Genomic DNA, 56,563 nt, shown 5'->3' on the forward strand with positions numbered 1-56,563 from the left:
CGGGGCGGGCCATACGTTTCCGCCCGCCGCCGAAACGTGGGCGCGAACCGTGGTGCTGTCTATGCTGTAGTGGCCGCTGTCCGCCATGACCTCGGCCAGGCTGACCGATAGCGCCTCCCAGACCCCGGCCTCGCTCCAGCGCCGGAAGCGCCGGTAGATCGTGTTCCAGTTGCCGTATTTGGGCGGCACATCGAGCCACGGCGTCCCGCAACGCACCCGCCAGAGTATGCCGTTGATGATGGAGCGGTTCTCTTCAGGCGGTCGCGCCCGGCCGCGGTTTGCCACGTCAATTGACAGCAACCCTCTCAAAATACACCATTCCGCTTCGCTCAGATCGCCCCGGCTCAACCCCGACTAGTCGATTCCAGCGGATTGTCGGCAGCTAATTTGGCAAGTTTGTCCGGAATGTTCGCGCGAGCATACTGTTCTGCCCGAAAGCCATCCCACCGTCGTGTCCGGTAGATCGCCCCATCGGTCGAACAGATAGGGTGCGGTGGCCTGTGGGATCACATTCTTTCAGCAGGCCAGCAAGGATTGCAGCGCTGCCCCCGCGGTGCACGCCGATTTCCACACAATCACCAGCAATCCCATTGAGCATGGTTTGCTCGGCCAAACGATACAGGCTTACGCGATTCGAGCCGAAACCAGCGTGTACGGATTGCTGATTTCGATCAGCCTCGCCAGCGTGGGTTGCATTTGGCTGAGCAGTTTTAGAAAACCCATCCTCCGAGGAAGAATTGGATGAAGTGCGTAGCGCAAATTTGGTGTCAGCATGATCGTCTTGTAAACTGAATTTGCGGGCTTCCTTATCGGTAAATAATGATGAGTCCATTCAATCCAGCCCGATATCGGGCGCGTCTTCCTGTTTCATGCCGACTGTGTGATAACCGCCATCGACGTGATGCACCTCGCCCGTTACCCCGCTGGCGAGGTCGGATAGCAGGTACAGCCCGGCCCCGCCGACATCGTCGATGGTCACGTTGCGGCGCAGCGGGGCGTTCAGCTCGTTCCAGCGCAGGATGTAGCGGAAATCGCCGATGCCGCTGGCCGCCAGCGTCTTGATCGGGCCGGCGCTGATCGCGTTGACGCGGATGTTGCGCGGGCCGAGGTCGTTGGCGAGATAGCGTACGCTGGCTTCCAGCGCGGCCTTGGCGACGCCCATCACGTTATAATGCGGGATGACCTTTTCCGCCCCGTAATAGGTCAGCGTGAGGATGCTGCCGCCGCTTTCGGGCATCAGCGCGGCGGCGCGCTTGGTCACCGCGACCAGGCTGTAGGCCGAAATGTTCATGGTCATCAGGAAATTGTCGAGGCTGGTATCGATATAGCCGCCGCGCAGCTCGGTCTTGTCGGAAAAGCCGATCGCGTGGACCACGAAGTCGAGCGTACCCCAGCGTTCCTCGATCAACGCGAAAGCGCGGTCGAGCGCGTCCATATCGGCAACGTCGGCCTCGAACACGAAGTCCGAGCCAAGCTCGGCAGCGAGCGGTTCGACCCGCTTCTTTAGGGGTTCGCCGAGGTAGGAGAACGCCAGCTCCGCGCCATGTTCGCGCAGTTGGCGGGCAATCCCCCAGGCCAGCGACTTGTCGTTCGCCAGCCCCATGATGAGGCCGCGCTTGCCTGCCATCAGACCGTTCATTGCCCTGTCTCCAACTCTGTGTCCGTCTGTTGTTGCCGGTGCGCGGCGGCTCGCGCAAGATCATCGGCCTGGCCGACCACATTCTGTTCCTCGGGGGTTTCGGCCAGAGCCGCGTTCAGTTCGGCCCCGACGACGACGCCAAGGCCAACGAGGTAAAAGAAGAACAGCACCACCATGATCCCCGACAGCGCTCCGTAGGTGAGGTCATAGGAAAAGAAGCTGCGCAGCGCCGGCGGCAGCGCCAGCGTCACGGCGATCCACCAGACGGTGACCGTCAGCGCGCCCGGCCATTTGGGATAGCGCCGCTTGCGATAGGCTTTGGGCGTCAGCGTCAGGAACAGGAGGTAGATCGAGCCGAACAGGCCGAATGCGGGCACGATCCGGGTCAGCCGCAAGGTGCCCAGCGCATCGCCCAGTTCGGGCATATAGGCATCAATCACTTCCTGCGCGGCGCCGATCAGCACCTGCGCAAACAGCGAGGCGAACAGCAGGATGACCGCTGCTAGGATGATCCCGAAGGACAGCAGCCGATAGCGCCAGAAGGCCAGCGTTGCGGGCGTGCCATAGGCCCGGCGCAGGATGTCACGGATCGTTTCGACCAGGCTCGACACGGTCCACAGCCCGACCGCGCCGCCGATCCACAGCAGCCAGCCCGACCGCGCGGTGACGACATCGCGCGCGACGGGTTCGATCACGTCGGCCACAACCGGCGGGAGTGCCAGGAGGATGGCATTGATGGTCGCCGCCCGGTCCGCCTCCTCGCCGAAAAGCGAGAAGATCGCCGCGCCGGTGATGAAGAACGGAAAGATCGCCAGGATCGCCATATAGGCAAGGTTTCCGGCGTGGATGAAACCGTCATTATAGGCGCCCAGCAGCACCCGCTTGGCGATCTCGAAGATGCGCGTCCCCGGGCCGACGCGGCTGGCGACGCGGGTCCTGAGCTGCTGCCGGCGGGCCGCGCGGCGGCGCGCCTCGGGGGACAGCGAGGGGACCGGCTCCGCGTCGGGGACTGGCGCGTCAGCGGCAGCATCGGCGGCGGCGCTGTCCGGCAGCGGGGCGGCCGCCCCGGTCATACGCCCAGCGCGCTGCGCGGATTCGAGCTGTCGCGCCACCCTTCCAGCCGCGCGGCAAGCTCGGTGGTGTCAGCCGGCAGCACCAGCGCGACCCGAACCAACTGGTCGCCGCGCCCGCCGCCGGCTTTGGAAAAGCCCTTGCCCTTCAGCCGCAGCACGGTGCCACTGCCGGTGCCCGGCTTGATATTCATCATCACCAGCCCATCGACCGTCGGCACGCGGACCTTGGCGCCGGCCACCGCCTCGTCGAGCGTAACCGGCAGGTCGAGCCGGACATCATCGCCCTCGCGGGTGAAGAAAGCGTGCGGCTGGACCTCGATCGTGACCAGCCCGTCGCCGGTGCCGCCCGGGCCCTGCTGCCCTTTGCCCTTGAGGCGCATCTGCGTGCCGTCAGCCGTGCCGGCGGGAAGTTTCAGATCGATCGTCTTGCCATCGGCCAGCGTGATTCGCTGGTCGGCGCGAGTCGCCGCATCGATGAACGGCACGCGCAGGCGATACTGGATATCGGCGCCGCGCGGTGGTGGGGCGGCGCGCCGGCTGCCCGCACCGCCAAAGCCGGCACCTCCGGCGCGCCCGCCGAACAATCCTTCAAAGATATCGCCGAGATCGACTTCCTCGCCGCCGCCTCCGCCGGCATAGCCGCGGAAATCCTCGGGCCGGAAACCGCCGCCCGGCCCGCCGCGAAAGCCGCCGCCGCCGCCCATACCGGCAAAGGGATTGGCCGGATTGCCCTCGCCGTCGATCTCGCCCCGGTCGTAGCGGGCGCGCTTGTCGGCATCGGACAGCAGATCGTAGGCCTGGGTCGCGGCGGAGAATTTCTCGGCCGCCTTGGGATTGTCGGTATTGCGGTCGGGGTGCAGCTCCTTGGCGAGCTTGCGATAGGCGCTCTTGATCTCCTTGTCGGAGGCGGTGCGCGGCACGCCGAGAATTGCGTAGGGATCAGGCATCGCGTGGTAGCTAGGTAATGCACCGCCGGGGCGCAAGCGGTGATCGCCCGCGCGGGCGAGGGGACTTTCCCCGCCCCGCCGCCGCAGCTAGGGCAATGGCCGAGCCAAGGAAGATAACCGCCATGAGCGACAGCCCCGACAATCGCGACAGCGCCTTGCCCGACAGCGACCCGCTGGGCCTGTTCGCGCGCTGGTTGGCCGAGGCGGAAGGTGCCGAGCCCAATGATCCCAATGCGATGGCACTGGCCACTGCCACGCCAACAGGCGCGCCATCCGTGCGGATGGTGCTGCTGAAGGGGTTCGGGCCGGAAGGCTTCACCTTCTATACCAACGCCGGCAGCCGCAAGGGCGGCGAGATTGCCGCCAATCCGCAGGCGGCGCTGCTGTTTCACTGGAAGAGCCTCAGGCGACAAGTGCGCGTCGAGGGGCCGCTCGCCGAGGTCAGCGCAGCCGAGGCTGACGCCTATTTCCATTCGCGCCCGCGCGTCTCGCAGATCGGCTCGGCGGCGTCCGACCAGTCGCGCCCGCTGGCCGAGCGGGGGGACTATCTCGACCGGATCGCGGCGCTGGCGGCCGAGCATCCGACCGGCGACATCCCGCGCCCGCCGCACTGGACCGGCTTTAACCTCGCCCCGCGCGCGATCGAATTCTGGCTCGACCGGCCGGCGCGGATCCATGACCGCCGGCGGTTCGAGCGCGATGGAGGGGGGTGGACCAGCACCCTGCTCTATCCATGAGCCCGGCGCGCACCCCGGCGGCCGCGGAAGAACGCGCCCGGCTGACCCGCAGCGCGGCCTATGCCTCTGTTGCGATGGCGCTGGTGCTGGTCGGGTTCAAGGCCTGGGCGGTCTGGCGCACCGGCTCGACCGCCATGCTCGGCAGCCTGGCCGATACCGCGCTCGACCTGGTGGCGAGCTTCGCCACGCTGGCGGGGGTATGGATCGCGGCCATGCCGGCGGACGAAGACCACCGCTTCGGCCACGGCAAGGCCGAGGCGCTGGCGGCGTTCGTGCAGGTCATGCTGATCGTGATCTCGGCCGTCGGGATTGCCTTTCGCGCGGTCCAGCAATGGCTCGCCGGCAGCCGGGTGGCCAGCGCGGAGGAAGGCATCGGCGTGTCGCTGCTGGCGATCCTTGCCACACTGGCGCTGCTTGCCTGGCAGCGCCATGTCATCCGCCGCACCGGTTCTGTCGCGATCAGGACCGATAACGTTCATTACCAATCAGACCTGCTGCTCAACCTGGCGGTGATCGCGGCGCTGGTGCTCGACCGCTATCTGGGTGTGACCGGGGCTGACCCGCTGTTCGGCCTCGCGATCGCGCTGTGGCTGCTTTGGGGCGCATGGTCGGCTTCCTCGGAGGCGCTCGACCATCTGATGGACCGCGAATGGCCGGAAGAACGCCGCCAGCAATTCCTCGCCGTGCTGGCCCGCCATCCGGAGCTGCGCGGGGTGCACGATCTGCGCACGCGGACCAGCGGGGCGCATGATTTCGTCCAGTTCCACGCCGCGGTCGATCCGCATCTGACCGTGCTCGAAGCGCACCGGCTGATGGACGAGATCGAAGCCCGGCTGGAGCAGGAATTTCCCGGGGTCGAGGTGTTTATCCATCCCGATCCCGAGGGCCATCTCGACGAGGTCGGCGTCGCCGCGACCGAGCTGCTGCCGGGCCGCGAAGGACTGCCGGGGTGAAGGACTATCCCTACTGGCATATTGATGCTTTCACGTTGGGTGATGCCCCGCTGACCGGCAATCAGGCGGCGGTGATGGTGCTCGACCACTGGCTCAGCGATGATTGGCTGGCGCGGATCGCGGCGGAAAACAACTTTGCCGAAACCGCCTTCCTGGTGCCCGACACCAGCGACGCGGCGGATTGGGAGCTGCGCTGGTTCACGCCGGCCACCGAGGTCCGCCTGTGCGGCCACGCCACGCTGGCGAGCGGCCATGCGATGCTGGCGGCAGGCGATGCGGCCGAAGTCCGCTTCCGCACGCGGCAGGCCGGCGTGCTGAGCGTCAGGCGTTGCGCGGACGGTTACGATCTGGCGCTGCCGGCGATTCCCACGGTGCCGGGCGATTTTGATGACGCGGTGGCGCTGCTCGGCGGCGATATGCTTAGAGTGTATCTCAGCGAGCATCGCTATGCGCTGTTCGTGTTCGCTGACGAGGCCGCTGTGCGCGCGCTTCGCCCCGATCTGCGCGCGCTTGCCGCTTTGGGCGACTGGCAGTTCATCTGCACCGCACCAGGCGGCGCGACGGACGTGGTGAGCCGCGTGTTCGTGCCGGGCGCGGGGGTGGACGAGGACAGTTTCACTGGGTCGGCCCATGCGGTGCTGACGCCTTATTGGGCTGAGCGGCTGGGCCGTGCCCGGTTCAGCGCGCTGCAGGCCAGCCAGCGCGGCGGCGAGGCGCTGTGCCGGCTTGACGGCGACAGGGCCATCCTCACCGGGCGCTGCGCCACTGTGGTCGCAGGAACGTTCCGGCTGCCCGGCTGACGCTCAGCGCGCTGGATAGAGTTCGACGATCTCGGCCAGCGCCGGCATCAGCGCGGCCCGCTGGGCATCGTCAGAATGGCCAAGGCGCACCACGGTCAGCTGTTGGTCGGGCGAGACGATAACATATTGCCCCATATGGCCGACCAGCGAAAACAGGCTGGCGGGGCCCCGTCCGGGGAACAGCACCTGATCATCCCCGCGCGCCTCGCTGCGCCGGTTGAGCCAGGTCTGCGCGCCGTAATCGGCCGCGCGCGGGCTGGGCCGGGTCATGAACTCGACCCATTGGCGGGGCACCAGTTGCGAGCCGCGATACGAGCCCTTGTTGCGGAGGAAATCGCCGAACCGGGCCCAATCGCGCGCAGTGCCGTGGATCAGGCTGCCGCCGATCTGGGTGCCGGCAGCGTCATATTCGGGGACCATCGAATCCATCGCCAGCGGGGCGAAAATCCGCGCCTTGAGGAATTCGTCGACCGCCTGCCGGCGCGCCTCGGCGCCGGCCGCATGGGCCAGCACGCGCGCCGCGATGTCTGACAGAATCACCGTCGTAGCGCTCGAATATTCGAATTTCGCGCCCGGTTCCGCTTCCAGCGGTTGTTCTTCGGCAAAGCGCGCCATGTCGTCGCGCCCGGCGAGGAACAGCATCACCGCCTCGCTCGATTCGTAGGGCGGGTCGCCGCCTTCGGTGTGGCGCAGGCCCGAGCGCATCTGGAGCAATTGGCGCAGCGTGATTTCGCCGCGCGGGTCGCCCGGCCGCTGCCACAGCGGGATTGGCGGGCTCTCGTCCAACCTCAGCCGCCCGTCCGCGACGAGCATCCCGATCATCACTGCGGTAATTGTCTTGGCCATCGACCAGCTGACAAAGCGCGTGTCGGGGCCATAACCGGGTGCATAGCGTTCGGCGACCACCCGCCCGCCATGCATCACCAGCAGCGCGCGCGTTTCGCCCATCGCCGCCGGATCGGCGAACAGATCGTCGATCTTGCGGGCAAGCTGGTCGCGCGGGGCGCCGGCATCCTCCTTGACGGCAGCCAATGCCGCTTGGGTCAACGGTGGCTTCTCAGCCGGCGCCGGGGCGCCGCATCCGGCCAGCGCGACAAGCACTGGCACCAGCAGCGGGGCGGCGATAGAGGGGCGGCGGAAACGCGGCATTGCGGCGCATTCGCACAGGGGAATCGGGCTTGGCAATTGCAAACAGCAGCAGGCGCGCAAGGCAGCGGGCAAGGGCCGGCGGGCGCATGATGCGCTGGGTGATGCTGGCGGTGATCGCCGCGATCGCCGCCGCCGCCTTCGTCTGGCGCACGCCCATGCTCGGCTATAGCGGGGTCGGTGCGGCCTATATGGCGCGCGTCGGCTGCTCGTGCCGCTTCGTCGCCGGGCGCAGCCTCGAGGATTGCGCCAAGGACAAGATGGCGGGGATGGAACTGGTCATGCTGAGCGAGGATGCCGAGGCGAAAAGCGTTACCGCGCGCTTCCCGCTGCTGGCGAGCGAGACGGCGCGGTTGCGCGACGGCTATGGCTGCGTGCTGGAGCCGTGGGACGGCTGAAGCGCCGCCTCGGTATCCTCGATCCAGCCGCCGCCGACCACCCGGTCACCGGCATAAAGCACCGCCGCCTGCCCCGGCGCGACGCCATATTCGGGCGCGGCGAAGCGGATCACCGTCTCGGCCCCGTCGCCCAGCGGCCCTTCCAGCGTAATTGGCACGGGCCGGGCCAGGCTGCGGACCTTGGCAGTGAGCTGCTCGGACATAAGCCGCGGGCCGATGCGGTTCGTGCCGCCAAGGCGCGCGCTGGCGACAGCCAGCATCCGCCGCGGGCCGACCAGCACCGCGCGGCTCGCCGCCTCGATGCCGACAACATAGAGCGGCTCGCTCTGCCCGCCAATTTCCAGGCCGCGTCGCTGGCCGACGGTGAAATGGACGATCCCGTGATGTCGGCCCAGTTCGGCGCGCGTTTCGGCGTGGATGATCGGGCCGTCCTCCCCGCCCGCCGGGCGGAGCTGTTTGACGATCCGTGCATAATCGCCGTCGGGCACGAAGCAGATATCCTGGCTGTCCGGCTTGGCGGCGTTGCGCAGGCCCGCGGCCTCGGCCAGCTCACGCACCGCGCTCTTTGGCAAGCTGCCCAGCGGGAACCGCAGGAAATCGAGCTGCGGTTCGGTCGTCGCAAACAGGAAATAGGACTGGTCGCGCGCGTGGTCGGCCGCCCGGTGCAGCTCCGGCCCGTCCGCGCCCATGACGCGGCGGACATAATGGCCGGTGGCGAGGCAATCGGCACCCAGTTCGCGGGCCATGCGCAGGAGATCGGTGAATTTGGGCCCCATATTGCAGCGGATGCACGGCACCGGGGTCCGCCCGGCGAGATAATCGTCGGCAAAGCGTTCGACCACCTCCTCGCGAAAGGCGCTTTCATGGTCGAACACGTAATGGCCGATGCCCAGCCGGTCCGCCACGGCGCGCGCGTCGCGGATATCGTCGCCTGCGCAGCACGCGCCCTTGCGGCCCGTCGCAGCGCCGTAATCGTACAGCTGGAGCGTGATGCCCAGCACCTCGGCACCGGTGGCGGCAGCCAGCGCGGCGACCACCGAGGAATCGACCCCGCCCGACATCGCCACCACGATCCGGCACTGGTCAGCCGGACGGGGCAGGTCGAACAGCCGGGCGGCGGCGGCCGGATCGCGCAGGGGGCCGGGCGCGGTTATGGGCATAAGGGCGCTCATCAGCCGCGCCCATACCGCACTGGCACTCCCGGCAACAGGGTTTCCGATATGAAGGGCATTTACCTGATCTTGACCAACCGGTGCCATCAGGGTGTCGATGACTTTGCCGAATGTCTTTCCCGTTGCCCACGCCGGTCTCGAGTCCGATGCCGTATTCGCGCTCGACTGGGCGGGATCGGTTGCGCGTATCGCGGCCCGGCGCAACCAACCTGGCTATCGCGCCAAACGCCGCATTAACCATGGCACTTCAGGACATCGCAAGGGAGCGTCGGCGATACCGACCGTTCTAGCGGACGTTTACCAGGGATCGCAGTGATGGAACATCAGGATATCAGGCAAGCGCAGGTCATCGGGCCGCTCGGCGAACCGCTGACGATCGCTGATTTGCCCCCGCCTAACACCCGCCGCTGGGTCGTGCGCCGCAAGGCCGAGGTTGTCGCCGCGGTTAATGGCGGTTTGCTGACGCTCGACGAGGTGCTCGAGAGATATAACCTCACCCTTGAGGAATTCGCATCGTGGCAGCGGGCCGTCGATCGCTCGGGTATGCAGGGTCTGCGCGTCACCCGAATTCAGCATTACCGCGACCTTTACGAACGCCAGCTGAAATATTGAGACTTATCCACCGGGGCCCACGAGGCGTTTGGCGGTTCCACCTCTTTGCCTTACCATCTGTTCGCCTTGCCGCGCTTTTGCGGGAACCACAGGGCCCAGACCGCCGTTAAGGTGGCAATACCGTATGGTATTTCAAACAGGAGGAATGCAAATGCTGGGCTGGATTATCGCAATTATCGTGGGTGGTGTCGCCGGCTGGCTGGCGAGCCTGGTCATGAACCGTGACGCCTCGATGGGCATCATGTGGAACATCATCATCGGTATCGTCGGCGCGCTGATCGGTAACGCGCTGCTGGCGCCGCTGCTCGGCTTCGGTGGTAGCATCCAGGAATTCGACCTCGGCTCGTTCCTGATCGCCGTGCTGGGTGCCATCATCCTGCTCGCTATCGCCAATCTGGTGCAGCGCGGCCGCGTCCGGTAATATCGGCGCCCGCTGTAACAGCAGCAAAGTGAAGGGGCGGAGGCGCAGGCTTCCGCCCCTTTTGCTTGTCCGCGTTCGGTCGTCCCGACAAGGTCGCCGGTCGAGTGACTGATTGCCGGCAGCCCGCGCACCCGCTATCGCCCGGCGTCCAAGGTTGCGAGCAGTGACCTAGACGAATATAACACCCGCCGGGGCGCGGGACTGAGGCGGTCAATGGATTACGACAGGACGGCGGGGATCGCGCCGCAACAGGGTGAGATGCACGGCTTTTCGACCGTCGAGCCTTCCTTGGAAGGGGTCGGCGCGCCGCCCGCGGACAAGCGCCGCCGCTATCTCATTCTGGCGGTACTGTTCGCGCTCGGCGCGGCGCTGGCGGCCTGGTATTTCATGCGCGACGGCTCCCCGGCCGAGGACGACAAGTCCGCCGAGCAGGTGCCGGTGGTCACGGTCATCGCCCCCGGCCGCGCCACCATCGAAGGCACGATCAGCGCCACCGGCACGCTCGCCGCGCGGCGCGAGCTGCCTGTCGGGGCCGTCGGCGAAGGCGGCCGGGTCGTCTCGGTGACTGTCGATCAGGGCGACTGGGTGCGCCAGGGCCAGGTGCTGGTGGCGATCGACCGCGAGGTCCAGAACCAGCAGGCTGCGAGCGCCAGCGCGCAAATTCAGGTGGCGCAGGCCGACGCCAATCTCGCCCAGTCCAATCTCAACCGTGCGCTGCAACTGGTCGATCGTGGGTTTATCTCCAAGGCCGATGTCGACCGGCTGACCGCCACCCGCGATGCCGCCGCCGCGCGCGTGCGCGTGGCGCAGGCGCAGGCGCGCGAATTGCGCGAACGGACCGCGCGGCTCAACGTCTATGCCCCGGCATCGGGGCTGGTGCTGGCGCGCAATGTCGAGCCGGGCCAGGTGGTCAGCGGGGGCTCCGGCCCGCTGTTCACCATCGCGCAGGGCGGCGAAATGGAATTGCTGGCCCGGGTCGGCGAGGATTCGTTGCGCAATCTCGCGCCCGGCACGTCCGCCACGGTCACGCCGGTCGGCACCGATCAGGAATTCACCGGCCAGGTCTGGCAGATCGCGCCAACCATCGACGAGGCCACGCGGCAGGGCACCGCGCGCATTGCGCTCGCCTATGCAGCCGGCTTGCGGCCAGGCGGGTTTGCTACCGCGACCATCAACAGCGGCACAGTCGTCGCCCCGATGCTGCCCGAAAGCGCGATCCAGACCGACGATAATGGCAGCTTCGTCTGGATCGTGGGGCAGGACAACCGGGTCAAGCGGCAGGCGGTCAAGACCGGGCTTGTCACCAATGACGGGATCGCCATCATCGAAGGTCTCGCCGGCACCGAACGGGTCGTGCTGCGCGCGGGCGGCTTTCTCAGCGAAGGCGACAGGGTCTCGCCGCGCCTGCAGCGGCGCAACTGAGCGCGGACGGCGAGCGACATGAACCTGCGTAACATTTCGGCCTGGTCGATCCGCAACCCGATCATTCCGATCATCTTCTTCATCGGGTTGATGATGGCCGGCATCCTGGCCTTCAACCGGATGGATGTGAACAACAATCCGGATATCGATTTTCCCGCAGTCAACGTGACCATCGCCCAGCCGGGCGCCGCGCCGACCGAAATCGTCACCCAGATCACCGAACAGGTCGAAGGCGCGATTCGTTCGGTGCGCGGGGTCGATGAAATCCAGTCCACCGCCAGCGAAGGCGCGAGCAACACCTTCGTCCAGTTCGAAATCGGCACCGATCCCGACGAGGCGGTGAACGAGGTCAAGAACGCGGTCGATCAGATCCGCTCCGACCTGCCCGACGGTATCATCGAACCGCGCGTGACCAAGGTCGATATCGGGGGCGCCGGCCCGATCGCCTATTACGCGGTGCGCGCTGACGACATGACGATCGAGCAGCTCAGCTGGTTCGTTGATGACACCGTGTCCAAGCGGCTGCTCGGCATTACCGGCATGGCCGCAGTCAGCCGGGCAGGCGGGGTGGACCGCGAAATCCGCGTGGTGCTCGATCCCGCGCGGATGCAATCGCTCGGCGTCACCGCGATGCAGGTCAATGCTGCGCTGCGCCAGGTGAATGTCGATGCCGCCGGCGGCAAGGCGGAGATTGCCGGGTCGCGCCAGTCGGTGCGCGTTCTGGGCAATGCCGATACGGCGACCGAGCTCGCCGATGCCCGCGTCAATCTGGGCGGCGGGCGGACTATCCGGCTGGGCGATGTCGCCCGGGTCAGCGATGGCAGTTCGGAACAGACCTCGATCGCCAAGCTGCGCGGGCGGCAGGTCGTCACCTTCAGCATCGAACGGGCCAAGGGCGCGTCGGACGTGACCGTCTATGATGCGGCGGTCGAGGAACTGGCCAAGATCAAGGCGGAAAACCCCGGCGTCGAGTTCATCCAGCTGTTCACTTCTGTCGATTATACCAAGAGCCAGTACGAGAGCTCGATGGCGGCGATGATCGAGGGGGCGATCCTCGCCATCGTGGTGGTGTTCTTCTTCCTGCGCGACTGGCGGGCGACATTCATCTCGGCAATCGCGATCCCGCTTTCTGCCATTCCGACCTTCTATTTCATGGACCTGATGGGGTTCACGCTGAACTTCATCTCGCTGCTCGCGCTCAGCCTGGTGGCGGGCGTGCTGGTCGATGACGCGATCGTCGAGATCGAGAACATCGTGCGCCATATGCGCATGGGCAAGAGCGCCTATCAGGCATCGATCGACGCGGCGGACGAGATCGGCCTCGCAGTGGTGGCAACCTCAATGTCGATTGTCGCGGTGTTCCTGCCGGTCGGGTTAATGCCGGGCATCTCCGGGCAGTTCTTCAAGAATTTCGGCCTCACCATCGTTGTCGCGGTGCTGATCAGTCTGGCGGTCGCGCGAATGATCACGCCGATGCTGTCGGCCTATTTCCTGAAAGCGCACGGGCAGGCCTCGCATGGCGAGGGGCGGATGATGGACCTCTACATGGCGGTCCTGCGCTGGACGCTCGATGACAGCAAGGCGGCGCAAATGAAAGCCGCGCTGACCCCGGCGCGGTTCCACTGGACCTTCGGGATCGCCTATTTCCTCGTGATCGTGGCAACTTTGGGTGCCGGAATTTTCGCCTTTGTCACGGTGTTCGGCAAGCTGTCGGCAATGGAAAGCCCAATCATCGCCACCGTTATCGGGGCGATCCTGGCGGCGGTTGCAGCCGGCGCGGTGGTGGCTTTCGGGCTCGGCTTCGTCATGCGCGCGATTCCCGGGCGATTCGGCCAATGGTATCGCTGGATGGCGGGGCGCACCTGGGCACGGATGTTCGATCACCGGATGTGGATGTTCGCGACCGGGGTGTTCGCGCTGATCTACAGCTTCGCGCTCCTCACCGGCCTGCCGCAGCAATTCCAGCCCCAGATCAACGACACGTCGAGCCGGATCAGCATCGAAATGGTGCCCGGCACCACCATTCAGCAGACCGCGGCGGTGGCCGATCAGGCGACCGCGCTGCTGGAACGGCAGCCCAATGTCGAACGGGTGATGCAACGCGTCAGCGAGGGCAATGCCCGGCTGTTCATCACGCTCAAGGAAGGGCTCGACGAAAAGAGCTTCGAATTCGAGCGGCGGATGACCCCGCAATTGCAGCAGATCCCCGATGCGCGGATCAGCTTCATGTCGCAATCGGGAGGCTTTGGCACCGGGCGCGATATTTCGATCATGCTGTCGGGCTCTGACCCGGAGCTCCTCCACCGTACGGCGCAGACGCTGGTCGAACAGATGCGCGGCGTGAAGGGCGCGGTCGCCCCGCGCATCGCCGCCGACATGCAGCGTCCCGAGCTGATCATCGTCCCGCGGATGGATCTCGCCGCGCAGCTCGGGGTCACCACCTCGGCGCTCAGCCAGACGATCCGCATCGCGACGATGGGGGAGATTGACCAGAACGCGGCCAAGTTCTCGCTCAGCGACCGGCAGGTGCCGATCCGGGTGATCCTGCCCGAACAGTCGCGCCGCGATATCGAGACGATCCGCAAACTGCCGGTACCGACCGCGAGCGGCGGCTCGGTCCCACTCGACCGGGTGGCCGATATCCGCTTCGGCGCCGGGCCGACGCAGATCCAGCGGTTCAACCAGCAGCGGCGTATTTTCGTCGGCGCGGACCTTGCCCCCGGCGCGGTCAAGGGGCCGGTCAACGAAGCGATCCAGAAGCTGCCGATCATGCAGAACCTGCCCCAGGGCGTGTCGAACGCGCCGGTGGGCGAGGATGAGTGGCAGGCCGAGCTGATCCAGAACTTCATCGTCGCGGTGATTACCGGCATCCTCCTGGTGTTTGCGGTGCTGGTGCTGCTCTATCGCCGGTTCGTGTCGCCGCTGGTCAACATGACCTCGCTGTTGCTGGCGCCCTTGGGCGGGCTGCTGGCGCTCGGGCTGATCGGGCAGCCGATCTCGATGCCGGTCTATATCGGCCTGCTCATGCTGCTCGGCATTGTTGCCAAGAATTCGATCCTGCTGATCGATTTCGCGATCGAGGAAATCGCCTCGGGCGTGCCCAAGAAGGCGGCGATCATCGATGCCGGGCACAAGCGTGCGCAGCCGATCCTGATGACAACTGTGGCGATGACCGCCGGGATGGTGCCGACCGCGCTTTCGATTTCGGGCGACGGGGCGTGGCGCGCGCCGATGGGGACGGTGGTGATCGGGGGGCTGCTGCTATCGACGCTGCTGACCTTGCTGATCGTGCCGGCCGGCTTCAGCATCGCCGATGGTTTTGAAAAGCGGCTCGGGCCGTGGCTGCGCCGCAAGCTGCTGACCTATCAGCCGGGCGATGATCTGGAGGGTCCGCCCGTGCGGCCCGCACCCCACGCGCCGGCGCCGGTCCCGGCCGAGTGACGCCGCGTCCGGCCGCGCTGCCCGGCGCGCCGCCCGCCGACCGGGCCCGGCGGATGCGCATTACCGCGACGCTGTTGCTGGTGGCGATGGCGGCGGTGTTCCTGACTGTCCGCCAGTTCGCGCATCTCCACCCCGCCTGGGGCTACGTGCTGGCCTTTGCCGAGGCGGCGATGGTCGGCGGCCTGGCCGACTGGTTCGCGGTGACCGCGCTGTTCCGCCGCCCGCTGGGCCTTCCGATCCCACACACCGCGATCATCCCCGAAAACAAGGACCGTATCGCCGACACGATGGCGGCGTTCCTGCGCGACAATTTCCTGACGCCGGCGGTGGTCGCCCGACGGATGAGCGGGATGAACCTGGCGCGCGGGCTGGGCGATTTCCTCGCCTCGTCCGAACGCGGCGGGGGCGGGTCGCGGATTGCCGGCGGCGCGGGCGAACTGTTCGCCGAGGTGCTCGAATCGCTCGATCCCGAACGGCTGGGCGACAGCGTGCGCTCAGGGCTGGCGGGCCAGATCGAGAAGGTCGAGATTGCCCCGGTGCTCGGACAGGTGCTCGAGGCGGCGATTGCCGACAAGCGGCATCTGCCGCTGCTCGACGCGACGATCCGCTGGGCCGGCCATGCGCTCGAAGCGAACGAGCCGCTGGTTCGCGAGATGATCCACCAGCGCGCCAATGCGCTGCTCAGGATCACCGGGCTGGACGAGCGGCTGGCCAATTCGGTACTCGACGGGCTCTACCGGCTGCTGGCCGAAGTGCTGGTCGATCCCGAACATCCCGTGCGCGGGCGGATCGAGCAGGCGCTGGAAAGCATCGCCGCCAACCTGCAGCACGATCCCGCAACCCGCGAACGGGTCGAGCGGGCGAAGAACGAATTGCTCGCCAATCAGGCGGTCGGCGTGTGGTGGCAGGGCGTGTGGGAACGGCTGCGGGTGGGTCTGATCGAGTTCGTCCGCCAGCGCGGGGCCAATGTTGCTGGGGGCGGAGTGACTGGCGCATTCGCCGGCGCGCTGGCCGATCTCGGCACAGCGTTGAAGCGCGATCCGCGGTTGCAGGTGCAAATCAACCGCTTCGCCCGCCGCGCTGCGGTGGGGGTGGCGACGCGCCATGGCGGGCAGATCGTCCAGCTGGTGTCGGAAACCGTCCGTCGCTGGGACGCGCGCACGGTGACCGACCGGATCGAAAGCGCCGTCGGGCGCGACCTGCAATTCATCCGCATCAACGGCACGCTGGTCGGCGGGCTGGTCGGGCTAACCATCCACTTCCTCGACAGCGTGTTCTGACCGCGCCCCGCTTGGCCGGCTAGGCAGTTTTGCGTATAGGTAGCGCTCCGCCACTGGAGATGCGCGATGCGCCGCCCTGCCCGCCTGCTGATTTCGCTCGCCTGCGCTGCATCCTTCGCGCTCGCCGCTCCCGCAGCGGCGACATCGGGCGCGGCGCTGCCCCCCGTCCAGCCGGGCAGCATTACGCTGTGCGAGTTCGAGCGGGGCGAGGAGATGCGCTGGCGCCTGATCGACCAGGTTTGGCGGCCGGTATGCGAAGATCCCGCTGCCGCAACGCCGGCGGACCAAACCGCTATCGCCCCGCAATCGGCGGTGACGATGCCGGTCACTCTCACTCTGCCGCTGACCACGATCCTGTCGCTGCTCGTGGCGGTTGCGGCTTCGGCCAGCCTGCTCGCCCGCGCCGGCCAGGATAGCCCCGGCTGATCCGAGAAGGCTTCGCCCGCACCACCGTGCCGCTGGCCGCGCTGCTGGCGGGCGGGCTGCTGCTGGGCGGCGGGGGCAGCCCGGCCGCGCTCAGCGAGGTGGTGGTGCAACTGCTCGCGGCGCTGACCGCTACCGCGCTGGTGATTGGCCCGTGGCGCTGGCACCGCAGCCCGCCCCTGACGGCGTGGGTGGTGGTCGGGCTGCTGCTGGCGGTGCCGATTCTCCAGCTGATCCCCTTACCGCCGGGCATTTGGCACGCGCTGCCGGGCCGGGGCGTGCTGCGCGAAGGGCTGGCGATCGCCGGCCGCGACCACGCCTGGCACCCGCTGTCGCTGCATCCCGCGCTGACGTTGGCCAGCGCGCTCGCGCTGGTGGTGCCCGCGATCATGCTGGTGGGCGTCAGCGCGCTGGACCGACGGGATCGGCAGTTCCTGCTGGCCGTATTGGTCACCGCCGGGCTGGCGGCGGTGGTGCTGGGCGCGGCGCAATGGGCCGGCGGGCCGGGCGCCATGCGGTTCTATGCTGCAAGCCACCGCGACTTTCCCCCGCTGCAATTCGCCAATCGCAACGCGGCGGCGGATTTCCTGCTGATCGCGCTGATGGCCACACCGGTCGCCTGCGCGGGCCTGCCGCGCGGCCGCGTGCTGGCGCTGATGGCGGCCGCGCTGCTGGCGCTGGGGGTGCTGGTGACCGGCTCACGCGCGGGCATCGTGCTGCTGGTTACCGTAGCGGTGCCGGCAACGGCGCTGGCGCTGTGGCCTGCCCCGCGCGAACCGCGCCGGCTGGCGAGGCGGCTGACAGCGGGCCTTGCCGGCGGTGCGTTGGCGATCGCCGCGCTGATGGCGGTGCCCGCTTTCCAGCCAGTCGCCGCACGCTTCATGCAAGGCGATGGGGCCCGCACCGCGCTGTGGGCCGCCGGCTGGCAGGGCGTGCGGGCGACCTGGCCGGCGGGCAGCGGGGTCGGCACCGCCCCGATCATGCTGATGGCGCAGGAGCGGCTCGACACGGTCGACCAGACCCTGCCCAACCGGGTGCATAATGACTGGCTGGAATGGCTGCTCGAAGCGGGCTTGCCCGGCATTCTCGCTGGTGCGGTTATCGTCGCCGTCCTCGGTCGGGCCTTCTGTCACGCTTGGCGCGATCCGGCACGGCGAGGTGAATTGCGCTGGGCCGGGGCGAGCCTCGCCGTGCTCGGGCTCCATTCGACCGTCGATTATCCGCTGCGCGCGCTGGCGCTGGCCTTGCTCGCGGCGCTTGCCGGCGGCATCGTGCTGGCCAATTACGCAGAAATACGTAGGCAGGGCCACGAAGGTAACGGGCGGCGATGAAACGAGGGGTGAGGGGCATTGCCGGCATCGCCAGCGTGGCGGCGCTGCTCGCCGGGTGCCAGACGGTGCCATCCAACCCGGCCCTGCCATCGGGCGCCGCCGCCTACGAAGCAATTCCCGTTTCCAGCCCGGAGGGCCACCAACTGGCTGACCGGATCGGCCCAGGCGATGTGCTGGCGATCACGGTGCTCGAGGAGCCCGAGCTGAGCTTTGACCGCATCACCGTGGACCAGCGCGGCCAGTTCCAGATGCCGCTGATCGGCGCGGTCGCCGCGGCCGGGCTCGACCCCGATTCGCTGGCCCGCACGCTGACCGAGCGGCTCGGCGCGCGCTATCTGCGCAATCCGCGCGTGGCGGTGAATCTGGTCGAAAGCGCCGCGCGCACGGTGGTGGTCGAAGGCGAGGTCGAGCAGCCGGGCATCTATCCGGTCACCGGCCGGCTGACGCTGCTCGGCGCGCTGGCGCTGGCGCGCAGCCCGACCGACCTCGCCCGGCGCGACGAGATCTTCGTCTTCCGCAATCAGGGCACCGAGCGGATCGGCGCGCGCTTCGACCTGGCGCAATTGCGCAGCGGGCTGGTGGCCGATCCACAAATCCTGCCGGGCGACACGGTTGTGGTCGGCCATTCCGCGCGGCGGGCGCTGGTGCAGGATTTCCTGCGCGCGGCGCCGCTGATCAATGTCTTCACGATCCTCTGACGGGCCTGCCGTGACCGAGAGCGCAATATCTGGCCCTTCAAATGGCCCTGCCGCGCCGCCGCAATCTTATCCGGGCCCCGGGGGGTCGTGGTTCGACTGGCCCTATCTCGCCGCTTTGGTGCGCCGCAACTGGTGGCTGATCGCGCTGCTGATCGGCGGCGCGCTGGCAGTGGCGGTCGCGGCAACGCTGCTGACCCGGCCGGTCTATACCGCCACCGCGACCATCCAGGTCAACGAGACGGTGCCGAGCGTGGTCGGCGAACAGGATGCCGAGACCGAGGCCAATACCTGGGATTACGACCGCTTCGCGCAGACGCAGGTCGATATCCTCAAGAGCCGGGCGCTGGCCGAACGGGTCGCCAACGCGCTCTCGCTGTCGGGCGATGAAGGCTTCCTGCGCGGGATGGGCGTCGATCCGGCGGCGATGCCCACCGTGCCGGCGATGCGGCAGACGATCGTCCACGACCTGCTGCAACGCAATATCGCCGTCACCGCGCCACGCGGCACGCGGGTGATCCCGATCGCTTTCGAAAGTGGCGATCCGGCGGTCGCCGCGCGGGTCATCAACACCTATGCCGAACAACTGATCGAGGCCAATCTCCAGCGCAAATATGACAGTTCGGCCTATGCCCGGCGGTTCCTGTCGCAGCAACTGGGCGAGGCCAAGGACAAGCTCGAAATGTCCGAGCGCGACCTCAACGCCTATGCCCGCCGGCAGGGGCTGGTGCGGCTGGGCGATCCGGCGCAACTGGGCGAGGGCGGCAATGCGGCGGGCAGCGCGGGCAATATCTCTCTGACCAATGCGAGCCTGGCGCAGGTCAACCAGGCGGCGCTGGCCGCGCGCGCCAGCCGGGTGGTTGCCGAAGGGCGCTGGAACGCGATTTCGGGCGCGCCGCTGTTCAGCCCGGCAGCGGTGCGCGAGGATCCCACCGTGGCTGCTCTGATGCAGCGCAAGGCTGTGCTTCAGGGCGAGCTGGCGGAAGAACGCGCGCGCCGGCTCGACGCGCATCCGGCGGTCCAGGCGAAGCAGGCGGAATTGCGCCAGATCGACAGCCAGCTGACGCGCGCCGCGAACGACGTGCGCCGTTCGATCCGCAGCGACTATGACGCGGCGCTGGCCGCCGAACGCCAGCTGGCCGGGCAGGTCGAAACGCTGAAGGGCGCGACGCTGGCCGAACAGGACCGCTCGGTGCAATATGCGCTGCTGGCGCGCGAGGCGGATACCAACCGCCAGCTCTATGACGAGCTGCTGCAACGCTACAAACAGCTCAATGCCGGCGCCGGGGTGGCGACCAGCAACATCGCCATCATCGATCGCGCACGCGTACCCGCGGTGCCGTCTGCGCCCAGCCTGATGCGCAACCTGGCGCTGGCGCTGCTGCTCGGCAGCGCGCTGGCCGCGCTGGCGCTGTACGCGCGCAACGAGCTCGACCTGTCGGTTCGCGTGCCGGAGGACGTCGAAAGCCGGCTCGGCCTGCCGCTGCTTGGCGTGGTCCCGCTGGCGAAGGGCGCAGGCGGGGTGGAGACCGCGCTGGCGGACCCGCAATCGCCACTGTCGGAAAGCTATGCCTCGCTGCGCGCCAGCCTGCTGTATGCCACCGCCGACGGCCTGCCACGCACCCTGCTGGTGACGAGCAGCGCGCCGCATGAAGGCAAATCGACCACTGCGCGCGCACTTGCCGATGGGTTCGCCCGCGGCGGAAAGCGGGTGGTGCTGGTCGATGCCGATATCCGCCGCCCCTCGCTTCACCGGGCCGCGGGGGCGGACAATGCCGTGGGCCTCACCACCGTGCTGACCGGGCAGGCGCCGCTGGCCGAGGCGTTGCTGGCAGGCGCGGACAACGCCCCGGCGACACTACCCGCCGGGCCGCCCTCGCCCGCGCCGGGCGAATTGCTCGCCAGCCCGCGGATGCAGCAGGTGATCGACAGCCTGGCCGACAGCTTCGACCTGGTGGTGATCGATTCGCCGCCAGTGCTCGGCCTGGCCGATGCTCCCACGCTGGCGGTGCTGGTGGACGGGGTGGTGTTAGTGGTCCAGGCGGGCAAGGCGGATCGCGGCGCGCTGCGCACCGCGCTCAAGCGGCTGCGCGCGTTGCGGCCCATCCTGCTCGGCGCCGTGCTGACGCGGTTCGATCCGACCGCCGGGGGCAATGCCTATTCGTCCTATTACGGCAATGAGAGCTATGCCTATCGCAACGCCGCCGGCTGAGCGGGCCGGGGGAGGTTCCGGCGCCGCCCGGTTGCTGCTGGCGGGTCTGATGCTGGCCTATGCGCTCGCCGCGCTGGCGAGCGGGATGGAGCGGATGGCAGCGCAACGCGCCGGGCCGCCGGCCGACCTCGCTACCGCCCGCGCAGGGTTTTCCGCCCAGCCGCTGTCGGCACTGGCCGCCGGCGCGCTCGCCGCAGCTGAATGGCGCGCGGGGAATGGCGCGATGGCCGAGCGGGTGTTTCGCCACGCAGCGCAGCTTGGCTGGCGCGAGCCGGCGACGCAGCTGTACTGGCTGCAAGTGGCGGCCGCTGCAGGTGAATGGGGCAATGCCGCCAAGCGCTATGACGCGCTGCTGCGGGTCGATCCGCGCCGCGCAGCGCTGGCGGAACTGGCGGCGCCGCTGGAAGGGGCAGGCGCGGGTCGCACGTCCCTCGCTCGGCGGATTGCGCTCCGGCCGCACTGGCTCGCCGATTATGCTGACCCGCCGGGGCCGCTGGCGGAGAGCGCCCTGCTGGCGCGCGCGGCGGTGCTGCGCGAACCGGACGCGCGCGGCGCGCTAGACTGCGGCGTGGCAGCGCGGCTGGGGCGGCGGCTGGTCGGGGCCGGGCTGGCGCAGGCGGTTGACGGGACGTGGCGGGCGAAAGACGGAACCGTGATGCTCGCCCTGCCGCCCGGTTGTGCGCTGCCCGGCTAGAGCGCCCAGTCCACCGTCCCGCGTCCGTGTGCGATTAGAAACGCGTTGGCGCGGCTGAACGGGCGTGAGCCGAAGAACCCGCGATGCGCCGACAGCGGGCTGGGGTGAGGGGAGCGGATCAACAAATGGCGCCCGCCCTCGGTCACGTCGCGCAATTCCGCGATCCGCGCCGCCTTGGCCTGCGCATGGCTGCCCCACAGCAGGAACACGCTCGGCGCCGGGGCGGCGGCGATGGCCGCGACCACCGCGTCGGTAATCGCTTCCCACCCCCTGCCCGCATGGCTGCCGGCCTTGCCCGCCTCGACCGTCAGGCTGGCATTGAGCAGCAATACGCCCTGCCGGGCCCAGCGCTCGAGATTGCCATGCGCCGGCATCTGCACGCTGCAATCGCTGACCAGTTCGCGGTAGATATTGGCGAGGCTCGGCGGCGGGCGCACGCCTTCGGGCACGGCAAAGGCGAGCCCCATCGCCTGGCCTGGCCCGTGATAGGGATCCTGCCCGAGGATCACCACGCGCACCGCCTCCGGCGGGGTCAATTCCAGCGCGCGCAGCCGCACCCCGCGCAGAGGGTAGATCATGCGGCCCGCCGCCTCCTCGGCCTGCAGCCACCCGCCCAGCCGCCGCGCTTCGGGCGTGGCCAGCACGGGGCAGAGCACGTTCTGCCACGCCTGGGGCACGTTGGGGGCGGGTTGGTCGCTTGCTGGCGTCATTATGCGCGTAGCTAGCGGCGCCATGCGCGCCGCGCCAGCGCGCCCTTCCCCTCACCCTCCGAACGGCCTAAGGCCAGCGGCATATGGCAATCCATTTTCACGAAGAAGACCTTCCCGAAGGCGTCCTCGCCGCAGGGCCGGTGGCGGTCGATACCGAGACCATGGGCCTCATCACCGGCCGCGACCGGCTGTGCCTGGTGCAGATCAGCGATGGCGGGGGAGATGAACATCTGGTCCGCTTCGGCCCCGGCAGCGCCTATCACGCGCCCGTGCTGAAGGCGGTGCTGGCTGATCCCAACCGTCTGAAATTGTATCATTTCGCCCGCTTCGACCTCGCCGCGATAGAGCATTACCTTGGTGTCATGTCAGCGCCCGTCTTCTGCACCAAGATCGCCAGCAAGCTGACCCGCACCTATACCGACCGGCACGGACTCAAGAACCTCGTTTCCGAACTGCTCGGCCATGAATTGTCGAAGCAGCAGCAAAGCTCGGACTGGGGCGCGCCGGTGATTACCGAGGCGCAGCGTGAATATGCCGCTTCTGACGTGCGCTATCTCCACCGGCTGCGCGATGTGTTCGAGGAACGGCTCGCGCGCGAAGGCCGGCGCGAGATAGCGCAGGCCTGTTTCGACTTCCTCCCCACCCGCGCCCGCCTCGACCTTGCCGGCTGGCCCGAACACGACATCTTCAGCCACGCGTAAGCCGCCCCTATATACGCCCATGCCATGCAGCTGACCGACGAAATCGAGACCGCCGAGGCGCGGGCCCAGCGCAGCCGGCGCCGCCGCTTTGCCGCGCCCGGTGGATCGCACGACCGGCTGGTCCGCTTTCTCGCCGCCGCGCTGCCGATGGGGATCGGGGTAATGGCCGCGCTGATGATCATTTCGCCGCTGACCCCGCGCGGCGAGGTCAGCTTCCTGCTCGACCGTAACAAGGCGCGCCAGATCGAGGAACGCCTGCGGGTCGATAATGCGATGTATCGCGGGCAGGACAATAGCGGGCGGCCGTTCTCGCTCACCGCGGGCGAGGCGGTCCAGCAATCCTCGGCCGAGGGGATCGTGCGGCTGCGCGATATGGTCGCGCGGATCATCCTGCCCGAAGGACCGGCAAGGCTGAGCGCGGATGGCGGTCAGTATATCTTGCGTTCCGAGCGGGTCGAGGTCGCCGGCCCCGTACGACTGGAGGCGGCGGACGGCTACCGAATGACCGCCAGCGGGGTAGCCCTAGACCTGCCGGCCAAGCGGATGGTGGGCAGCGGCGGCGTGTCGGGCGCGGTGCCGGCGGGGACGTTCTCGGCCGACCGGATCGCGGTCGACATGGAAGCGCGCACCGTCACGCTTGACGGCAATGCGCGGCTCTCGATGATACCGGGCAGATTGGGGACCATGTAATGCGCCAGACACTCTTTCGCGATGGCTTGGCCCGCGCCCCGCGCCACGCAGCCCTCGGCTTCGTGCTGACGCTGGGCGCGCTGGCCGGCATCCAGGGCCACGCGCAGGCGCTGGCGGGGCACAATTCCAACGCCCCGGTCAATTTCGCCGCCGACCGGATCGAATTGCAGGACCGGCAGGAACGCGTGGTGCTGTCGGGCAATGTCGAGATTGCGCAGGCCGGGTTGCGGCTGCGTTCGGCGCGCACGCTGGTCAATTACAGCAACGCCGGCAGCCTCGAAATCCAGCGTATTACCGCCACCGGCGGGGTGACCGTGACGCGCGGGGGCGAATCGGCGCAGGGCGATGTCGCGGTCTATGATTTCAATCGGCGGATCATCACCATGGCCGGCAATGTCCGCCTGCGCCGCGGCGGCGATGCGCTGAATGGCGGGCGGTTGGTGATCGACCTCGCCAGCGGCGTATCGAGCATCGATGGCAGCGCCGGCGGCTCGTCCGGCGTGACGGGCGAGGGCGCGGTCAGCACCGGTTCGGGCCGCGTCACCGGCACCTTTACCGTCCCGCAACGCTAGACCACGCTCAGCGCGGCAAAGTGCTTGCGCCCATCAGCGCCTCGTCCACCGCGCGCGCGGCCTGCCGGCCTTCGCGAATGGCCCACACCACCAGGCTCTGCCCGCGGCGCATATCGCCGCAGCTGAACACGCCCGGCACGCTGGTTTCGTAGCGCACCGTATCCGCCGCGACATTGCCGCGCGCGTCGAGTTCGACCCCCGCCCGGTCGAGCAGGCCGCGCCGCCTGGGGCCGGTAAAGCCCATCGCCAGCAGCACCAGATCGGCCGGCAGGATAAAGCTGCTTCCTTCGATCTCGCGCATCGCGCCGCCGGACCATTCGACCCGGACACATTCGAGGCCATTCACCGCGCCGCCTTCGCCGACCACGCGCTTGGCCAGAACCGCCCAATCGCGGTCTACCCCTTCCTCGTGGCTGGATGAGGTTCTCAGCTTGAGCGGCCAATTGGGCCAGGTCAGCGCCTTGTCCTCGCGTTCGGGCGGGCGGGGCATGATTTCGAGCTGGGTGACGCTTTTCGCGCCTTGCCGGTTCGAGGTGCCGACACAGTCCGAGCCGGTATCCCCGCCGCCAATGACGATGACGTGCTTGTCCTTCGCCGTCAGCGTGCCGCGCGGTGCGGCGCGCAGTTCGTCATCGCCGGCATTGCGCTTGTTCTGCTGGGTGAGGAATTCCATAGCCAGTCGCACGCCGGCAAGCTCGGCGCCGGGGATCGACAAGGCGCGCGCCTCTTCCGCGCCGCCCGCCAGCACCACCGCGTCGAAATTCTCGCGCAGGGCCGAAAACGCGACCTCCACCCCGACCTCGGCGCCGGTGCGGAACTGGACGCCTTCGGCCTCCATCTGCACCGCGCGGCGGTTGATCAGGTGCTTTTCCATCTTGAAATCGGGGATGCCATAACGGAGCAGCCCGCCGATCCGGTCGGCCTTTTCGAACACGGTGACCGCATGGCCGGCGCGGGCGAGTTGCTGCGCGCAGGCGAGGCCCGCCGGCCCCGAACCGATCACGGCCACCGATTTGCCCGTCTGCCGCGCGGCCGGCTGCGGCACGATCCAGCCTTCGCGCCAACCGCGGTCGACAATGGCGCATTCGATGCTCTTGATGGTCACCGGCTGGTCGATCAGGTTGAGCGTGCACGCCGCCTCGCACGGGGCCGGGCAGACCCGGCCGGTAAATTCGGGGAAATTGTTGGTCGAATGGAGCAGCGCCAGCGCTTGTCTCCAGTCCGCCTCGTAGACCAGATGGTTCCAGTCCGGGATGACATTGTTCACCGGGCAGCCATTGTGGCAATAGGGGATACCGCAATTCATGCACCGGCTGGCCTGTGCGCGCAGCGCTTCCTCGCTGTGGGGGACGATGAACTCGTTATAATGGCCGAGCCGTTCGCGCGGATCGGTATACGAGCGATCCTGGCGGTCGAGTTCCAGAAAGCCGGTTTCCTTGCCCATCTGCCTTACTCCGCCGCCACGTTGGCCGCAGCCTCGCGTTCAGCCGCGAGGGTTTCGAGCGCGCGGCGATAATCACGCGGCATCACTTTGACGAATTGCCCCATGGCGCGCGGCCAGTCGGCCAGCAGTTGTGCCGCCCGCGCGCTGCCGGTGTGCAGTTGGTGGCGCTCGAGGAGAATGCGCAGCCGTTCGCCATCATGGCGCAGCATATCGCCCATCCCGGCATCATCGACGCCGTTGCCGCGCTGGCGCGGGCGGTCCTCGCCCCCACCAGTTTCGACCGATAGCGGAAGGACATCGACCTGGTTGGGGTTGCACTGTCCGAGGAAGCCCTGTTCCGCATCATAGACATAGGCAATCCCGCCGCTCATCCCGGCAGCGAAATTGCGTCCGGTATCGCCCAACACAACCACCACCCCGCCGGTCATGTATTCGCAGCCATGATCGCCGCATCCTTCGACCACCGCGATGGCGCCCGAATTGCGCACCGCGAAGCGTTCGCCGGCGACGCCGCAGAAATAGGCTTCGCCCGCAATCGCGCCGTAGAGCACCGTATTGCCGACGATGATATTGGCCAGCGGATCGCGGCCGGTGCCCGCTGGCGGGCGCACGATGATGCGCCCGCCCGAGAGCCCTTTGCCGACATAATCATTGGCATCGCCGGTCAGATCGAGCGTGAGGCCATGCGCGGCCCAGGCGCCGAAGCTTTGCCCGGCAACCCCGGTCAGATTGACCCTTATGGTATCGGCCGGCAGCCCGGCATGGCCATGGCGGCGGGCGATCTCGCCCGACAGCATCGCGCCGACCGTGCGGTCGAGATTGCGCACGGACCGGTCGATCTGCACCGGCTCGCCGCGTTCGAGCGCGGGCGCGGCGGCGGCGATCAGATCGCGGTCGAGCACGGAACCCAGCCCGTGATCCTGTTCTTCTGTCCGGTGCAGCGCGCGGCCCGGCTGCGGCGTGACGCTGGCCAGCACGCGCGAGAGATCGACGCCATGCGCCTTCCAGTGGCCGATTGCCGGGGCAACATCGATCCGGTCCACCCGGCCGATCATCTCTTGCAGCGTGGCAAAGCCCATTTCGGCCATGATCCGCCGCAATTCTTCGGCAACGAAGAAGAAGTAGTTGATGACGTGTTCGGGCTGCCCGGTGAAGCGCGCGCGCAGCACCGGGTCTTGCGTCGCCACGCCGACGGGGCAGGTGTTGAGGTGACATTTACGCATCATGATGCAGCCGGCAGCGATCAGCGGAGCGGTGGCAAAGCCGAATTCGTCCGCCCCAAGCAACGCCCCGATGGCCACATCGCGTCCAGTCCTGAGGCCGCCGTCGACCTGCACCGCGATGCGGCTGCGCAGATCGTTGAGCAGCAGCGTCTGCTGCGTTTCAGCGAGGCCGATTTCCCAGGGGCTGCCGGCATGGGTCAGGCTGGTCAGCGGCGACGCGCCGGTCCCGCCTTCATAGCCCGAGATGGTGACATGGTCGGCCTTGCACTTCGACACGCCCGCAGCGACCGTACCGACGCCGACCTCGCTCACCAGCTTGACCGAGATGCGCGCCTGCTCGTTGACGCTCTTCAGATCGTGGATCAGCTGGGCCAGATCCTCGATCGAATAGATGTCGTGGTGCGGCGGGGGGGAGATCAGCCCGACGCCGGGGGTGGCGTGGCGCACGCGGCCGATCACCTTGTCCACCTTGTGGCCGGGCAGTTGCCCGCCTTCGCCGGGCTTGGCGCCCTGCGCCATCTTGATCTGGATATCGTCGGCATTGACCAGATATTCGGTGGTCACGCCGAATCGGCCGCTGGCGACCTGCTTGATCGCGCTGCGCAGCGAATCGCCGTCGGGTAGCGGGGTGAAGCGGTCGGCTTCCTCGCCCCCTTCGCCGGTATTCGACTTGCCGCCGATGCGGTTCATCGCCCGCGCGAGCGTGGTATGCGCCTCGCGGCTGATCGAGCCGAAGCTCATTGCGCCGGTGGCGAAGCGCTTGACGATTTCGCTGGCCGGTTCGACCGCCTCGAGCGGCAACGGCCGGTCGGCGGGCTTCAGCGTCATCAGCCCGCGAATGGTCAAAAGCCGGCGCGACTGGTCGTTGATCGTGCGAGCAAACTCTTCATAGGTCGCCCAGCTATTGCCCCGCACCGCGTGCTGCAGGCGGGCCACGCTCTCGGGCGTCCAGGCGTGATCCTCTCCCCGCAGGCGGTATTGGTAGATCCCGCCTGTATCGAGCATGGTTTCGAGCAACGGATCGCTGCCATAAGCGCGGGCGTGGCGGCGGACGGTTTCTTCCGCTAGTTCGGCGAGGCCGATGCCCTCGATGCTGGTCGCGGTGCCGGTGAAATAGCGTTCGACAAAGGCCGATGACAGCCCGACCGCGTCGAAGATCTGCGCCCCGCAATAGGATTGGTAGGTCGAAATGCCCATCTTGGACATGACCTTCAAAATGCCCTTGCCGACCGCCTTAATGTAATTGGCCACCGCCTTCTCGGCCGGCAGATCGGGGAACTTCGCTGCGCGGATATCCTCCATCGTCTCGAAGGCGAGATAGGGGTTGATGCCTTCCGCGCCATAGCCGGCCAGCGCGCAGAAATGGTGCACCTCGCGCGCTTCGCCGGTTTCGACCACCAGCCCGGTCTGCATCCTGAGGCCCTGGCGCACCAGATGATGGTGCACCGCCGCGGTGGCCAGCAGCGCGGGCATGGCAATGCGATCCGGCCCTTGGGCGCGGTCCGACAGGACGAGAATGGTGTGATCGGCCAGCACCGCCTCGGTAGCGGCCCAGCACATTTCCTTCAGCGCCAGTTCAAGCGCCGCCGCGCCGCCGGCCGCGTCCCAGGTAATGTCGATCGTGGCGGTGCGGAACGCCCCGTCGAGCGCGACCTCGACCGAGCGGATCTTGGCCAGATCCTCGTTGCTGAGGATCGGCTGGCTGACCTCCAGCCGCCGATGGGTGCCCGCCTCGCGGCCCAAGAGGTTGGGGCGCGGCCCGATCATCGACAGCAGGCTCATCACCAGATCCTCGCGGATCGGGTCGATCGGCGGGTTGGTCACCTGCGCGAAATTCTGTTTGAAATAATCGTAGAGCAGGCGCGGTTTGTTGGACAGGACGGCAATGGGCGTATCGGTGCCCATCGACCCGATCGGATCATCGCCCGCCAGCGCCATCGGTTCGAGGAAGCGGGTGATGTCCTCCTGCGTATAGCCGAACGCCTGCTGACGATCGAGCAGCGTGGTGTGATGCTGCGGCACGGCCGACAATTCGGGTTCGATCTCGTCGAGATCGTCGAGCTTGTATTGCGCGGCGGCCAGCCAGTCCTCGTACGGATGTTCGGCAGCCAGTCCGGCCTTCAGCTCGGCATCCTCGATGATGCGCCCCTGCTCTAGGTCGATCAGCAGCATCTTGCCCGGCTGGAGCCGCCATTTGCGGACGATGTCCTCTTCGGCAAACGGCAGCACCCCGCTTTCGGACGCGAGGCAAACGATATCGCCCTTGGTCACGCAATAGCGCGCGGGCCGCAGGCCGTTGCGGTCGAGACAGGCGCCGATTTGCCGCCCGTCGGTAAAGGCCACCGCCGCCGGCCCGTCCCACGGCTCCATCAGCGCGGCGTGATATTCGTAGAAAGCGCGCCGCCCCGGCTCCATCTGCGGGTTCTTGGCCCAAGCCTCGGGCATCAGCATCATCATCGCATGGGCGAGATCGTAGCCGCCGACCAGCAGCAGTTCGAGCGCATTGTCGAGACAGGCCGTGTCCGACTGGCCATGCGGGATGATCGGCCATAGCTTGTCGAGATCGGCGCCCAGCAGCGGCGATTCCATCGTCCGCCGGCGCGCATTCATCCAGTTCACATTGCCGCGCACCGTGTTGATTTCACCGTTGTGCGCCATGAACCGATAGGGGTGCGCCAGCCGCCAGCTGGGGAAGGTATTCGTCGAAAACCGCTGGTGGACGAGGCCCAGCGCGCTGACGCATTCTGGGTCGCGCAGATCGTCGTAGAAGCTGCCCACCTGCGTCGCCAGCAGCAGCCCCTTGTAGACGATCGTGCGGCTCGAAAAGCTCGGGATATAGAGCTCGGCCAGGCCCGGCATGGCGTGCTTTTCGGCCAGCGCCTCAAGCGGGTTCTGGGTCTGCTTGCGGATGACGATCAGCTTGCGCTCGAACGCGGCCTGATCGGGGCAGTTCTCGCCCCGGGCGACGATGCACTGGCGGATCACCGGCATCGAGGCGATGACCGCTTCGCCCAGGCCGTCGGCCGTCACCGGCACGTCGCGCCAGCCGATCAGGCGCTGGCCTTCCTTGGCGATGAACCGTTCGAACGCCTCGGTCACGAAGGCGCGGGCTGCTTCGTCGCGCGGCATGAAGCACATCGCGACCGCATAATCGCCCGGCGGCGGCAATTGGTGCCCGGCGCTGCCGGCCCAGCGGCGTAGCAGCGCATCGGGCAGCTGGATCAGGATCCCCGCGCCGTCGCCGAGCAGTGGATCGGCCCCTACCGCGCCGCGGTGGTCGAGATTGGCGAGGATCTGCAGCGCCTGCTCGACGATCGCATGGCTCCGCTCGCCCTTAATATGCGCGACGAAGCCGACGCCGCAGGCATCATGCTCGTTACGCGGATCATAAAGCCCGTGAGGGCGGGGGTAAGCCATGCACGTTCCGTCCTGTCACACCGGGCAGTCGTCAGCCCGGAAATGAACCGCAATCTCCGCGCGCAGTGGCGCGGCAAATATTTCGCGAAATGCGGTTGTGGCGACAGGATATGCGTTTTGCAACTGCGAACGGTCGCGTCGCCTGTCGGTTTTGCGTTGACCCGCGGAAAGCTGCGCTTGGTCGGCGCTGGCGGGGCTCAGGCCGCGCCGCTCATCCGGTTGAGCTTCTCGAGCGCCTCGCGCAGCGCCCGCTCCGACGCGCTGAGTTCTGGGCGCTGCGGGGCCGGCGCAGTCGAAGGCGCCGCGCGCAGTCCGCCGGGCCCGTCAAACGGGCGGCGGATATTGTCCACCGGCGCCAAATGATCGTCTGGCCGAGAATGGGGCACTGGGTTGGCTGCAGCCGCCGGCGAAGCAAAAGGCGCAGACGCGGACCGCGCCTGTTCGCTGGACGCGGTTTCGGACGGGAACACGACCATTGCCGGCGGCGGCTGGTCGAATGGCGCAGCGGGACTGTTGTCCTCGATTCGCACCGGCTCGCGGCCAGGCTGGAACGGACTCTTCATGGCCAGCAGCGAGGGGTAAATGTCGTCGTCCGCCCCCGCCTGGTCGCCATCCGCAGCCTGATCAGCGGGCGGCGCGAACGGCGCTGGCGCGGTAGGGCCGGCAGGCGCAGTGAAGGGCGCAGCGGTGCCCGCCGGCGGATCGAACGGCCGCGCCTCGCGCTTCAAAGGCAGGCCGAAGATCGTGTCGAGTTCGTCATCGGCGTTGTCCGCATCGTCGACCGGTCCGCCCAGCGTTGCGTCGAGCGAGCGGAACGCCTGAGGGACGAGATCAGGCGCCGGATGACTTGGCGCGGGGTACTCCAAGCAAGCGGCGGGAGGCACATGCGCGGGGGCAGGCGCGGCTGGCGCGGTGTCGATCGCGAACGGCACGTGCGGCCGCAGGACCGGCGCGGCGGGCGGCGCGGGCCGCGTTTCCAGCGCCAGCGAAAATCGCTCGACCAGTTGCGCGACCGATAGCTGGGTCAGCGGCGCCCCAGCCACGTCCTGCGAGGCGATGGGTGCGGCCGGCGACGCAGGCGTGGTGACGGGTGCCGGTGCGGGAGCAGCGGCCGGTTCGGCCTCGCCCCGGCGGGCCGCCCATTGAATGGCAAAATCCGATTCCGCTTCGGGCGGCAAAGCAGGGCGTTCGGCCTCGACAGGCGCGTCCGCCAAGGCCGTCAGCTCCAGCGGCGCCGACATCAGTTCGTTGGCCGCTGCGGAGGCATCGGCGCCGGGTAGCGGCGCAAGCTCGAGGAATTCGCTGCGTGCACCGTCATCACTGACCGACAGCGCACGCCGCCGGCCGGGCAGGGCGAGTGGCGCGTCGAGCCGGTCTTCGCCCAATTCTTCGCGGGCCGAGATCGGCCGGCGCGCCGCTTCGCTGCGCGGCGACCGGCGGCGTGGCGACGCCGCTTCGGACTTCGGACGGAGCTGGCGCGCCAGCACGAGCCCGGCCGCACCGCCACCGAGCGCGGCGGCCAGTGCGAAAAGCAGCCGGGCTGTTAGCCCAAGCGGCGGCGCTGCGGCGGACAGCACCGATGGCAGGCGCAGGGCCATGCTGATGCTTTCCAGCGTGGCGACGGGCAGAACCAGCATTCCCAGGCCGAACAGCGCGGCAAACCACAAGCCTACGATCGCCGGAAAAACCGCGTGCGCGGTGATGGACTGGGCTCCAGGAGAGGTAGCGCCGCGCTCCCATGCGGGGCTGGTGTCGCCCTCATCATCAAAGGGCCCGCCGAACTGGTCGTTTATCACCGTCACAATTCCCCCACTGGTCCGGACCGGCGGCTATCTGCGCCCGTCATGCGGCGCGCTCGGCCGGTTCCATCCGATCCTGCCCTAACAGCCGTTGGTAAACGAAGCGGTAACGCTCCACATTGTGCGACCAATCATGACAAGTGGCAACATGGGCGCGCGCCCGGGCGCGGATTGCGGCCCATTCGCTGCGTCGCCCGGCAAGCCCCGCCAGCGCCGCGGCGAGCGCGTCGGGATCGTCCGGCGCAAACAGCGTGGCGGTGTCGCCATCACGCATCAGTTCACGATGCCCGCCGACATCCGAGGCCGCGACCAGCCGCCCTTCGGCCATCGCCTCGAGCGGCTTCAAAGGCGTCACCAGTTCGGTCAAGCGGCTGGCCTTGCGCGGATAGGCGAGGATATCGCACTGGGCGTAATAGGCCTCGACCTCACCATGCGGCACGCGGCCGACAAAGCGAAACGCGTGGCTCGCGGGCGAGGCGGCCGCCTGCGCGCGCAATTCTGCTTCCTTCGGGCCGCCGCCGACCAGCAGCAGCCGCGCCCCGGCCTCTCGCGCCAGCAGCGCGGGCATGGCGGCGATCAAATCGTCCAGCCCCTCATAATCGTAGAAGCTGCCGATGAAGCCGATCACCGGTCCTGCCGCGTCGGCTAGCCCAAGCCGTGCGGCCAGCGCCGGATCGCGCGGCGGCGGGTCACCGAACAGCGTCAGATCGACCCCGTTGGGTGCAATCCCGATCTTGCCCGGCGGTACGCCGCGCGCGATCAAATCGTCGCGCAAGCCGTGGCAGATGGTGAACACCGCATCGGCTTCGGCAATCACGCGGTTCTCGAATGCGCGGGTGGCGCGATACTTGACCGAGCCTTCCCGCCCCGTGCCGTTGCCGACCGCGGCATCTTCCCAGAAAGCGCGGATTTCATAGACCAGCGGCAGGCTGCGCCGGCGGGCAATGCGCGCCGCCGCCATGCCGCACAGGACCGGCGAATGGGCGTGGAGGATATCGGGTTGGAAATCGCCCACCGCCCGGTCGATGGCCGCGGCGAACCGGGCCACCTCGCGCCATTCGGCGACCAGCGGCATCCGGTCCGGCGCGCCGCGCGTGCGGTGGAAACACAAACCGTCGATTTCTTCACGATCGGGGCCATCAGCCGTGTGCCGCAGGCCGGTGATCGCTGCGACTTCAATCCCCGCACGCTGCTGCGCCTTGAGGATCGCGCGGGTGCGGAAGGTGTAGCCGCTGTGCAGCGGCAGCGAATGATCGAGAACATGAAGCACGCGCATCGCCGGGCCTTCTAGACGCAACAAGCTTAACGGCCCGTCAACCCGCGTCTATTACCCCGACCACCGATGATCGACAACTTCGCCCTGGTGCTGACGCACGGCCTTCTGGCGATCGCGCTGGTCCGGCTGATGCTGCGCCGCGATCTCGACCACGATGTGGCCGCCGATAGCGCGGGTGAAGAACCGCCGACGCAGCGGCGGCGGGGCAGCAGCGGCGCGCCGCCACAAAGGCCGGGCGATGCTTGACCTGGCGCTGTTCGCCTTCCTCTTCGCGGCGCTGGCGCTGGGGTTCCGGCGCCCGTGGCTGTGGGTGCCCGCCTATCTCTATATCGACATCCTTTCGCCGCAGAAGATCGGCTGGTCGCTGACTGCCTCGATCCCGGTATCGCTGATCGCCTTCGTCCTTGCTTTCGCCGGCTGGTTGCTGGCCGACCCTAAAGTCGGCAGCCGTTTCACCTGGCGGCAGGGCGCGCTGCTGTTCCTGCTGGTCTATTGCGCCTGGACCACGGCCTATGCGGATTTTCCCGAGAACGCGGCCGAGAAATGGGCGTGGGTTTGGAAGGCGCTGGTTTTCGCGATCTTCCTCCCGCTGACGCTGACCACGCGGCTGCGGATCGAAGGGACCGCGCTGGTGATGGTGCTGACGGCGGCGGCCATTGTCATCAGCGGCGGGATGAAGACGCTGGGCGGCGGGGGCGGATATGGCGGCCTGCGGCTGTTCGTCGATGACAATACCGGCCTCTATGAGAGTTCGACCCTGTCGACAGCGGCAGTGGCGATCATCCCGCTGGCCGTGTGGCTGGCGCGGCATGGGACGGTGTTCCGCCCCGACTGGCGGGTCAAGCTGTTCGCTGCCGGGCTGATCCTCGCCTGCCTGCTGATCCCGATCGGCACCGAGGCGCGCACGGGCCTTTTGTGCATCGGGGCGCTGGCGGTGCTGATGCTGCGCGACGTCAAGCGACGGTTCGTCTATCTCGGCCTCGCTGGCGCCCTGGCGACGCTGGCCGTGCCGTTCCTGCCGGCCAGCTACACCGAACGGATGGCGACCATCAGCGGGCATGATGGCGACGAATCCGCCTCGACCCGCGTTGCCGTCTGGCGCTGGACGCTCGACTATGCCGCCGAGCATCCGCTCGGGGGCGGGTTCGATGCCTATCGCGGCAATTCCTTCACCTATCGGCTACCCAAGCGCACGGGCGAGGGAAATAATGTCAGCGTGACATACGAGGAGGTGACCGACCATGCCCGCGCCTATCACTCATCCGTGTTCGAGATGCTGGGTGAGCAGGGGTGGCCCGGGCTGATCGTCTGGCTCATCTTCCAGGCCGGCGGTCTGTGGCAGATGGAGCGGCTGCGTCGGCGCGCGCGGCGCAAGGTGGGCAAGGGCGCGCCCCTGCCGTGGGATGCCAGCCTCGCTTCCGCGCTGCAGGCGGCGCAGGTCGTGTTCCTGGTCGGCGCGCTGTTTCAGGGGATTGCCTACCAGCCGTTTTTCCTGATGATCTTCGGCTTGCAGATCGGGCTTTATTCCTGGTGCCGGCGGCGCGATTCGGAGCAAGCCGCCCCGCGCCGCCGCGTTGCTCCTGCCAGCCCCGCCGGCGCAGCCGCCATGCCGTAACGGCACTGCGCCGCCGCGTTGCGCTCGGCTGCGGGATGCGCCATGACCTTCGCCGAACCGAACATCAGCGAAAGGAGCGCCCGCAATGAGCCCGCAGGATATCCAGGCCCGGGTCGGCGAGAATATCGGCACCAGCGAATGGGTCGAAATGTCGCAGGAACGGATCAACAAGTTCGCCGAAGCGACCGGCGATCACCAGTTCATCCATATCGATCCCGCCAAGGCGGCGCTGACCCCGTTCGGCGGGACCATCGCGCACGGGTTTCTGACGCTGTCGATGATCCCCTATCTCAGCGCCAATTCCGACCTGCCGAAGGTCGATGGCGTGAAAATGGGCGTCAATTACGGCGGCAACAAGACGCGCTTCATCAGCCCGGTCCGCAGCGGCAAGCGTATCCGCGGCCACTGGAAGCTGCTGGAGCTGGTCGAAAAGCGCCCTGGCCAGTGGCAGCAGACGCATGAAATCACCATCGAGATCGAAGGCGAGGACAAGCCCGCTTTGATCACCGAATGGATCATGCAGTTCTTCGTTTAAGCTCCTGTGACGAAAGGTTTCCCATGTCTCGTGATGCAGTCATCGTTTCCACCGCCCGCACCCCGCTGACCAAGGCGGCGCGCGGAGCGTTCAACAATACTACCGGCGCGACGCTGGGCGCATGGTCGATCAAGGCCGCTGTCGAACGCGCCGGGCTCGAAGGCGCTGAGGTTGACGACGTGCTGATGGGCTGCGCGGTGCAGCAGGGCTCGACCAGCGGCAATGTCGCCCGCCTTGCCGCGCTGCGCGCCGGTCTGCCGGTCACCGTGCCGGCGATGACCATCGACCGCCAGTGCTCCAGCGGGTTGATGACCATCGCCACCGCCGCCAAGCAGGTGATCGTCGACAACATGGACATCTGCGTTGCCGGCGGGCTCGAATCGATTTCCAAGGTGGTCGGCAGCGGCAAGATGTTCATCGAGCCCGACCGCGAACTGCTCGAGATGCATCCCGACATCTACATGCCGATGATCGGCACCGCCGAAGTCGTCGCCAAGCGCTATGGCATCAGCCGCGAGGCGCAGGACGGATATTCGCTCCAGTCGCAGCAGCGCACCGCCGCCGGACAGGCATCGGGCAAGTTCGACGACGAAATCGTCGCCTGCACCGCGACGATGGCGGTGGTCGATAAGGAGACCAAGGAGGTTTCCTACAAGGAAGTCACTGCGACGAAGGACGATTGCAACCGCCCCGACACCACGCTGGAAGGACTCGCCAGCCTGAAACCGGTGATGGGCGAAGGCGGGGTCATCACCGCCGGCAATGCCAGCCAGCTCAGCGATGGGTCGTCGGCCTGCGTGGTAATGGAAGCCAAGGTGGCCGAACGGCGCGGCCTTGCGCCGATGGGCCGCTATGTCGGGATGGCAGTGGCCGGCACCGAGCCCGACGAGATGGGCATCGGCCCTGTGTTCGCGATCCCCAAGCTGCTCGAACGCACGGGCCTCAAGATGGACGATATCGGGCTGTGGGAGCTCAACGAGGCGTTCGCGGTGCAGGTGCTCTATTGCCGCGACAAGCTGGGCATTCCCGACGAGCGGCTGAACGTCAATGGCGGGTCGATTTCGATCGGGCACCCGTTCGGCATGACCGGCGCGCGCTGCGTGGGCCACGCGCTGATCGAAGGCAAGCGCCGGGGCGTCAAATACGCCGTGGTGACGATGTGCATCGGTGGCGGCCAGGGCGCGGCCGGCTTGTTTGAAATTCTGTAGGATTTGGTTAGATTTCCATTGACATTTAACCAAATCGGTTCTATATGAGTTGCTGATGACGCGGCGGGTGGCCCTCAACGCCCGCCGCGTGCTCGGCTCTTTGCCACCGTCGATCCGATAATTGCGCTTGCCCGACTGGCGGCAAAGGCACATCTCTGGTGCACTTAGCTGTTTCTGGCCGGTCGAACGAAGGGCGCAGCGGATGGGCATTATCGAAATTCTCGGCATCGCGGGCAGCGTCAGCCTGCTGGCCGGCTGGCGGATGTATCTGTGCATCTTTGCCACTGGCCTTGCCATGCGGCTGGGCGCCCTGCCGCTGCCCGAAAATCTCACCAGCCTGGATGTGCTGGCCAACCCCTGGGTGATGGGGGTCGCCGGCGTCGCCGCGGTGGTCGAACTCCTGGCCGACAAGGTGATGTGGCTCGACAGCCTGTGGGACACGGTCCACACCGCCATCCGCCCGATCGGCGGGGCGCTGCTGGCGCTGGCGATCGTCGATCCGTCGGACCCGGCGACGCAGGTGATCGCCTTTATCCTCGGCGGCGGCGCGGCACTGGCCGCACATGGCAGCAAGGCCGGCGCCCGCGCGGTCGTCAATGCCAGCCCCGAACCGGTCAGCAATATCGCGCTGTCCACGGTCGAGGATGTCGCCAGCGCGGGTCTGCTTTACGCGGCGTATGAATATCCCTGGGCCGCCGGCGGCATCGCGCTCGGCCTGCTGGCGCTGGTGATCGGTCTGCTGCTGATCGCGCGGCGGATGATCCGCAAGTTCCTCGGCAAGGATCGCCGCCCGCTACCGGCAGACCTGCCCCCGGCCCGGCTGAACCTCCGTCAGGCGACTGCCGCCAGCTTCGTCTTGCCGGGCACCGCGCCGATGAATTCCTCCAGCACCGGCGCGATCCGCGTGCGCCATTTGCTGCCGTTGAAGATCCCGTAATGCCCGACTTCGGGGGCGAGGAAATAGCGCTTCTTCGCGTCGGGCAGGCCGGTCGCGAGCGTCAACGCCGCGCGGGTCTGGCCGATGCCCGAAATATCGTCGCGCTCGCCCTCGATCGCCATCATCGCCGTGCGGGTGATCGCCCCGACATCCACCGGCTTGCCGCGATGGATGAAGGTGCCGTTGGGGATCGAATGTTTCTGGAACACCTCCTCCACCGTCTGGAGGTAGAATTCGGCGGTCATGTCGCAGACCGAGCGGTACTCGTCGTAGAAATTCTTGGTCGCCTGCGCGCTCTGTTCGTCCCCCACGGTGAGATGCTTGAACATCTCGTAATGGCTCATCAGGTGATTGCCGAGGTTCATGCTCATGAACCCGGCCAGTTGCAGGAAGCCGGGATATACGCGCCGCCCTTCGCCCGGATATTGCAGCGGCACGGTGGCGATCACGTTCTGGCGGAACCAGGCGATCGGCCGCTCCATCGCCAGATCGTTGACCGTTGTCGGCGATTGGCGCGTATCGACCGGCCCGCCCATCATGGTCAGCGTCGCCGGCGCGGCACGGTGATTGGCCGCGTTCATCACCGCCGTCGCCGCCAGTGCGGGCACCGATGGCTGACACACCGCGAGAACGTGGGTGCCCGGGCCGATATGGTCGAGAAAGCCGATCAGATAATCGATATAATCATCGAGATCGAACCGCCCCGCGCTTAGCGGGACCATCTTCGCATCGGCCCAGTCGGTGATGTACACCTCGCAGCGTTCGACCATCCGCTCGACCGTGCCGCGCAGCAAGGTCGCGTAATGCCCGCTCATCGGGGCGACGATCAGCAGCTTGGGCACGTCGGCCGCGTGGCCGGTATGGGTAAAGCGCAGCAGATCGCCGAACGGGCGGTGCAACACTCGCGATTGGGTGACCGGCCAGATCTTGCCACCGACCTTGACCGTCTCGATGTCGAATTCGGGCTTCCCGCGCGGCTGGGCAGCGTGGGCAAACACCTCCAGCGCGGACGCGGCGAGCGGGCCCAGCCCGAAATAGCTCAGCGGGTGGTAGGGGCTTGCGAGCATTTCCGCCGCCATCGCGGCAAAGGTGCTCGCGCTGTTGAGCCACGAGCGCTGCAATTCATGGGCGTGATACAGCATCGGGCATTCTCCTGCGCGCGAGGGCTCCCCCTCGGACGGTGATTGTGCGGCGCAACATGACGCGACTGGTGGCAATTTGCAACCGGCCCTGACGAAGGGCGCGTACGGCGGTGGATTTTGTCGGCCGCGAGGGCTAGGCGCAGGGCCATGGACGACCGCGCCGCATCGCTTTCTCCCGATCCCGCCACCGAGCCTGACGACGCCGCCGCGCCGCCGCGCGCCGAAGAACCGCCCCGCGCAAAGTCGCTTGGCCCGCTGCGGATGGTCTGGCGCGAGGCGGCCAAATATCCGGCCCAGATCGCCATCGCGTTCCTCGCTCTGGTCGTCACTTCGACCGCGATGCTGGCATTCCCGGCCGGGCTCAAACTGGTGGTTGATCGCGGCTTTGCCGAAGGCGGCGATCCGACCGATATCGGCCGCTGGTTCCGCTATCTGCTGGTGATCGTCGGCGTGCTGGGCCTCGGTACGGCGGTGCGGTTCTATTTCGTCAGCTGGCTGGGCGAACGCGTGGTCGCCGATGTGCGCGAACGGGTGCACGAAAACCTGCTGCGGCTCGCCCCGGCCTTCTTCGAGGAAAACTCGCCCAAGGAGATATCTTCGCGGATGACCTCGGACACGGCGATTATCGAACAGGTGGTGGGGACCACCGTCTCGGTGGCGCTGCGAAATACCATCATGGCGGTGCTCGGCACGGCCTATCTGTTCTGGCTCGCGCCGCAATTGTCGGGGCTGCTGGTGATCGCCATCCCGGTGGTGATCGTGCCGATCTTCCTGTTTGGCCGCAAACTGCGCGATATCAGCCGCACCAGCCAGGACCGGGTGGCCGATGTCGGCGCGATGGTTGCCGAAGTGCTCGGTGCGATGAAGATCGTCCAGGCGTTCAACCAGGAGGCACGCGAGAAGCGCCGGTTCGCCCGCGCGGTCGAGGCGACCTTCGATACGGCCAGACGGCGCATCCTGATCCGCGCGATCATGACCGCGGTGGTGATTACGCTAATTTTCGGCTCGCTGACGCTGCTCATGTGGCGCGGCGCGGTGCTGGTGGTCAGCGGCGCGCTTACGGGGGGCACGATCATCGCCTTCGTGATCGCCACCGGGATCGTCGCCGGATCGTTCGGTGCGCTGACCGAGGTCTATGGCGATCTGCTGCGCGGTGCGGGCGCGGCCAGCCGGCTTTACGAATTGCTGGACGAGCGGCCGACCATCGCCCCGCCGGCCCGCCCCGAACGCCTGCCCGAACCGCCGCGCGGCAGCCTGTCGTTCCGCAATGTCACCTTCCGTTATCCCACGCGGCCCGAAGCGCCCGCGCTGGTAGATTTCAGCCTCGAGGTCGAGCCGGGCGAGACGGTCGCCATTGTCGGCCCGTCGGGGGCGGGCAAATCGACCATCTTCCAGCTGGTCGAACGGTTTTACGACCCGCAGAGCGGGACCATTCGAATCGATGGAATCCCGCTGATATCGGCCGATCCGGCCGATATCCGCCGGCGCATCGCATTGGTGCCGCAGGACGGCGTGCTGTTCTCGGCCAATGCGCGCGACAATCTGCGCTATGGCCGCTGGGATGCGGACGATGCGGCGATCTGGGACGCAGCCCGCGCTGCCAACGCCGAGGGTTTCCTGCGCGACCTGCCGCATGGGCTCGACACCTATCTCGGCGAAAGCGGGACGCGGCTGTCGGGCGGGCAACAGCAACGCCTGGCGATTGCCCGCGCTCTGCTCCGCGATGCGCCGATCCTGCTGCTCGACGAAGCGACCAGCGCGCTCGACGCGGAAAGCGAATTGCTGGTCCAGCAGGCGCTTGACCGGCTGATGGAAGGGCGCACCACGCTGGTCATCGCGCACCGGCTCGCCACCGTGCGCGCCGCCGACCGGATCGTGGTGATGGATGGCGGGCGGATTGTCGAACAGGGCACGCATGGCGAATTGACCGCCGCCGGCGGCCTCTATGCCCGGCTCGCGGCGCTGCAGTTTGACGGGGGGCGGTTCGCAGCGGCGTAAATCGCGGGGCAAGCCGCCCTATTCTACCAACGCCGTATGCCACGCGACGTGCGTTGTCAGTGCCCGTACGCGCTGGGTTACAGTCGCTACGCGATGTTTTGACCCTGGGAATGGACTTTTATGAAGATTTTGCTCGCCGCAGGAACCAGTCTCGCCGCGCTGATGATGGCCGCGCCGGCACTGGCGCAGGACGATGTTGCCGACGATGCGGCGCCGGCCATTGAGGAATTGGTCCACGCGCAGGATGCTGCGCCGGCGGCCGCCGCCAGCCAGTTGCCGACGATGAGCTTCGGCACCTGGGGCTTCGACCCGGAATCGCTCGACCCAGCGATCGCGCCGGGGGATGATTTCTTCGCCTACGCCAACCGCAAATGGCTCGCCGCCAACCCGCTGCCGCCCGAATTCGCCCGGTTCGGCGCGTTCAACCTGCTGCGCGAGAAATCGACCGCTGACGTTCATGCGCTGGTCGACGAACTGCGCGCGACCAATCCGGCGCCCGGCACGCAGGCACGCCGGATCGTCGATGCCTATGAAGGCTTCCTCGACACCGCGGCGATCGAGGCCGCCGGCCTTGCCCCGGCGCAGCCGCATCTCGACCGGATCGCGCAGGCTACCACGCTCGACGCGCTGGCGGCCCTATGGGGCGAGGCAGGCTATCCCTCACCCGTGAGCGCCGGCGTCACGATCGACCAGAAGCAGCCCGATACCTACGCGGTCTATGTCGGGACAGGCGGGCTGGGGCTTCCCGACCGGCAATATTATCTCGATACCAGCGACAAGGGCCGCGCGATCCAGCAGCAATATCGCGACTACCTCGCTTTCCTGCTGGGCGAGGCGCGCTATGCCGACCCGCGCGCCGCGGCCGAGGCGGTTTATGCGCTCGAAGACCGGATTGCGCGCGAGATCGACTGGGACCGCGCGGTGCGCCGCAATCGCGATCTCACCTACAATGCGCTGGCCCCGGCCGAATTGACCGCAATGGCAGGCAATTTCCCGCTGGCGCGGATGCTCGAGCAGGTTGGGCTGGCGGGCGCGCCCAAATTCGTCGTGCCGCTGGTCCCGCCGAGCGCCGAGGAAGCCCGTGCACTTGGACTGACTCAGACACAGCTGGCACAGATCGGACGCGGCACGCCGGGGATGTTCGCGCTGCTGTCCGAAATGCCGGTGGCGACGCTACAGGCTTGGACCATCGCCCGCTTCCTGTCGGCCAACGCAGCGGTGCTGCCCGCCCGGTTCGACGAGGCGCAATTCGCGCTTTACGGCAAGACGCTGCAGGGCACGCCCGAGCAGCGCCCGCGGTGGAAGCGCGCGATCGACGAGGTCGAAGGGCTGGTCGGCGAGCAGCTCGGCGAAGCCTATGCGGCGCGCTATTTCCCGGCGGCCAACAAGGCCGCGATGCAGGATCTGGTGGCCAATCTGCGGCGCGCGCTGGCGCTCAGCCTCGACGAGATCGACTGGATGAGCCCGGCGACCAAGCGCGAGGCAGCTGCCAAGCTGGACGCGTTTACGCCCAAAATCGGCTATCGCGACGACTTCGAAACCTATGACGGGCTGACCATCGCAGCCGGATCCCCGCTCGCTAACCGGTTGGCCAGCGCGCGCTGGAGCCTGGCCGACAATGTCACCAAACTGGGCCAGCCGATCGACCGCAGCGAATGGTTCATGCTGCCGCAGACGGTCAACGCCTATTACAACTCGACCATGAACGAGATCGTCTTCCCCGCGGCGATCCTGCAGCCGCCCTTCTTCAACATGACGGCCGATCCGGCGGTGAACTACGGGGCGATCGGCGGGGTCATTGGCCACGAGATCGGCCACGGCTTCGACGATCAGGGCTCGAAATCCGACGGCACGGGGATGCTGCGCAACTGGTGGTCCGATGCCGACCGCGGGGCGTTCGATGCCCGCGGCAACGCTCTGGTCGAACAGTACAATGCCTATTGCCCGCTCGACGATGGCAAGACCTGCGTCAATGGCCGCCTGACGCTTGGCGAGAATATCGGCGATCTTGGCGGACTCAGCCTCGCCTATCGGGCCTATCGTCTTTCGTTGAACGGGGCAGAAGCGCCAGTGATTGACGGGCTGACAGGTGACCAGCGGTTCTTCCTGGCCTGGGCACAGGTATGGCGCTCGGCGCAGCGCGAAGGTTCGGCCCGCCAGCGGTTGTTGACCGACCCGCACAGCCCCGAGGAATTCCGCGTGAATGGTGTCGTGCGCAACATGGACGCCTGGTACCGTGCGTTCAATGTGACACCCGACCATGCGCTCTATCTGCCGCCCGAAAAGCGCATCACGATCTGGTGACATTTTCGGTGGCCGGGCGGCGTACGCTGCCCGCCCATTGGCTTGACTAGGCGGCGCTCCCCGCCGAGGGAGCGCTGCCATGAACCTCACGCTGACAGCGATCCTCCTCGGCATTGTCGAGGGGGTAACCGAATTCCTGCCGGTATCCTCGACCGGCCACCTGATCCTCGCCAGCGAGCTTCTGGGCTACGATGCCGCGCAATGGGCGATGTTCAACGTCGTCATCCAGCTCGGTGCGATCCTGGCCGTGGTCTATCAATACTGGCCGACGATTTGGCAGGCCGGTCTCGGCGTCTTGCGGCTGGAAAGCGAAGGGCTGCGCTTTGCCCGCAATATCCTCGTCGCGTTCATCCCCTCGGCGGTACTCGGGCTGGCGCTCAAGGATTATATCGACATCATGCTGGGCAGCCCCGAGCTGGTCGCCTGGGCACTGATCATCGGCGGGATGGCGATCATCGGCATCGAAAAGGTCGTCAATCCGCAAGGTGACATCGGCGTCGCACAGCTACCTTTAAAACAGGTGATCGGTGTCGGGTTGGCGCAGTGTCTGGCGATGATCCCGGGGGTCAGCCGCTCCGGCGCGACGATCATGGGTGCGCTTGCAATGGGAATCAATCGCAAGACGGCAGCCGAGTTCTCGTTCTTCCTCGCCATTCCGACGATGATCGGCGCAACAACGCTGGAACTGATCCAGAAGGGGGATCAGCTTACCTCCGGTGCGATGACGGTGGGCTGGCGAGAGATCGCCATCGGCTTCGTGGTGAGCTTTGTCGTCGCGCTGGTGGTGATCCGCGCCTTTGTCGCCTTTGTCAGCCGGCGCGGCTTTGCGCCCTTTGGCTGGTACCGCATCGTCGCCGGCACGGTCGCGCTGATCTGGCTCGGAACACGGTAGCCGAGCGGGCTCGCCCGGGCCTGCCCCCTTTTTGCCACTTTTTTGTTATGCAGCCGCCAGAGCGGTGCTATAGCGGCCTCCCATCCTTCAAGGGGACGTTACTTATGAAGACCATTTTCAAGACCGCCATGGTTGCTTCGGTTGCCGCGATGAGCCTCGGCCTCGCCGCTTGCGACAGCGCCGCCGAAAACGCTGCCGAAGATCAGGCGCAGGACGTGCGTGAAGCTGGCGACGCTCAGGCTGACCAGATGGAAGCCAACGCCGAAGCCGTGCGTGACGCCGGTGGTTCGGAAGCGACCGCTGACACGCTGGAAGACAAGGCCGACGTGGTTGAAGAAAACGCCGACACCAAGGCTGACGCCATGGAAGACGCGGCTGACAACATGGACGCCGCTCCGGAATAATCCGCAAGGATTGATCAGAAAGGCCGGCCTCGGGAGACTGGGGCCGGCTTTTTTGTGTTCTCAGACGGGTGAGGCGCCTGACCCTCGCCCGCCGCGCAGCAGATATTCCTGCGTGCCCCGATGCAGCACGTTATCTACGTCGATCACCGCCGAATTGGCGTAAGTGAAAGCCGGTGGCAGGCTGCGATAAAGCCGGTCGAAATCGCGCTCGACCGTCTGGCGGTAAAGATCGGCGAAGCTGTCGATGACGAAATAGGTCGGCTGCAGGTCACTGATCACGTAATCGGTCCGCATCACGCGGTCGACATTGAGCATGATCCGGTTGGGGCTGGCTGCTTCGGTCGCGAAGACTACCTCGGTCGGCCCTGATAGAATCCCCGCGCCATAAGCGCGCACATCGCCCTCACCCTCGAGGATGAGTCCGAATTCGACGGTGTACCAGTACAAGGCCCCGAGCGCTTTCAGCCGGTTGTAGCGCATCGCCTTCCACCCGGCGCGGCCATATTCTTGCATGTAATCGGCATAGACCGGGTCGGCCAGCATCGGCACATGGCCGAACACATCGTGGAACACGTCGGGCTCCTGGATGTAATCGAATGTCTCGCGGGTGCGGATGAAATTGCCCGCGGGGAAGCGCCGATTGGCGAGGTGCCAGAAGAACACGTGATCGGGGATCAGCATCGGCACCGGCACCACGCTCCAGCCCGTCAAGGCACCCAGTTCCTCGCTCAACCGGCCGAATTCGGGAATCCCGCCGCGCCCCAGATCGAGCCGCTCCAGCCCTGCCATGAAAGCGCTTGCCGCGCGGCCGGGCAGCACCTCCATCTGGCGGGCGAACAAATCATCCCAGATGCGGTGATCTTCTGCGCTATAGGTGGCCTGAGCGGGCTCCAGCCAGTCATCGCCGAGATGTGCCGGCTTTTGCAGCGGGGCAGTGAACACCTCGGGCGGCAGATCGGGCAGGGCGGCAAAATCGCTGTTCGGTTCGAGGACGGTGGCCATGCCCGCAACCTAGCAGCGGCCCGGCCCGCTTACAAACGCGGGGCGCTGCCTTCGTCGCTGGTCGCGACAATGCCACGCGCGATGAGCTCACCAATCGCCGCGTCGGACAGGCCGAGACGATCGGCAAGCACCTCCTCGCTATGCTGGCCGAGGAACGGGGCCGGTCGCGGTGCGCCGGCGGGCTCGCCCGGTATGGCGGCGAAGGATCGCGGCGCGGGGTAGTCGAACCCGCTGGGATTACCCTTGGTCAGCGCAAACAGCGGGTTCTCCGTCACCAGCGCGGGATCGCGCGCCGCCTCATACGCGGTGCGATAGCGTTCATAGGTCGCGCCAGCCGCCGCGAGGCGCGTGGACAGTTCGGCGTAATCCGAGTTGCTGGCAGCGTCCTGCAGAATGGCAAACAGCGCCTCGCGGTGCGTGAAGCGGTTGCGGTCGCTAGTGGTGAAGCTGACCCCGGTGCGGGTTTCGAGCGCAGCAATGTCTTGCGCGACACCGAGCGCCTCGATCAATCCACGCCATTGCTTGGCGGTCAGCGCGGCGACCATGAAGCGCACCCCATCGCGGCTGGTGAAATCGCGCCCCAGTGCCCCCCATATGGCGTTGCCGAGCCGTTCGCGATCACTGCCCCGATAGAGCATTTCGGCCATCGCCCCGCTGTTGGCAAAGGTGCCGAGCGCGACATCGCCCAGCGGCACGCGCAGTTCGATGCCTTCGCCGGTCAGGTCACGCTGGCGCAGCGCCGCCAGCAGCGCGAAGGCGCAATAGGCGCCGGTGATGAAGTCCCAGGCGGGGAGCACCTGGTTGACCGGCGGGGCAGTGGCCGCGTCCCATTCGGCCGGGCCGGTCATCAGCGGATAGCCGGTGGCGGCATTGACGGTGAAATCCATCGCCTGGCGCCCGTCATGCCAGCCCATTATCCGCACGGAAACGAGGTCGGGCCGCTCTTGCGCGATAGCCTCGTGCGACAGGAAGCTGCCCGCCGGGAGGTTGGTAATCAGCTGCCCCGTCTGCCGCACCAGTTCGACCAGCAATTCGCGCCCCTCGGCCCCCGCCAGATCGAGCGCGACGCTTTTCTTCGCGCGGTTGAGGTTCTCCCACGACAGCGAGCGCCCTTCGGCCGTTTGCATATAGCGATCATAGTCGAGCCCGCCGCCGATCTGGTCGACCCGGATGACCTCAGCGCCCATCTGCGCGCAATAGAGCCCCGCCGTGGGGGATGCGACGAAGCTTGAAACCTCGATGATGCCGAGGCCGGCGAGGAGGTTGTACATCGCGCCCGCCGACCGGTCAGCCCTGCGCCCCGGCGGCGAACTGGCGCAGCATCGCCTTGGCGATGACCAGCTGCATGATTTGGGTGGTGCCTTCGTAAATGCGGTAGATGCGGCTGTCGCGGAAGAAGCGCTCGGCCTCGTACTCCGCCAGATAACCCGCCCCACCATGGATCTGGACGCAGCGATCCGCCACGCGGCCGCACATTTCGGAGGCGAACATCTTGGCGCTGGCGGCCTTCAGCAGCACCGCCTCGCCCGCATCCGCGCGCGCGCAGGCATCGCGGATCATGCATTCGGCGGCGTAAATCTCCGCCTCGCTATCGGCCAGCATCGCCTGCACCAGCTGGAAATTGGCGATCGGCTCGCCAAATGCCTTGCGCTCGGAGGCGTAGCGGATGGCCGTGTCGAGGATGCGGCGGGCATAGCCCGCGCTCGCCGCAGCGACCGACAGGCGGCCATTATCGAGGCTCTGCATCGCGGTGGCAAAACCGCGCCCTTCCTCGCCGCCGAGCAGGGCATCGCCCGGCACCTTGACCTCGTCGAGATAGATGTCGGCGATCTGGCTGCCTTCCTGGCCCATCTTCTTGTCGGGCTTGCCGACGCTGACGCCCGCCGTCTCCATATCGACCAGAAAGGCCGAGACATGGGCGTTGCGCGGCAGCGCCTCTTTCTCGGTGCGGGCCATGATCAGCCCGAGCTTCGCGAACGGGGCATTGGTGATGTACCGCTTCGAGCCCGAAAGGACATAGCCATTGCCTTCGCGCCGCGCGGTCGTCTGCATCGCCGCGCTGTCCGAGCCCGAGCCCGGTTCGGTGAGGCCGAAACAGGCAATCTCGCCAGCCGCCAGCCGGGGAAGCCATTCGCGCTTTTGTTCTTCGGTTCCTGAATTCTTGATCGCCGAGCAGACCATGCCGAGATTGATCGAGGTGATCGAGCGATAGGCCGGCAGCGCATAGGACAGGACGCGGATCGTCTCGACATACTGGCTGATATTCATGCCCGCGCCGCCATATTCTTCGGGCATGGTCAGGCCGAACAGCCCCATCTCGCGCATTTCCGCCATGATGTCGGCGGGGATTTCATTGGCCGCGATGACCTGCGGTTCTGCCGGGATCAGCCGTTCGCGGACATAGCGGTTCAGCTGGTCGATGAACTGGTCGAAGATTTCGGGGTCCATCCCGGTAGCCATGGTCATGCGGAAAGTCCTTTACTGGCGAGATTCAGGGGATTCTTCGATCGGCTGCGTGCCGATTGCAGGCGATGCGGCGCCGGGCATCGGGCCGCGGCGCTCTTCGATGCGGGCGGCGGCCCGGTCGAGCGCGCGAGCATCGCCAACGGTGACGCCTCCGGGACCGGGATCGTTATCGGCCTGCCCGCACGCGCCCAGAAGGCAGGCGGCCAGCGGTGGCAACAGCAGGGCAGAGATCGACCGGACCATCCCCGCACCATAATCAAGCGCAGGCAAAGGAAAAGCGGGCGAATCGCCTGCGCGATCGCCCGCTTTGCCTGTGACCATGCGTGACCCTACGGCATTGCCGGAAAGGGCCGGGGCGATTTATTCGGTCGCCGCTTCCGCCGCATTGGTCGCCGCTTCGGCCGCGTTGGCGGCAGCCTGGGCGCGGGCAGCAACGTCCTGCGCGTTCTGCGCCGCTTGCTCGGCGGTCGCCGTGGCCGAAGCGGCCGGTGCCGGGCTGGTCGTCGTCGCGGCAGGAGCCGTAGCGCCTGTCGTCGCCGTTGTGGTGGTCGCCGCGGTGCCTTCGACCGGCAGCGCCTCGGTCTGGCTCAGTGCTTCGTCGGCCGGCATCTCGACCGTATCGGCGACCGCTTCCTCCGAAGCGTTGTCGGCGCTGCCGCAGGCGGACAGGGCCAGCAGCGCAGCGGCGGGGAGGGCGAGGCGGGCAAGGGTCTTCATCATCAGGTCTCCGTCAGGCGGTGCGGCCCGGTGCCGCCACCGCATGGCCGCGATGTATCGCGCCCTGCGCGCTGCGGCAAACGGGTACATCGGCGCGATGCACCATTCCGTTTGTCCGGCAGGGCTGCCAAAGCAGCCTGATGGTCGCCGCCACCCTCTCGAATGCGCCGCTGGACAGCGCCCGCCACCGGTTGCGCGAGCTGTTCGGCTTTGCCGATTTCCGCGGCGTGCAGGCCCAGGTGGTGGCGCGCGTACTTGCCGGCCAATCGACGCTGGCGGTGATGCCCACGGGCGCCGGTAAATCGCTGACTTATCAATTGCCGGCCACCATGCTCGAGGGCACCTGCATCGTCATCTCGCCGCTGATCGCCTTGATGCACGACCAGTTGCGCGCCGCGCGCGCGAACGGCATCCGCGCCGCCACGCTGACCAGCGCCGATACCGACCGAGAAACAACCATCGCCGCATTCCGGGCGGGCGAGCTGGACTTGCTCTACGTGGCGCCGGAACGGGCCAGCCAGCCGCATTTCCGAGATCTGCTGACCAGCGCGCCGATCGCCTTGTTCGCAATCGACGAGGCGCATTGCGTGTCGGAATGGGGCCACGATTTTCGGCCCGATTATCGCCTGCTGCGCCCGTTGATGGATGCCCTCCCCGATGTCCCGCGCCTGGCGCTGACCGCGACGGCGGATGCCCATACGCGGGCCGACATCCTCGCCCAGCTCGGGATTGATGCCGCGGGCATCATTATCGCCGGGTTCGATCGGCCCAACATCAGCTACGCGATTCGCCCGCGCGATGGCGGGGTGCGCCAGCTGGCCGCGCTGATGGCCGCTGCGCCTGGCCCCGGCATCATTTATGCGCCCACCCGGCGCAAGGTCGAAGAACTGGCCGAGCGCCTCGCGGCGACCACCGGGCGCAGTGTGCGGCCCTATCATGCCGGGCTCGACCCCGCGGTGCGGGCAGGCAACCAGGCCGCGTTCGTCGAGAGTGAAGACATGGTAATGGTGGCCACGGTGGCGTTCGGCATGGGCATCGACAAGCCCGACGTGCGCTTCGTTGCCCATGCGGGCATCCCCAAATCGATCGAAAGCTATTACCAGGAAACCGGCCGTGCGGGGCGCGATGGCGACCCGGCGCAGGCGGTGCTGTTCTGGTCCGCCGAGGATTTTGTCCGCGCCCGCCAGCGGCTGGCCGAGGTCGATGACGGCCGAGTTGCGGCCGAACGCGCGCGGCTCGACGCGCTGGCCGGGCTGGTCGAAACCGCCGGCTGCCGGCGCGCGGTGCTGCTCCGCCATTTCGGTGAAGCCCCGCCGGACGAGTGCGGCAATTGCGACAATTGTCTCGAAAAGCCCGCAGTGCGCGACGCGACCGAGCTTGCCCGCAAGCTGCTATCTGCCGTTTATCGTACAGGGCAGAGCTTCGGCTTCGGCTATGTCCAGAATGTGCTCACGGGGAACGCCGACGAACGGGTTCGGCAGCGCGGGCACGACGCGCTGGGTGTGTTCGGCATCGTCGATTCGGGCGAAGCGCCGTTGCTGCGCCCGGTTAGCCGCGCCTTGCAGGCACGCGGCACGCTGGTCGCGACCCAGCACGGCGGCCTGGCATTGGGCGGCAATGCGCGCGCGGTGCTTAAGGGCGAGGAGACAGTCGAGATCGTGATCCCGCCAGCCAGCCGCAAACGGCGCGGCGCAGTGGCGAACCCCGTCGGTGACCCGCTGTTCGACGCGCTGCGTGAATTGCGGCGCAAGCTTGCTCAGGATGGAGGCGTGCCACCCTACGTCATCTTCCACGACGCCACGCTGCGCGAAATCGCGGCAGCTCGGCCCGCCAGCCCTGCCGCACTGGCGCGTGTCCCCGGCGTGGGCGCGAAGAAGCTCGAGGCGTATGGTGCCGAGCTGCTCGACGCGGTGCGCCAGTATGGTTAGCAGCTTCTTAATCATGTGCCGTTATCGCGGTGGTATGGCAAACTTACGCCCCGCTCTGCCCGGCCGTCCGCCGCTCATCGCCACCGCCACGCTGGCGGCATTGGCGGTGCTGGCGATCCCGGCGGCGGCGCTGCTGGCACAGCCGGCCGCTGGCGCTTTCGCCATCCGTGAAACCGGCTTGCGTTATACCAGCCTGCAACAAGCGGTTGAAGCGATCGGCGCGGGTAGCGGCACGATCGTCGTCCCCACCGGCATCCATCGGCAATGCGCGGTGCAGCAGGCGGGTACCGTGCGCTTTGAAGCGGCGGAGCCCGGCCACGCGATCTTCGACGGCGTTGCTTGCGAGGGCAAGGCGGCACTGGTCCTGCGGGGCCGCAGCGCCGAGGTGGATGGCCTGATCTTTCAGAACATTGCCGTCCCTGATTTTAACGGCGCTGGTATCCGGCTGGAGCGCGGCGACCTCACCGTGCGGCAAAGCTGGTTTCGCGCCAGCCAGCAGGGAATTCTCTCGGCCACCGATGCCACGGGCCGGATATTGATCGACAAGTCCACCTTCACCCGGCTCGGCACCTGCGAAGGGCCCGGCGGATGCGCGCATTCAGTGTATATCGGTGATTATGGTTCGTTGACGGTCACACGCTCGCGGTTCGAGCAGGGCAGTGGCGGGCACTACCTCAAATCGCGCGCCGCGCGGGTCGATATTCGCGGCAACAGCTTTGACGACTCTGCGGGGACCCGGACCAATTACATGATCGACCTCCCAGCCGGTGCGGTCGGGCAGATTGCCGGTAACTGGTTCGTGCAGGGCGCCAGCAAGGAAAATTACTCGGCGTTCGTCGCGGTCGGGGCCGAGGATCGGCTGCATAGCTCGGCCGGCTTGGCGATCCGCGGCAATAATGCCCGGATTGTCCCCGGCATTCGGCGGCAGACCGTGTTCGTCGCGGACTGGAGCGGCGAGGCGCTGCGTCTCTCCGACAATAGCCTCGGCACCGGGCTCACCGCCTTCGAACGGCGCTGAGGAACGCGCCAGCCCAGCACGGCGTTGCTCTTGCACAAGGAGCAAGTGATGGCTGGCGGATGGACGCGCGATGGCGCGGTGCAGGATCAGATCGACGATACGGTGAAAGATGCGGTCGCCGCGGCCCGCGCGCGGATGGCGGCGGGGCCGAGTGCGGAATATTGCGATGAATGCGGTGAGCCGATCCCGCCGCGGCGACGCGAAGCGCTTCCCGGCGTACGCACCTGCATCGCCTGCCAGGCCGAACGCGACCGGGCCGTGCGGCATTCTGCCATCAATCGCCGGGGAAGCAAGGACAGCCAGCTGCGCTAATCAAGCAGATGGCCGCTGCGCGCCCGCTTGGTATTGAGGTAATGCTGATTATGCGGGTTGGACGGCAGTTGGTGCGGCACACGCTCGAGCACCTCGACCCCTTCTTTCGCGAGCGCGGCAACCTTGGCCGGGTTGTTGGTCATCAATCTGACAGTGCTGACGCCGAGCAGTTCGAGCATTCGCGCGGCGGTGGCGAAATCGCGTGCCTCATCAGGCAGGCCGAGCCGCTGATTGGCCTCGACCGTATCGAACCCCTGATCCTGCAGCCGATAGGCGCGCAGCTTGTTGATCAAACCGATCCCGCGCCCTTCCTGCCGCAGATATAGCAGTACCCCCCAGCCGCCCCCGGCCGCCTCCGCCGCCATCGCGCTGAGCGCCGCGTCGAGCTGCGGTCCGCAATCGCATTTGAGACTGCCGAGGATGTCGCCCGTCAAGCATTCGGAATGCAGCCGGACCAGCGGGGTGCGGCCTCCATCCGGCACGCCGATCAGTAAAGCGACGTGCTCGCGCAAATCATCGGGCGATCGGAAGGCGACGATTTCCGTCTCTTCGCACGCCGCTACCGGCAATTTTGCGCGGGTGATGATGGCGAGCTGTGCCGGATCGGCCTGTGCCGCCAGATCGCCTACGGCGACAAGCTGGGCTTCCCCCGCATCGACGGGATCGACCAGGAAGGCGGGCAGTATGCCTGCGCGACGCGCCAGTTCGAGCGCAGCGACTGCTTCTTCGGGCCAATCAAGCGGGAGCGCCTGAAACGGTCCCTTCAGGGGAAAGACAAGGTCGAGCGCCGGGTCAGCCACGGCGCGCGCATTGGCGGGTGTGAACGGCTCCGCCGCGCGGATCAGCACCGGCGCGTGCGGCGCCGCAGCGTCCCGCTGGTTGGCGAGCTTGAGCGTGGCAGCTCGCGCCGCCGAGATAAGCATCATGGGTGAGCTGGCGCAGGCTGCCACGCCAGTTTCCGCCGGGAGCAGAATCGGGCCGCCGGCAAATTCGACCGGCCAGCCATGCCGCAAGGCATCGATGGCCTGAGCGGCGCGTCGCGCAGGCGAAGTAGGAGGGTTCTCCCACCCGTTCAGAGCGCGAACTCCGTGATCAGGGGCACATGATCAGAGGGCCGCTCCCAAGCGCGCGCCGCCTCCAGCACCCGGTGCGATACCGTCTGTGCAGCCAGTTCGGGGCTGGCCCACATATGGTCGAGCCGGCGCCCGCGGTCGTTCTTCTTCCAGTCGGCCGAGCGGTAGCTCCACCAGGAAAAATAACGCTGCGGCGCGGCAATATGGCGGCGGCCGATATCGTCCCAGCCATGCGCGTCCATGAACCGCGTCAGTGCCTCGACCTCGACCGGGGTGTGGCTCACCACCTTGAGCAACTGCTTGTGGCTCCACACGTCACTTTCGAGCGGGGCGATGTTGAAATCGCCCACGATCAGCGTCGGCCGGTCGAGCGCGTCGGCCCAACGGGTCATCCGCTCGACGAAATCGAGCTTCTGGCCGAACTTGGTGTTGAGCGTTCGATCGGGGATATCACCGCCTGCCGGAATATAGACATTCTCGACAATCATCCCGCGCCCGGCGCCGCCGACCTCGACGCCGACATGGCGGGCCTCGCCATTATCCTGCCAGTCATGGCGCGACACTTCGCGCAGCGGCAGCCGGCTGACCGTGGCGACACCGTGATAACCTTTTTGCCCATGAACGATCATGTGCTGATAGCCGGCGCGGGCAAACGCTTCGTAGGGGAACAGATGCTCTTCGCACTTGATCTCCTGGAGGCACAGCACGTCCGGCGTTTCTTCATCCAGCAGCCGTTCGACGAGCGGCATCCGCAGGCGGACCGAATTGATGTTCCAGGATGCGACAGAAACCATGGCTCGCGGATAGGGCGCGCGAACCGGCCGGGCAAGGCGCGCGAGGCGCGGGCAAAGGAAAACCCTCGTGCCGGGGGCATTGGCACGAGGGTTCCTTGGAGCGTTCGTCACGCTTGTACAAAACGGCCTTGCTGAAGACCGGGCAACAGGGGGGAAACCCGCTTCGGCCGCCTTGTCCAGTGGACCTTAAAGACCGCTCGCTTTCAGCGCCATGAACAGCGCCTGTCAGCTTGTCGCACGCGGGGCACGTCTGGGCCGCGAAGCGATTATCGGGGCCGGCCAGATGAGCGGCGCGGGTCACGATAAGTGAACACGCTGTCAGCCAGATTCAGGCCATAGCGGTGATTACGCAGGCGAACGGTGGTCCGCTGATTTTGTGCGTCGAGCGCCACCCAACTGGTCAATTCGAGCCCGCCGGGCGCCGCAGCGTTGCGGGTGAAGATCATCGTGATTACGCCGAATTCGGGACGACGCGGGTCGCGCACCTCGACGCTGATCACGTCAGGGTTACCGGTCTGCACCAGCCGGCCATACCGCTTAACGTCGCGATTGGGGTCGAGCAGCGCGCCAAGCGGCGAATTGGAAATCGGCCAGCGCTGCACCTGGTTCACCTCGTAATCGACCAGCGTCAGCGAGCGGCCATTCGACACGACCAGCATCTGCGCGCCCTGATATTCGAAGCGGATCTTGCCGGGGCGCTTCAACGTCATCACGCCGAGCAGCGTCTGGCCGCGACGATCGGTCTGGGTGAAATCGGCGCGCATCGTGGTAATTGCACGCAGCGCCGTCACCACGCGGTCGAGATCGTCCTGCGACTGCGCCTGGGCGGGCTGCGCGGGAATGGTCAGTGCTGACGCAGGGAGGCCAACGGCAAGCGCGCCGGCAAGCGCGGCGCGGATCGGAAAACGGTTTTTCTTGGTCAAGATGCTCATGCCTCGTCCTGTGGCGGTGGAGGCTTGAACCGACAGTGAACCCGCCCGGTCCGGAGGGAACCGCCAGATCACGGCGCCGGCAGCGCCGCTTACTTAATCTTGGCTTCCTTGAATTCGACGTGCTTGCGCACGATCGGATCGTATTTGCGGAAGCTCATCTTCTCGGTCGTATTGCGCGGGTTCTTCTTGGTGACATAGAAGAAGCCGGTTTCGGCGGTGGAGACCAGCCGGATCTTGATGGTTGCGGGCTTCGCCATGGGCTTTTCCTGATCGGTTGGAGCCCGTCGCGGGCCAAAACAATACAGGCGGCGCGCGGGCGCCGCCTCTTGGCCGGCCCCTTGGGTGATTCCACCCGTAAAGTCAAGCGTGCCTCATGCGCCGTTTCAGTCGGGCCGAACAGGGCCGCGGCCGGCCTTGACGGCAGAACGGACCTTTTTGCCTCTCAACCGTCCTTCGCGGTTGATGCGGTTGAGCCGGCTTTTCTTGCGGACCGCCGGCCGCTGATGGGCGGCCCGCAACACCTCGATCATCCGCCGGCGCGCCTCCTGCCGGTTGGCATCCTGCGTTCGATGCGTGCGCGCAGTCAGCACCAGCTCGCCGGCCTGGTTCAACCGCTGTCCGGCCAGCGCCTTCAGTCGATGAAATATCGCCGGTGGCAGCCGCAACGCGAAGATGTCGAGGCGAAGCTGCACCGCAGTCGCCACCTTGTTGACGTTCTGGCCGCCCGGCCCGGACGCGGCGATGAAGCTCTCCTCGGCGAGCGCCAGCGCGCGCTCGATCACCTCATCCATCGCCGAAGCCGAGCGCGTGAAACGGTGCGGGGAGCGGGGCGTGGGCGGTGATCGGGGTCTTGCCCGGCCGCGTCACGATCAGCGACGCGGCGTGGAGCATCATCCGCGCAGCCGGCTCGCCCGTGCCGTAGAGCGGGTCGCCCAGCAGCGGCAGGCCGATGCCGCTTGCTGCGTGCACGCGCAGCTGATGCGTGCGCCCGGTTTCCGGCCGGAACTCGATCAGCGCGCGGCCACCGGCACGGGCCATGACGCGCCAATGGGTCAGCGATGGCTTGCCCGCGCTGTCAGGCACCATCCGCCAGCCCTGTTCGGCGCTGCTAACCTTGGCCAGCGCAAGGTCGATGCTGCCCGAATCCTCCTGCGGGATGCCGGTGAGAATGCCGAGATAGACCTTCTCGACCAGCCGCGCTTCGAAGCTCTGCGCGAAACGGGCCAGCGCCTTGGCATTGCGCGCCAGCAGCAGGCAGCCAGAGGTATCGGTATCGAGCCGGTGGACGGGGGCCGGCCGGCGCTGGAAGCCAAGTCGGAGATCGCTCAGCGAATCGGCCAGCGAAGGCCCGCCGCGCCGGGGGCGGTCCATCGGCAAGCCGGCTGGCTTGTCGATGACGAGCGCCTCGCCGTCTTCATACAGGATGGTCGGCCTCATGCGCGGAGCCGCGCCGGCATCAGCCCGCGCACCGCGTTGCCGAGCAGGAACCCGTCGGCAAGGTCGGCCAGCGTCAGCGGCTCTTCCATCGCGCGTCCCTCGCTGAGCAGCGCCTGGCGCATAACGCCGGGGAGCAGGCCCAGCGCTAGCGGGGGCGTCAGCAAGCGCCCGCCGCGTTCGACAAACAGAGTGGTGGTGCAGCCTTCGGTCAGCAGCCCGTCATCGCGAACAAACAGCGCCTCGTCCGCTCCCGCCCCGCGGGCGGCGGCCAGACCCGCATCGTAGATCCAGCGGTCAGTGGTCTTGTGGCGCAAACGGGGATCACCGGGATCCACCGGCAACGGCAGCACCGCGGAGGTCACCGGGTGCTCATTGGGCGGCGGCAGCGGAGCGGCCTCCAGCGCCAGCGCGCCGCTGCGCGCGGCCAGCAGCCGCAGCCGCGCCGGCGCTTCGAGATCGAAGCACAGCGCCTGTATCCGGTTGCGCGCCGCGTGGTGGTCGAATGCATAGCCGAGTGCCGCCGCGCTGGCTTTCATCCTGCCCAGATGTAGGTCGAGCAGCGCGATCCCCTCGGCCGGATCGAACCGCATGGTTTCGATCAGGTCGGCGCCGCTGGCTGCG

The 56,563-nt window shown here is 67.2% G+C and carries 54 protein-coding genes (1 of these 54 cut by a window edge); 29 read left to right on the forward strand and 25 right to left on the reverse strand.

Annotated features, from left to right (window positions below):
• From ILT46_RS10085 to ILT46_RS10105, 5 genes are all read right to left on the reverse strand, one after another.
• Positions 1-348, reverse strand: a 348-nt coding sequence (locus ILT46_RS10085) for a transposase (protein WP_199504520.1), incomplete at its 3' end; no start/stop codon positions are given.
• 34 nt (positions 349-382) lie between these two features.
• Complete coding sequence (locus tag ILT46_RS10090) at positions 383-832, reverse strand: TylF/MycF/NovP-related O-methyltransferase (RefSeq protein WP_199504521.1); 450 nt, start codon at positions 830-832, stop codon at positions 383-385.
• Positions 833-1,639 (reverse strand): enoyl-ACP reductase FabI, encoded by an 807-nt coding sequence (gene fabI / locus ILT46_RS10095; RefSeq protein ID WP_199504522.1) that lies wholly within the window; start codon positions 1,637-1,639, stop codon positions 833-835. It abuts the gene before it with no gap.
• On the reverse strand, positions 1,636-2,712 hold the full coding sequence (locus tag ILT46_RS10100; RefSeq protein ID WP_199504523.1) for a YihY/virulence factor BrkB family protein: 1,077 nt from the start codon (positions 2,710-2,712) through the stop codon (positions 1,636-1,638). The genes fabI and ILT46_RS10100 overlap by 4 nt, the downstream gene beginning before the upstream one ends.
• Positions 2,709-3,659 carry a DnaJ C-terminal domain-containing protein gene (locus ILT46_RS10105; protein WP_199504524.1) on the reverse strand — a complete coding sequence of 317 codons (951 nt, stop codon included), beginning with the start codon at positions 3,657-3,659 and terminating at the stop codon, positions 2,709-2,711. The genes ILT46_RS10100 and ILT46_RS10105 overlap by 4 nt, the downstream gene beginning before the upstream one ends.
• Before the next feature lie 122 nt (positions 3,660-3,781).
• On the opposite strand from ILT46_RS10105, the gene pdxH reads away from it, so the two are divergent.
• Genes pdxH through ILT46_RS10120 form a run of 3 tightly spaced genes read left to right on the forward strand, consistent with a single transcriptional unit; the run spans position 3,782 to position 6,149 of the window.
• Positions 3,782-4,396, forward strand: a complete 615-nt coding sequence (gene pdxH / locus ILT46_RS10110) for a pyridoxamine 5'-phosphate oxidase (RefSeq protein WP_199504525.1) — start codon at positions 3,782-3,784, stop codon at positions 4,394-4,396.
• Entirely contained in the window at positions 4,393-5,349 is a 957-nt protein-coding gene (locus ILT46_RS10115; protein WP_199504526.1) for a cation diffusion facilitator family transporter, read from the forward strand. The genes pdxH and ILT46_RS10115 overlap by 4 nt, the downstream gene beginning before the upstream one ends.
• Positions 5,346-6,149: a PhzF family phenazine biosynthesis protein gene (locus ILT46_RS10120; protein ID WP_199504527.1), complete on the forward strand. Its 804-nt coding sequence runs from the start codon at positions 5,346-5,348 to the stop codon at positions 6,147-6,149. Before ILT46_RS10115 ends, ILT46_RS10120 begins: the two co-directional genes overlap by 4 nt.
• A 3-nt stretch (positions 6,150-6,152) precedes the next feature.
• Here the strand turns inward: ILT46_RS10120 and ILT46_RS10125 are convergent, their stop codons facing one another.
• Positions 6,153-7,298 (reverse strand): serine hydrolase domain-containing protein, encoded by a 1,146-nt coding sequence (locus tag ILT46_RS10125; protein WP_199504528.1) that lies wholly within the window; start codon positions 7,296-7,298, stop codon positions 6,153-6,155.
• Positions 7,299-7,384: 86 nt separating this feature from the next.
• Here ILT46_RS10125 and ILT46_RS10130 point away from each other — a divergent pair, with 86 nt between their 5' ends.
• Positions 7,385-7,693, forward strand: a complete 309-nt coding sequence (locus ILT46_RS10130; RefSeq protein ID WP_199504529.1) for a hypothetical protein — start codon at positions 7,385-7,387, stop codon at positions 7,691-7,693.
• Here ILT46_RS10130 and mnmA read toward each other — a convergent pair.
• A complete protein-coding gene (gene mnmA / locus ILT46_RS10135) occupies positions 7,660-8,853 on the reverse strand; it encodes a tRNA 2-thiouridine(34) synthase MnmA (protein ID WP_370592416.1) in 1,194 nt (397 codons plus the stop codon). The two genes, ILT46_RS10130 and mnmA, sit on opposite strands and share 34 nt — an antisense overlap.
• Before the next feature lie 324 nt (positions 8,854-9,177).
• On the opposite strand from mnmA, the gene sciP reads away from it, so the two are divergent.
• From sciP to ILT46_RS10185, 10 genes are all read left to right on the forward strand, one after another.
• On the forward strand, positions 9,178-9,477 hold the full coding sequence (gene sciP, locus ILT46_RS10140; protein WP_199504531.1) for a CtrA inhibitor SciP: 300 nt from the start codon (positions 9,178-9,180) through the stop codon (positions 9,475-9,477).
• Between the two features lie 154 nt (positions 9,478-9,631).
• Positions 9,632-9,898, forward strand: a complete 267-nt coding sequence (locus ILT46_RS10145; RefSeq protein WP_199504586.1) for a GlsB/YeaQ/YmgE family stress response membrane protein — start codon at positions 9,632-9,634, stop codon at positions 9,896-9,898.
• Positions 9,899-10,111: 213 nt separating this feature from the next.
• Complete coding sequence (locus ILT46_RS10150) at positions 10,112-11,320, forward strand: efflux RND transporter periplasmic adaptor subunit (protein WP_233397182.1); 1,209 nt, start codon at positions 10,112-10,114, stop codon at positions 11,318-11,320.
• Between the two features lie 18 nt (positions 11,321-11,338).
• Complete coding sequence (locus tag ILT46_RS10155; protein ID WP_199504532.1) at positions 11,339-14,761, forward strand: efflux RND transporter permease subunit; 3,423 nt, start codon at positions 11,339-11,341, stop codon at positions 14,759-14,761.
• Between the two features lie 53 nt (positions 14,762-14,814).
• The gene (locus tag ILT46_RS10160) at positions 14,815-16,041 is read left to right on the forward strand and encodes a DUF445 domain-containing protein (protein WP_199504588.1); all 1,227 of its coding nucleotides are present in this window, start codon (positions 14,815-14,817) and stop codon (positions 16,039-16,041) included.
• Between the two features lie 66 nt (positions 16,042-16,107).
• Positions 16,108-16,467 carry a hypothetical protein gene (locus ILT46_RS10165; protein WP_199504533.1) on the forward strand — a complete coding sequence of 120 codons (360 nt, stop codon included), beginning with the start codon at positions 16,108-16,110 and terminating at the stop codon, positions 16,465-16,467.
• Between the two features lie 26 nt (positions 16,468-16,493).
• Positions 16,494-17,795: an O-antigen ligase family protein gene (locus ILT46_RS10170; RefSeq protein ID WP_199504534.1), complete on the forward strand. Its 1,302-nt coding sequence runs from the start codon at positions 16,494-16,496 to the stop codon at positions 17,793-17,795.
• Between the two features lie 8 nt (positions 17,796-17,803).
• Positions 17,804-18,493, forward strand: a complete 690-nt coding sequence (locus tag ILT46_RS10175) for a polysaccharide biosynthesis/export family protein (protein ID WP_199504535.1) — start codon at positions 17,804-17,806, stop codon at positions 18,491-18,493.
• Positions 18,494-18,503: 10 nt separating this feature from the next.
• On the forward strand, positions 18,504-20,702 hold the full coding sequence (locus ILT46_RS10180; RefSeq protein ID WP_199504536.1) for a GumC family protein: 2,199 nt from the start codon (positions 18,504-18,506) through the stop codon (positions 20,700-20,702).
• Positions 20,677-21,396, forward strand: coding sequence for a hypothetical protein (locus ILT46_RS10185; RefSeq protein WP_199504537.1), 720 nt, complete (start codon positions 20,677-20,679; stop codon positions 21,394-21,396). The genes ILT46_RS10180 and ILT46_RS10185 overlap by 26 nt, the downstream gene beginning before the upstream one ends.
• Here the strand turns inward: ILT46_RS10185 and ILT46_RS10190 are convergent.
• Positions 21,393-22,106, reverse strand: a complete 714-nt coding sequence (locus ILT46_RS10190; RefSeq protein ID WP_199504538.1) for a uracil-DNA glycosylase — start codon at positions 22,104-22,106, stop codon at positions 21,393-21,395. The genes ILT46_RS10185 and ILT46_RS10190 overlap by 4 nt on opposite strands.
• A gap of 83 nt (positions 22,107-22,189) precedes the next feature.
• Between ILT46_RS10190 and ILT46_RS10195 the strand changes: the two genes are divergently transcribed.
• Genes ILT46_RS10195 through ILT46_RS10205 form a run of 3 tightly spaced genes read left to right on the forward strand, consistent with a single transcriptional unit; the run spans position 22,190 to position 24,069 of the window.
• Entirely contained in the window at positions 22,190-22,807 is a 618-nt protein-coding gene (locus tag ILT46_RS10195; protein ID WP_199504539.1) for a ribonuclease D, read from the forward strand.
• Positions 22,808-22,831: 24 nt separating this feature from the next.
• The gene (locus ILT46_RS10200; RefSeq protein WP_199504540.1) at positions 22,832-23,497 is read left to right on the forward strand and encodes an LPS export ABC transporter periplasmic protein LptC; all 666 of its coding nucleotides are present in this window, start codon (positions 22,832-22,834) and stop codon (positions 23,495-23,497) included.
• The gene (locus ILT46_RS10205; RefSeq protein ID WP_199504541.1) at positions 23,497-24,069 is read left to right on the forward strand and encodes an LptA/OstA family protein; all 573 of its coding nucleotides are present in this window, start codon (positions 23,497-23,499) and stop codon (positions 24,067-24,069) included. Before ILT46_RS10200 ends, ILT46_RS10205 begins: the two co-directional genes overlap by 1 nt.
• 7 nt (positions 24,070-24,076) lie before the next feature.
• Here ILT46_RS10205 and ILT46_RS10210 read toward each other — a convergent pair whose 3' ends face one another.
• The 4 genes from ILT46_RS10210 to ILT46_RS10225 all read right to left on the reverse strand — a co-directional run bounded on the left by ILT46_RS10210 (position 24,077) and on the right by ILT46_RS10225 (position 33,228).
• Positions 24,077-25,513: a glutamate synthase subunit beta gene (locus ILT46_RS10210; RefSeq protein ID WP_199504542.1), complete on the reverse strand. Its 1,437-nt coding sequence runs from the start codon at positions 25,511-25,513 to the stop codon at positions 24,077-24,079.
• Positions 25,514-25,518: 5 nt separating this feature from the next.
• Positions 25,519-30,153 (reverse strand): glutamate synthase large subunit, encoded by a 4,635-nt coding sequence (gene gltB, locus ILT46_RS10215; RefSeq protein WP_199504543.1) that lies wholly within the window; start codon positions 30,151-30,153, stop codon positions 25,519-25,521.
• Positions 30,154-30,350: 197 nt separating this feature from the next.
• Positions 30,351-31,955 carry a hypothetical protein gene (locus tag ILT46_RS10220; RefSeq protein WP_199504544.1) on the reverse strand — a complete coding sequence of 535 codons (1,605 nt, stop codon included), beginning with the start codon at positions 31,953-31,955 and terminating at the stop codon, positions 30,351-30,353.
• A gap of 40 nt (positions 31,956-31,995) precedes the next feature.
• Positions 31,996-33,228: a TIGR04063 family PEP-CTERM/XrtA system glycosyltransferase gene (locus tag ILT46_RS10225; protein WP_199504545.1), complete on the reverse strand. Its 1,233-nt coding sequence runs from the start codon at positions 33,226-33,228 to the stop codon at positions 31,996-31,998.
• Between the two features lie 66 nt (positions 33,229-33,294).
• On the opposite strand from ILT46_RS10225, the gene ILT46_RS10230 reads away from it, so the two are divergent.
• From ILT46_RS10230 to ILT46_RS10250, 5 genes are all read left to right on the forward strand, one after another.
• The gene (locus ILT46_RS10230; protein ID WP_199504592.1) at positions 33,295-33,474 is read left to right on the forward strand and encodes a hypothetical protein; all 180 of its coding nucleotides are present in this window, start codon (positions 33,295-33,297) and stop codon (positions 33,472-33,474) included.
• Positions 33,467-34,843: a DUF5935 domain-containing protein gene (locus ILT46_RS10235; RefSeq protein WP_199504546.1), complete on the forward strand. Its 1,377-nt coding sequence runs from the start codon at positions 33,467-33,469 to the stop codon at positions 34,841-34,843. The genes ILT46_RS10230 and ILT46_RS10235 overlap by 8 nt, the downstream gene beginning before the upstream one ends.
• Positions 34,844-34,928: 85 nt before the next feature.
• Entirely contained in the window at positions 34,929-35,378 is a 450-nt protein-coding gene (locus tag ILT46_RS10240; RefSeq protein ID WP_199504547.1) for a MaoC family dehydratase, read from the forward strand.
• 23 nt (positions 35,379-35,401) lie between these two features.
• Positions 35,402-36,586, forward strand: coding sequence for an acetyl-CoA C-acyltransferase (locus ILT46_RS10245; protein WP_199504548.1), 1,185 nt, complete (start codon positions 35,402-35,404; stop codon positions 36,584-36,586).
• A 202-nt stretch (positions 36,587-36,788) separates the two neighbouring features.
• A complete protein-coding gene (locus tag ILT46_RS10250) occupies positions 36,789-37,523 on the forward strand; it encodes a DUF4126 domain-containing protein (protein ID WP_199504549.1) in 735 nt (244 codons plus the stop codon).
• Here ILT46_RS10250 and ILT46_RS10255 read toward each other — a convergent pair.
• On the reverse strand, positions 37,418-38,665 hold the full coding sequence (locus ILT46_RS10255; protein ID WP_199504550.1) for a polyhydroxyalkanoate depolymerase: 1,248 nt from the start codon (positions 38,663-38,665) through the stop codon (positions 37,418-37,420). The genes ILT46_RS10250 and ILT46_RS10255 overlap by 106 nt on opposite strands.
• 147 nt (positions 38,666-38,812) lie before the next feature.
• On the opposite strand from ILT46_RS10255, the gene ILT46_RS10260 reads away from it, so the two are divergent.
• The 4 genes from ILT46_RS10260 (at position 38,813) to ILT46_RS10275 (ending at position 44,263) form a co-directional block, all read left to right on the forward strand.
• On the forward strand, positions 38,813-40,663 hold the full coding sequence (locus tag ILT46_RS10260) for an ABC transporter transmembrane domain-containing protein (RefSeq protein WP_199504551.1): 1,851 nt from the start codon (positions 38,813-38,815) through the stop codon (positions 40,661-40,663).
• 120 nt (positions 40,664-40,783) lie between these two features.
• Positions 40,784-42,967 (forward strand): M13 family metallopeptidase, encoded by a 2,184-nt coding sequence (locus tag ILT46_RS10265; protein ID WP_199504552.1) that lies wholly within the window; start codon positions 40,784-40,786, stop codon positions 42,965-42,967.
• Between the two features lie 79 nt (positions 42,968-43,046).
• Entirely contained in the window at positions 43,047-43,859 is an 813-nt protein-coding gene (locus ILT46_RS10270) for an undecaprenyl-diphosphate phosphatase (RefSeq protein ID WP_199504553.1), read from the forward strand.
• 104 nt (positions 43,860-43,963) lie between these two features.
• On the forward strand, positions 43,964-44,263 hold the full coding sequence (locus ILT46_RS10275) for a hypothetical protein (protein WP_199504554.1): 300 nt from the start codon (positions 43,964-43,966) through the stop codon (positions 44,261-44,263).
• A 60-nt stretch (positions 44,264-44,323) separates the two neighbouring features.
• On the opposite strand, the gene phhA is transcribed toward ILT46_RS10275, so the two are convergent.
• The 5 genes from phhA to ILT46_RS10300 all read right to left on the reverse strand — a co-directional run bounded on the left by phhA (position 44,324) and on the right by ILT46_RS10300 (position 48,451).
• The gene (gene phhA / locus ILT46_RS10280; RefSeq protein WP_199504555.1) at positions 44,324-45,265 is read right to left on the reverse strand and encodes a phenylalanine 4-monooxygenase; all 942 of its coding nucleotides are present in this window, start codon (positions 45,263-45,265) and stop codon (positions 44,324-44,326) included.
• Between the two features lie 29 nt (positions 45,266-45,294).
• Positions 45,295-46,536 (reverse strand): CoA transferase, encoded by a 1,242-nt coding sequence (locus ILT46_RS10285; protein WP_199504556.1) that lies wholly within the window; start codon positions 46,534-46,536, stop codon positions 45,295-45,297.
• A 16-nt stretch (positions 46,537-46,552) separates the two neighbouring features.
• On the reverse strand, positions 46,553-47,731 hold the full coding sequence (locus tag ILT46_RS10290; protein ID WP_233397185.1) for an acyl-CoA dehydrogenase family protein: 1,179 nt from the start codon (positions 47,729-47,731) through the stop codon (positions 46,553-46,555).
• Between the two features lie 12 nt (positions 47,732-47,743).
• The gene (locus ILT46_RS10295) at positions 47,744-47,974 is read right to left on the reverse strand and encodes a hypothetical protein (RefSeq protein ID WP_199504557.1); all 231 of its coding nucleotides are present in this window, start codon (positions 47,972-47,974) and stop codon (positions 47,744-47,746) included.
• Positions 47,975-48,091: 117 nt separating this feature from the next.
• Positions 48,092-48,451, reverse strand: coding sequence for a hypothetical protein (locus tag ILT46_RS10300; RefSeq protein ID WP_233397186.1), 360 nt, complete (start codon positions 48,449-48,451; stop codon positions 48,092-48,094).
• 137 nt (positions 48,452-48,588) lie between these two features.
• Between ILT46_RS10300 and recQ the strand changes: the two genes are divergently transcribed.
• Genes recQ through ILT46_RS10315 form a run of 3 tightly spaced genes read left to right on the forward strand, consistent with a single transcriptional unit; the run spans position 48,589 to position 51,706 of the window.
• Positions 48,589-50,376: a DNA helicase RecQ gene (recQ, locus tag ILT46_RS10305; protein ID WP_199504558.1), complete on the forward strand. Its 1,788-nt coding sequence runs from the start codon at positions 48,589-48,591 to the stop codon at positions 50,374-50,376.
• A 34-nt stretch (positions 50,377-50,410) separates the two neighbouring features.
• Positions 50,411-51,394 (forward strand): right-handed parallel beta-helix repeat-containing protein, encoded by a 984-nt coding sequence (locus tag ILT46_RS10310; protein ID WP_199504559.1) that lies wholly within the window; start codon positions 50,411-50,413, stop codon positions 51,392-51,394.
• Positions 51,395-51,442: 48 nt separating this feature from the next.
• Entirely contained in the window at positions 51,443-51,706 is a 264-nt protein-coding gene (locus ILT46_RS10315) for a DksA/TraR family C4-type zinc finger protein (RefSeq protein WP_199504560.1), read from the forward strand.
• On the opposite strand, the gene ribA is transcribed toward ILT46_RS10315, so the two are convergent.
• From ribA to pabB, 7 genes are all read right to left on the reverse strand, one after another.
• Positions 51,703-52,728 (reverse strand): GTP cyclohydrolase II, encoded by a 1,026-nt coding sequence (gene ribA, locus ILT46_RS10320; protein ID WP_370592417.1) that lies wholly within the window; start codon positions 52,726-52,728, stop codon positions 51,703-51,705. The two genes, ILT46_RS10315 and ribA, sit on opposite strands and share 4 nt — an antisense overlap.
• A gap of 50 nt (positions 52,729-52,778) precedes the next feature.
• Positions 52,779-53,573 (reverse strand): exodeoxyribonuclease III, encoded by a 795-nt coding sequence (locus tag ILT46_RS10325; protein WP_199504562.1) that lies wholly within the window; start codon positions 53,571-53,573, stop codon positions 52,779-52,781.
• A gap of 266 nt (positions 53,574-53,839) precedes the next feature.
• Positions 53,840-54,505, reverse strand: a complete 666-nt coding sequence (locus ILT46_RS10330) for a LolA family protein (RefSeq protein WP_199504563.1) — start codon at positions 54,503-54,505, stop codon at positions 53,840-53,842.
• Positions 54,506-54,594: 89 nt separating this feature from the next.
• Positions 54,595-54,762, reverse strand: a complete 168-nt coding sequence (rpmG, locus tag ILT46_RS10335) for a 50S ribosomal protein L33 (RefSeq protein WP_199504564.1) — start codon at positions 54,760-54,762, stop codon at positions 54,595-54,597.
• Between the two features lie 126 nt (positions 54,763-54,888).
• Complete coding sequence (gene arfB / locus ILT46_RS10340) at positions 54,889-55,296, reverse strand: alternative ribosome rescue aminoacyl-tRNA hydrolase ArfB (RefSeq protein WP_199504565.1); 408 nt, start codon at positions 55,294-55,296, stop codon at positions 54,889-54,891.
• Positions 55,289-55,942 carry an RluA family pseudouridine synthase gene (locus ILT46_RS10345; RefSeq protein ID WP_199504566.1) on the reverse strand — a complete coding sequence of 218 codons (654 nt, stop codon included), beginning with the start codon at positions 55,940-55,942 and terminating at the stop codon, positions 55,289-55,291. The genes arfB and ILT46_RS10345 overlap by 8 nt, the downstream gene beginning before the upstream one ends.
• Positions 55,939-56,563, reverse strand: partial view of an aminodeoxychorismate synthase component I gene (pabB, locus tag ILT46_RS10350; protein WP_199504567.1) — the 3' portion only. It continues 1,193 nt past the right edge of the window; only the last 625 of its 1,818 coding nucleotides appear in the window; the start codon falls outside the window, past its right edge; it ends in the stop codon at positions 55,939-55,941. The genes ILT46_RS10345 and pabB overlap by 4 nt, the downstream gene beginning before the upstream one ends.

Source organism: Qipengyuania sp. YIM B01966, assembly GCF_016461955.1.
Taxonomy (GTDB): Bacteria; Pseudomonadota; Alphaproteobacteria; order Sphingomonadales; family Sphingomonadaceae; genus QFOP01.

Bases quoted from the DNA above. Each gene is read 5' to 3' on its own strand.
- ILT46_RS10090 (WP_199504521.1), bottom strand. From the start codon at position 832: ATGGACTCATCATTATTTACCGATAAGGAAGCCCGCAAATTCAGTTTA.
- fabI (WP_199504522.1), bottom strand. From the start codon at position 1,639: ATGAACGGTCTGATGGCAGGCAAGCGCGGCCTCATCATGGGGCTGGCG.
- ILT46_RS10100 (WP_199504523.1), bottom strand. From the start codon at position 2,712: ATGACCGGGGCGGCCGCCCCGCTGCCGGACAGCGCCGCCGCCGATGCT.
- ILT46_RS10105 (WP_199504524.1), bottom strand. From the start codon at position 3,659: ATGCCTGATCCCTACGCAATTCTCGGCGTGCCGCGCACCGCCTCCGAC.
- pdxH (WP_199504525.1), top strand. From the start codon at position 3,782: ATGAGCGACAGCCCCGACAATCGCGACAGCGCCTTGCCCGACAGCGAC.
- ILT46_RS10115 (WP_199504526.1), top strand. From the start codon at position 4,393: ATGAGCCCGGCGCGCACCCCGGCGGCCGCGGAAGAACGCGCCCGGCTG.
- ILT46_RS10125 (WP_199504528.1), bottom strand. From the start codon at position 7,298: ATGCCGCGTTTCCGCCGCCCCTCTATCGCCGCCCCGCTGCTGGTGCCA.
- ILT46_RS10130 (WP_199504529.1), top strand. From the start codon at position 7,385: ATGATGCGCTGGGTGATGCTGGCGGTGATCGCCGCGATCGCCGCCGCC.
- mnmA (WP_370592416.1), bottom strand. From the start codon at position 8,853: ATGCCCATAACCGCGCCCGGCCCCCTGCGCGATCCGGCCGCCGCCGCC.
- ILT46_RS10150 (WP_233397182.1), top strand. From the start codon at position 10,112: ATGGATTACGACAGGACGGCGGGGATCGCGCCGCAACAGGGTGAGATG.
- ILT46_RS10155 (WP_199504532.1), top strand. From the start codon at position 11,339: ATGAACCTGCGTAACATTTCGGCCTGGTCGATCCGCAACCCGATCATT.
- ILT46_RS10160 (WP_199504588.1), top strand. From the start codon at position 14,815: ATGCGCATTACCGCGACGCTGTTGCTGGTGGCGATGGCGGCGGTGTTC.
- ILT46_RS10165 (WP_199504533.1), top strand. From the start codon at position 16,108: ATGCGCCGCCCTGCCCGCCTGCTGATTTCGCTCGCCTGCGCTGCATCC.
- ILT46_RS10185 (WP_199504537.1), top strand. From the start codon at position 20,677: ATGCCTATCGCAACGCCGCCGGCTGAGCGGGCCGGGGGAGGTTCCGGC.
- ILT46_RS10190 (WP_199504538.1), bottom strand. From the start codon at position 22,106: ATGACGCCAGCAAGCGACCAACCCGCCCCCAACGTGCCCCAGGCGTGG.
- ILT46_RS10195 (WP_199504539.1), top strand. From the start codon at position 22,190: ATGGCAATCCATTTTCACGAAGAAGACCTTCCCGAAGGCGTCCTCGCC.
- ILT46_RS10200 (WP_199504540.1), top strand. From the start codon at position 22,832: ATGCAGCTGACCGACGAAATCGAGACCGCCGAGGCGCGGGCCCAGCGC.
- ILT46_RS10205 (WP_199504541.1), top strand. From the start codon at position 23,497: ATGCGCCAGACACTCTTTCGCGATGGCTTGGCCCGCGCCCCGCGCCAC.
- ILT46_RS10210 (WP_199504542.1), bottom strand. From the start codon at position 25,513: ATGGGCAAGGAAACCGGCTTTCTGGAACTCGACCGCCAGGATCGCTCG.
- gltB (WP_199504543.1), bottom strand. From the start codon at position 30,153: ATGGCTTACCCCCGCCCTCACGGGCTTTATGATCCGCGTAACGAGCAT.
- ILT46_RS10225 (WP_199504545.1), bottom strand. From the start codon at position 33,228: ATGCGCGTGCTTCATGTTCTCGATCATTCGCTGCCGCTGCACAGCGGC.
- ILT46_RS10230 (WP_199504592.1), top strand. From the start codon at position 33,295: ATGATCGACAACTTCGCCCTGGTGCTGACGCACGGCCTTCTGGCGATC.
- ILT46_RS10235 (WP_199504546.1), top strand. From the start codon at position 33,467: ATGCTTGACCTGGCGCTGTTCGCCTTCCTCTTCGCGGCGCTGGCGCTG.
- ILT46_RS10240 (WP_199504547.1), top strand. From the start codon at position 34,929: ATGAGCCCGCAGGATATCCAGGCCCGGGTCGGCGAGAATATCGGCACC.
- ILT46_RS10245 (WP_199504548.1), top strand. From the start codon at position 35,402: ATGTCTCGTGATGCAGTCATCGTTTCCACCGCCCGCACCCCGCTGACC.
- ILT46_RS10250 (WP_199504549.1), top strand. From the start codon at position 36,789: ATGGGCATTATCGAAATTCTCGGCATCGCGGGCAGCGTCAGCCTGCTG.
- ILT46_RS10255 (WP_199504550.1), bottom strand. From the start codon at position 38,665: ATGCTGTATCACGCCCATGAATTGCAGCGCTCGTGGCTCAACAGCGCG.
- ILT46_RS10260 (WP_199504551.1), top strand. From the start codon at position 38,813: ATGGACGACCGCGCCGCATCGCTTTCTCCCGATCCCGCCACCGAGCCT.
- ILT46_RS10265 (WP_199504552.1), top strand. From the start codon at position 40,784: ATGAAGATTTTGCTCGCCGCAGGAACCAGTCTCGCCGCGCTGATGATG.
- ILT46_RS10270 (WP_199504553.1), top strand. From the start codon at position 43,047: ATGAACCTCACGCTGACAGCGATCCTCCTCGGCATTGTCGAGGGGGTA.
- ILT46_RS10275 (WP_199504554.1), top strand. From the start codon at position 43,964: ATGAAGACCATTTTCAAGACCGCCATGGTTGCTTCGGTTGCCGCGATG.
- phhA (WP_199504555.1), bottom strand. From the start codon at position 45,265: ATGGCCACCGTCCTCGAACCGAACAGCGATTTTGCCGCCCTGCCCGAT.
- ILT46_RS10285 (WP_199504556.1), bottom strand. From the start codon at position 46,536: ATGTACAACCTCCTCGCCGGCCTCGGCATCATCGAGGTTTCAAGCTTC.
- ILT46_RS10290 (WP_233397185.1), bottom strand. From the start codon at position 47,731: ATGACCATGGCTACCGGGATGGACCCCGAAATCTTCGACCAGTTCATC.
- ILT46_RS10295 (WP_199504557.1), bottom strand. From the start codon at position 47,974: ATGGTCCGGTCGATCTCTGCCCTGCTGTTGCCACCGCTGGCCGCCTGC.
- ILT46_RS10300 (WP_233397186.1), bottom strand. From the start codon at position 48,451: ATGATGAAGACCCTTGCCCGCCTCGCCCTCCCCGCCGCTGCGCTGCTG.
- recQ (WP_199504558.1), top strand. From the start codon at position 48,589: ATGGTCGCCGCCACCCTCTCGAATGCGCCGCTGGACAGCGCCCGCCAC.
- ILT46_RS10310 (WP_199504559.1), top strand. From the start codon at position 50,411: ATGGCAAACTTACGCCCCGCTCTGCCCGGCCGTCCGCCGCTCATCGCC.
- ILT46_RS10315 (WP_199504560.1), top strand. From the start codon at position 51,443: ATGGCTGGCGGATGGACGCGCGATGGCGCGGTGCAGGATCAGATCGAC.
- ILT46_RS10325 (WP_199504562.1), bottom strand. From the start codon at position 53,573: ATGGTTTCTGTCGCATCCTGGAACATCAATTCGGTCCGCCTGCGGATG.
- ILT46_RS10330 (WP_199504563.1), bottom strand. From the start codon at position 54,505: ATGAGCATCTTGACCAAGAAAAACCGTTTTCCGATCCGCGCCGCGCTT.
- rpmG (WP_199504564.1), bottom strand. From the start codon at position 54,762: ATGGCGAAGCCCGCAACCATCAAGATCCGGCTGGTCTCCACCGCCGAA.
- arfB (WP_199504565.1), bottom strand. From the start codon at position 55,296: ATGGATGAGGTGATCGAGCGCGCGCTGGCGCTCGCCGAGGAGAGCTTC.
- ILT46_RS10345 (WP_199504566.1), bottom strand. From the start codon at position 55,942: ATGAGGCCGACCATCCTGTATGAAGACGGCGAGGCGCTCGTCATCGAC.